At 33.2% G+C, this 57,423-nt stretch carries 59 protein-coding genes, 1 tRNA gene and 4 pseudogenes (2 of these 64 only partly in view); 26 read left to right on the forward strand and 38 right to left on the reverse strand.

Features of this window, described 5'->3' with window-relative positions; all coding sequences use genetic code 11:
* The 3 genes from rpsB to K5I29_RS09775 all read left to right on the forward strand — a co-directional run.
* A protein-coding gene (gene rpsB / locus K5I29_RS09765; protein ID WP_264432894.1) for a 30S ribosomal protein S2 crosses the window boundary here: on the forward strand, window positions 1–328 show its 3' end. The gene continues 422 nt to the left of window position 1, outside the view; only the last 328 of its 750 coding nucleotides appear in the window; its start codon lies beyond the left edge, outside the window; the stop codon is at window positions 326–328.
* 98 nt (window positions 329–426) lie between these two features.
* Complete coding sequence (gene tsf / locus K5I29_RS09770; RefSeq protein WP_264432895.1) at window positions 427–1,392, forward strand: translation elongation factor Ts; 966 nt, start codon at window positions 427–429, stop codon at window positions 1,390–1,392.
* 615 nt (window positions 1,393–2,007) lie between these two features.
* On the forward strand, window positions 2,008–3,147 hold the full coding sequence (locus K5I29_RS09775) for a M20 metallopeptidase family protein (RefSeq protein WP_264435189.1): 1,140 nt from the start codon (window positions 2,008–2,010) through the stop codon (window positions 3,145–3,147).
* A 56-nt stretch (window positions 3,148–3,203) separates the two neighbouring features.
* Here K5I29_RS09775 and K5I29_RS09780 read toward each other — a convergent pair whose 3' ends face one another.
* The 5 genes from K5I29_RS09780 to K5I29_RS09800 are packed head-to-tail and all read right to left on the reverse strand — an operon-like array spanning window position 3,204 to window position 6,679.
* Window positions 3,204–3,695 (reverse strand): DinB family protein, encoded by a 492-nt coding sequence (locus tag K5I29_RS09780; RefSeq protein ID WP_264432896.1) that lies wholly within the window; start codon window positions 3,693–3,695, stop codon window positions 3,204–3,206.
* Between the two features lie 42 nt (window positions 3,696–3,737).
* A complete protein-coding gene (dgt, locus tag K5I29_RS09785; RefSeq protein WP_264435190.1) occupies window positions 3,738–5,075 on the reverse strand; it encodes a dGTP triphosphohydrolase in 1,338 nt (445 codons plus the stop codon).
* Window positions 5,076–5,089: 14 nt separating this feature from the next.
* A complete protein-coding gene (locus K5I29_RS09790) occupies window positions 5,090–5,368 on the reverse strand; it encodes a hypothetical protein (protein WP_264432898.1) in 279 nt (92 codons plus the stop codon).
* Between the two features lie 2 nt (window positions 5,369–5,370).
* Complete coding sequence (locus K5I29_RS09795; RefSeq protein ID WP_264432899.1) at window positions 5,371–6,066, reverse strand: AAA family ATPase; 696 nt, start codon at window positions 6,064–6,066, stop codon at window positions 5,371–5,373.
* A gap of 46 nt (window positions 6,067–6,112) precedes the next feature.
* Window positions 6,113–6,679 (reverse strand): DUF3109 family protein, encoded by a 567-nt coding sequence (locus tag K5I29_RS09800; protein ID WP_264432900.1) that lies wholly within the window; start codon window positions 6,677–6,679, stop codon window positions 6,113–6,115.
* 151 nt (window positions 6,680–6,830) lie between these two features.
* On the opposite strand from K5I29_RS09800, the pseudogene K5I29_RS09805 reads away from it, so the two are divergent.
* A pseudogene (locus K5I29_RS09805) lies at window positions 6,831–7,401 on the forward strand (MarC family protein).
* A gap of 1 nt (window position 7,402) precedes the next feature.
* Window positions 7,403–8,011 (forward strand): annotated as a pseudogene (locus K5I29_RS09810) (FAD-dependent oxidoreductase); the annotation flags it as partial.
* A 54-nt stretch (window positions 8,012–8,065) separates the two neighbouring features.
* Here the strand turns inward: K5I29_RS09810 and fabD are convergent.
* Both fabD and K5I29_RS09820 read right to left on the reverse strand, forming a co-directional pair.
* Complete coding sequence (gene fabD, locus K5I29_RS09815; RefSeq protein ID WP_264432901.1) at window positions 8,066–8,941, reverse strand: ACP S-malonyltransferase; 876 nt, start codon at window positions 8,939–8,941, stop codon at window positions 8,066–8,068.
* Window positions 8,942–9,253: 312 nt separating this feature from the next.
* Window positions 9,254–11,425 (reverse strand): TonB-dependent receptor, encoded by a 2,172-nt coding sequence (locus tag K5I29_RS09820; RefSeq protein WP_264432903.1) that lies wholly within the window; start codon window positions 11,423–11,425, stop codon window positions 9,254–9,256.
* Between the two features lie 329 nt (window positions 11,426–11,754).
* Here K5I29_RS09820 and thiL point away from each other — a divergent pair, with 329 nt between their 5' ends.
* Entirely contained in the window at window positions 11,755–12,825 is a 1,071-nt protein-coding gene (gene thiL, locus K5I29_RS09825) for a thiamine-phosphate kinase (RefSeq protein ID WP_264432904.1), read from the forward strand.
* Window positions 12,826–12,857: 32 nt separating this feature from the next.
* On the opposite strand, the gene K5I29_RS09830 is transcribed toward thiL, so the two are convergent.
* From K5I29_RS09830 to K5I29_RS09870, 9 genes and pseudogenes are all read right to left on the reverse strand, one after another.
* Entirely contained in the window at window positions 12,858–15,536 is a 2,679-nt protein-coding gene (locus tag K5I29_RS09830; protein ID WP_264432905.1) for a carboxypeptidase-like regulatory domain-containing protein, read from the reverse strand.
* 101 nt (window positions 15,537–15,637) lie between these two features.
* On the reverse strand, window positions 15,638–16,339 hold the full coding sequence (locus tag K5I29_RS09835) for a GLPGLI family protein (RefSeq protein WP_264432907.1): 702 nt from the start codon (window positions 16,337–16,339) through the stop codon (window positions 15,638–15,640).
* Window positions 16,340–16,474: 135 nt separating this feature from the next.
* Complete coding sequence (locus K5I29_RS09840) at window positions 16,475–16,972, reverse strand: GLPGLI family protein (RefSeq protein WP_264432910.1); 498 nt, start codon at window positions 16,970–16,972, stop codon at window positions 16,475–16,477.
* Between the two features lie 3 nt (window positions 16,973–16,975).
* Window positions 16,976–17,173: a hypothetical protein gene (locus K5I29_RS09845; protein ID WP_264432911.1), complete on the reverse strand. Its 198-nt coding sequence runs from the start codon at window positions 17,171–17,173 to the stop codon at window positions 16,976–16,978.
* A 110-nt stretch (window positions 17,174–17,283) separates the two neighbouring features.
* Window positions 17,284–17,919 (reverse strand): GLPGLI family protein, encoded by a 636-nt coding sequence (locus K5I29_RS09850; RefSeq protein WP_264432914.1) that lies wholly within the window; start codon window positions 17,917–17,919, stop codon window positions 17,284–17,286.
* Window positions 17,919–18,656, reverse strand: coding sequence for a GLPGLI family protein (locus K5I29_RS09855; protein ID WP_264432916.1), 738 nt, complete (start codon window positions 18,654–18,656; stop codon window positions 17,919–17,921). Before K5I29_RS09855 ends, K5I29_RS09850 begins: the two co-directional genes overlap by 1 nt.
* 48 nt (window positions 18,657–18,704) lie before the next feature.
* Complete coding sequence (locus tag K5I29_RS09860) at window positions 18,705–18,932, reverse strand: hypothetical protein (protein WP_264432918.1); 228 nt, start codon at window positions 18,930–18,932, stop codon at window positions 18,705–18,707.
* 100 nt (window positions 18,933–19,032) lie between these two features.
* On the reverse strand, window positions 19,033–19,728 hold the full coding sequence (locus K5I29_RS09865) for a GLPGLI family protein (RefSeq protein WP_264432920.1): 696 nt from the start codon (window positions 19,726–19,728) through the stop codon (window positions 19,033–19,035).
* Between the two features lie 308 nt (window positions 19,729–20,036).
* Window positions 20,037–21,586: pseudogene (locus K5I29_RS09870) on the reverse strand (glycine--tRNA ligase).
* 109 nt (window positions 21,587–21,695) lie between these two features.
* On the opposite strand from K5I29_RS09870, the gene K5I29_RS09875 reads away from it, so the two are divergent.
* The 5 genes from K5I29_RS09875 (at window position 21,696) to K5I29_RS09895 (ending at window position 25,799) form a co-directional block, all read left to right on the forward strand.
* A complete protein-coding gene (locus K5I29_RS09875) occupies window positions 21,696–22,382 on the forward strand; it encodes a ComF family protein (RefSeq protein ID WP_264432924.1) in 687 nt (228 codons plus the stop codon).
* Window positions 22,383–22,485: 103 nt separating this feature from the next.
* Complete coding sequence (locus tag K5I29_RS09880) at window positions 22,486–24,108, forward strand: Ig-like domain-containing protein (RefSeq protein ID WP_264432926.1); 1,623 nt, start codon at window positions 22,486–22,488, stop codon at window positions 24,106–24,108.
* 60 nt (window positions 24,109–24,168) lie between these two features.
* Window positions 24,169–24,738: a DNA-3-methyladenine glycosylase I gene (locus K5I29_RS09885; RefSeq protein ID WP_264432927.1), complete on the forward strand. Its 570-nt coding sequence runs from the start codon at window positions 24,169–24,171 to the stop codon at window positions 24,736–24,738.
* Window positions 24,739–24,829: 91 nt separating this feature from the next.
* Window positions 24,830–25,381, forward strand: a complete 552-nt coding sequence (locus tag K5I29_RS09890; RefSeq protein ID WP_264432929.1) for a YeeE/YedE family protein — start codon at window positions 24,830–24,832, stop codon at window positions 25,379–25,381.
* Window positions 25,382–25,385: 4 nt separating this feature from the next.
* Window positions 25,386–25,799: a YeeE/YedE family protein gene (locus tag K5I29_RS09895; protein WP_264432931.1), complete on the forward strand. Its 414-nt coding sequence runs from the start codon at window positions 25,386–25,388 to the stop codon at window positions 25,797–25,799.
* Between the two features lie 29 nt (window positions 25,800–25,828).
* Here the strand turns inward: K5I29_RS09895 and K5I29_RS09900 are convergent, their stop codons facing one another.
* Window positions 25,829–27,244, reverse strand: a complete 1,416-nt coding sequence (locus tag K5I29_RS09900; protein ID WP_264432932.1) for an MBL fold metallo-hydrolase — start codon at window positions 27,242–27,244, stop codon at window positions 25,829–25,831.
* A gap of 210 nt (window positions 27,245–27,454) precedes the next feature.
* Between K5I29_RS09900 and trxA the strand changes: the two genes are divergently transcribed.
* Window positions 27,455–27,748, forward strand: a complete 294-nt coding sequence (gene trxA / locus K5I29_RS09905) for a thioredoxin (protein WP_264432934.1) — start codon at window positions 27,455–27,457, stop codon at window positions 27,746–27,748.
* Between the two features lie 10 nt (window positions 27,749–27,758).
* Entirely contained in the window at window positions 27,759–28,094 is a 336-nt protein-coding gene (locus K5I29_RS09910) for a HopJ type III effector protein (protein ID WP_264432935.1), read from the forward strand.
* Between the two features lie 103 nt (window positions 28,095–28,197).
* Here K5I29_RS09910 and K5I29_RS09915 read toward each other — a convergent pair whose 3' ends face one another.
* Window positions 28,198–30,258: a M16 family metallopeptidase gene (locus tag K5I29_RS09915; RefSeq protein WP_264432937.1), complete on the reverse strand. Its 2,061-nt coding sequence runs from the start codon at window positions 30,256–30,258 to the stop codon at window positions 28,198–28,200.
* A 22-nt stretch (window positions 30,259–30,280) separates the two neighbouring features.
* Window positions 30,281–31,603 (reverse strand): M16 family metallopeptidase, encoded by a 1,323-nt coding sequence (locus K5I29_RS09920; RefSeq protein ID WP_264432938.1) that lies wholly within the window; start codon window positions 31,601–31,603, stop codon window positions 30,281–30,283.
* Window positions 31,604–31,764: 161 nt separating this feature from the next.
* Here K5I29_RS09920 and rplU point away from each other — a divergent pair, with 161 nt between their 5' ends.
* Together rplU and rpmA are read left to right on the forward strand one after the other, a co-directional pair.
* Complete coding sequence (gene rplU, locus K5I29_RS09925; RefSeq protein ID WP_264432940.1) at window positions 31,765–32,076, forward strand: 50S ribosomal protein L21; 312 nt, start codon at window positions 31,765–31,767, stop codon at window positions 32,074–32,076.
* An 11-nt stretch (window positions 32,077–32,087) separates the two neighbouring features.
* Complete coding sequence (rpmA, locus tag K5I29_RS09930) at window positions 32,088–32,348, forward strand: 50S ribosomal protein L27 (protein WP_264432941.1); 261 nt, start codon at window positions 32,088–32,090, stop codon at window positions 32,346–32,348.
* 57 nt (window positions 32,349–32,405) lie between these two features.
* On the opposite strand, the gene K5I29_RS09935 is transcribed toward rpmA, so the two are convergent.
* Both K5I29_RS09935 and ahcY read right to left on the reverse strand, forming a co-directional pair.
* Window positions 32,406–33,113, reverse strand: coding sequence for a hypothetical protein (locus K5I29_RS09935; protein WP_264432943.1), 708 nt, complete (start codon window positions 33,111–33,113; stop codon window positions 32,406–32,408).
* 109 nt (window positions 33,114–33,222) lie between these two features.
* Complete coding sequence (gene ahcY, locus K5I29_RS09940; RefSeq protein WP_264432945.1) at window positions 33,223–34,539, reverse strand: adenosylhomocysteinase; 1,317 nt, start codon at window positions 34,537–34,539, stop codon at window positions 33,223–33,225.
* A 109-nt stretch (window positions 34,540–34,648) separates the two neighbouring features.
* Between ahcY and K5I29_RS09945 the strand changes: the two genes are divergently transcribed.
* From K5I29_RS09945 to K5I29_RS09960, 4 genes are read left to right on the forward strand one after another with little or no spacing between them, the layout of a single operon-like run.
* Complete coding sequence (locus K5I29_RS09945; RefSeq protein ID WP_264432946.1) at window positions 34,649–35,293, forward strand: 4'-phosphopantetheinyl transferase family protein; 645 nt, start codon at window positions 34,649–34,651, stop codon at window positions 35,291–35,293.
* Window positions 35,271–36,002 (forward strand): geranylgeranylglyceryl/heptaprenylglyceryl phosphate synthase, encoded by a 732-nt coding sequence (locus tag K5I29_RS09950; protein ID WP_264432948.1) that lies wholly within the window; start codon window positions 35,271–35,273, stop codon window positions 36,000–36,002. The genes K5I29_RS09945 and K5I29_RS09950 overlap by 23 nt, the downstream gene beginning before the upstream one ends.
* Entirely contained in the window at window positions 35,996–36,622 is a 627-nt protein-coding gene (pnuC, locus tag K5I29_RS09955) for a nicotinamide riboside transporter PnuC (RefSeq protein WP_264432950.1), read from the forward strand. The genes K5I29_RS09950 and pnuC overlap by 7 nt, the downstream gene beginning before the upstream one ends.
* A 53-nt stretch (window positions 36,623–36,675) precedes the next feature.
* A complete protein-coding gene (locus K5I29_RS09960) occupies window positions 36,676–38,229 on the forward strand; it encodes a DUF4301 family protein (RefSeq protein WP_264432951.1) in 1,554 nt (517 codons plus the stop codon).
* An 8-nt stretch (window positions 38,230–38,237) separates the two neighbouring features.
* On the opposite strand, the gene K5I29_RS09965 is transcribed toward K5I29_RS09960, so the two are convergent.
* Window positions 38,238–38,642, reverse strand: coding sequence for a lipocalin-like domain-containing protein (locus K5I29_RS09965; RefSeq protein WP_264432953.1), 405 nt, complete (start codon window positions 38,640–38,642; stop codon window positions 38,238–38,240).
* Window positions 38,643–38,785: 143 nt separating this feature from the next.
* On the opposite strand from K5I29_RS09965, the gene K5I29_RS09970 reads away from it, so the two are divergent.
* On the forward strand, window positions 38,786–39,709 hold the full coding sequence (locus K5I29_RS09970) for a malate dehydrogenase (RefSeq protein WP_264432955.1): 924 nt from the start codon (window positions 38,786–38,788) through the stop codon (window positions 39,707–39,709).
* Window positions 39,710–39,748: 39 nt separating this feature from the next.
* Here the strand turns inward: K5I29_RS09970 and lepA are convergent, their stop codons facing one another.
* The 4 genes from lepA to K5I29_RS09990 all read right to left on the reverse strand — a co-directional run bounded on the left by lepA (window position 39,749) and on the right by K5I29_RS09990 (window position 44,165).
* The gene (gene lepA / locus K5I29_RS09975) at window positions 39,749–41,545 is read right to left on the reverse strand and encodes a translation elongation factor 4 (RefSeq protein WP_264432957.1); all 1,797 of its coding nucleotides are present in this window, start codon (window positions 41,543–41,545) and stop codon (window positions 39,749–39,751) included.
* Window positions 41,546–42,076: 531 nt separating this feature from the next.
* Window positions 42,077–42,463 carry an OsmC family protein gene (locus tag K5I29_RS09980; protein WP_264432959.1) on the reverse strand — a complete coding sequence of 129 codons (387 nt, stop codon included), beginning with the start codon at window positions 42,461–42,463 and terminating at the stop codon, window positions 42,077–42,079.
* Window positions 42,464–42,465: 2 nt separating this feature from the next.
* Window positions 42,466–43,365: a pirin family protein gene (locus K5I29_RS09985; protein ID WP_264432960.1), complete on the reverse strand. Its 900-nt coding sequence runs from the start codon at window positions 43,363–43,365 to the stop codon at window positions 42,466–42,468.
* Between the two features lie 29 nt (window positions 43,366–43,394).
* Window positions 43,395–44,165, reverse strand: coding sequence for an MBL fold metallo-hydrolase (locus K5I29_RS09990; protein ID WP_264432963.1), 771 nt, complete (start codon window positions 44,163–44,165; stop codon window positions 43,395–43,397).
* Window positions 44,166–44,284: 119 nt separating this feature from the next.
* Between K5I29_RS09990 and dusB the strand changes: the two are divergent.
* Window positions 44,285–45,282: pseudogene (gene dusB, locus K5I29_RS09995) on the forward strand (tRNA dihydrouridine synthase DusB).
* A gap of 11 nt (window positions 45,283–45,293) precedes the next feature.
* Here the strand turns inward: dusB and K5I29_RS10000 are convergent.
* Genes K5I29_RS10000 through rbfA form a run of 3 tightly spaced genes read right to left on the reverse strand, consistent with a single transcriptional unit; the run spans window position 45,294 to window position 47,814 of the window.
* Window positions 45,294–46,208: a mechanosensitive ion channel family protein gene (locus tag K5I29_RS10000; RefSeq protein ID WP_264432964.1), complete on the reverse strand. Its 915-nt coding sequence runs from the start codon at window positions 46,206–46,208 to the stop codon at window positions 45,294–45,296.
* 12 nt (window positions 46,209–46,220) lie between these two features.
* Window positions 46,221–47,420 (reverse strand): ABC transporter permease, encoded by a 1,200-nt coding sequence (locus K5I29_RS10005; protein ID WP_264432966.1) that lies wholly within the window; start codon window positions 47,418–47,420, stop codon window positions 46,221–46,223.
* 1 nt (window position 47,421) lies between these two features.
* Window positions 47,422–47,814 carry a 30S ribosome-binding factor RbfA gene (gene rbfA / locus K5I29_RS10010; RefSeq protein ID WP_264432968.1) on the reverse strand — a complete coding sequence of 131 codons (393 nt, stop codon included), beginning with the start codon at window positions 47,812–47,814 and terminating at the stop codon, window positions 47,422–47,424.
* 76 nt (window positions 47,815–47,890) lie between these two features.
* Between rbfA and mce the strand changes: the two genes are divergently transcribed.
* Together mce and K5I29_RS10020 are read left to right on the forward strand one after the other, a co-directional pair.
* Entirely contained in the window at window positions 47,891–48,295 is a 405-nt protein-coding gene (gene mce, locus K5I29_RS10015) for a methylmalonyl-CoA epimerase (RefSeq protein ID WP_264432970.1), read from the forward strand.
* Between the two features lie 76 nt (window positions 48,296–48,371).
* A tRNA-Ile gene (locus K5I29_RS10020) sits at window positions 48,372–48,445 on the forward strand.
* Between the two features lie 73 nt (window positions 48,446–48,518).
* Here the strand turns inward: K5I29_RS10020 and K5I29_RS10025 are convergent.
* The 3 genes from K5I29_RS10025 to K5I29_RS10035 all read right to left on the reverse strand — a co-directional run bounded on the left by K5I29_RS10025 (window position 48,519) and on the right by K5I29_RS10035 (window position 51,595).
* Window positions 48,519–49,730 carry an ammonium transporter gene (locus K5I29_RS10025; protein ID WP_264432972.1) on the reverse strand — a complete coding sequence of 404 codons (1,212 nt, stop codon included), beginning with the start codon at window positions 49,728–49,730 and terminating at the stop codon, window positions 48,519–48,521.
* A gap of 120 nt (window positions 49,731–49,850) precedes the next feature.
* On the reverse strand, window positions 49,851–51,128 hold the full coding sequence (locus tag K5I29_RS10030) for a porin (protein WP_264432973.1): 1,278 nt from the start codon (window positions 51,126–51,128) through the stop codon (window positions 49,851–49,853).
* A gap of 173 nt (window positions 51,129–51,301) precedes the next feature.
* Window positions 51,302–51,595: a hypothetical protein gene (locus K5I29_RS10035; RefSeq protein ID WP_264432976.1), complete on the reverse strand. Its 294-nt coding sequence runs from the start codon at window positions 51,593–51,595 to the stop codon at window positions 51,302–51,304.
* A 126-nt stretch (window positions 51,596–51,721) separates the two neighbouring features.
* Here K5I29_RS10035 and K5I29_RS10040 point away from each other — a divergent pair, with 126 nt between their 5' ends.
* Window positions 51,722–52,915: a dicarboxylate/amino acid:cation symporter gene (locus tag K5I29_RS10040; RefSeq protein WP_264432978.1), complete on the forward strand. Its 1,194-nt coding sequence runs from the start codon at window positions 51,722–51,724 to the stop codon at window positions 52,913–52,915.
* 10 nt (window positions 52,916–52,925) lie between these two features.
* On the opposite strand, the gene aat is transcribed toward K5I29_RS10040, so the two are convergent.
* The 4 genes from aat to greA form a co-directional block, all read right to left on the reverse strand.
* Window positions 52,926–53,564, reverse strand: a complete 639-nt coding sequence (gene aat, locus K5I29_RS10045; RefSeq protein ID WP_394358603.1) for a leucyl/phenylalanyl-tRNA--protein transferase — start codon at window positions 53,562–53,564, stop codon at window positions 52,926–52,928.
* Between the two features lie 12 nt (window positions 53,565–53,576).
* The gene (locus tag K5I29_RS10050) at window positions 53,577–53,999 is read right to left on the reverse strand and encodes a DUF3127 domain-containing protein (protein ID WP_264432980.1); all 423 of its coding nucleotides are present in this window, start codon (window positions 53,997–53,999) and stop codon (window positions 53,577–53,579) included.
* A 191-nt stretch (window positions 54,000–54,190) separates the two neighbouring features.
* Window positions 54,191–54,589, reverse strand: a complete 399-nt coding sequence (locus tag K5I29_RS10055) for an HIT family protein (RefSeq protein WP_264432983.1) — start codon at window positions 54,587–54,589, stop codon at window positions 54,191–54,193.
* A 15-nt stretch (window positions 54,590–54,604) separates the two neighbouring features.
* A complete protein-coding gene (gene greA, locus K5I29_RS10060; protein WP_264432986.1) occupies window positions 54,605–55,081 on the reverse strand; it encodes a transcription elongation factor GreA in 477 nt (158 codons plus the stop codon).
* A 140-nt stretch (window positions 55,082–55,221) separates the two neighbouring features.
* Here greA and K5I29_RS10065 point away from each other — a divergent pair, with 140 nt between their 5' ends.
* Both K5I29_RS10065 and K5I29_RS10070 read left to right on the forward strand, forming a co-directional pair.
* Complete coding sequence (locus K5I29_RS10065) at window positions 55,222–55,644, forward strand: Rieske (2Fe-2S) protein (protein WP_264432987.1); 423 nt, start codon at window positions 55,222–55,224, stop codon at window positions 55,642–55,644.
* Between the two features lie 30 nt (window positions 55,645–55,674).
* Window positions 55,675–56,043 carry a heavy-metal-associated domain-containing protein gene (locus tag K5I29_RS10070; RefSeq protein ID WP_264432989.1) on the forward strand — a complete coding sequence of 123 codons (369 nt, stop codon included), beginning with the start codon at window positions 55,675–55,677 and terminating at the stop codon, window positions 56,041–56,043.
* A 35-nt stretch (window positions 56,044–56,078) separates the two neighbouring features.
* On the opposite strand, the gene K5I29_RS10075 is transcribed toward K5I29_RS10070, so the two are convergent.
* Both K5I29_RS10075 and gldD read right to left on the reverse strand, forming a co-directional pair.
* Window positions 56,079–56,891: an SDR family NAD(P)-dependent oxidoreductase gene (locus K5I29_RS10075; RefSeq protein WP_264432991.1), complete on the reverse strand. Its 813-nt coding sequence runs from the start codon at window positions 56,889–56,891 to the stop codon at window positions 56,079–56,081.
* A gap of 16 nt (window positions 56,892–56,907) precedes the next feature.
* Window positions 56,908–57,423, reverse strand: partial view of a gliding motility lipoprotein GldD gene (gldD, locus tag K5I29_RS10080; RefSeq protein WP_264432994.1) — the 3' portion only. The gene runs 51 nt beyond the window's last position; the window shows 516 of its 567 coding nt (coding positions 52–567); the start codon falls outside the window, past its right edge; its stop codon occupies window positions 56,908–56,910.

Consider the following 57,423-nt stretch of genomic DNA (forward strand, 5'->3'; position numbering starts at 1 on the left):
AAGAGCTAAGTTAGAGAAAAACTTAGGTTCTATTGCGGACATGACAAGATTACCTGCTGCGTTATTTATCGTAGATATTAAAGCAGAACACATCGCAGTAAAAGAAGCTCAAAAATTAAACATTCCAATTTTTGCTATGGTTGACACAAACTCTGACCCACGTGAGGTTGATTTTGTTATTCCTGCAAACGACGATGCTTCTAAATCGATCGACAAAGTTTTATCTTTAGTTACAGGCGCAATTGCTGAAGGTTTAGCGGATAGAAAATCTGAAAAAGATGATTTACCAGCTGCTCCTGCAAAAGAAACTGCTGAAACTCAAGAATAATATTCAAAAAGATAAAGTCGTTAGCAGAGTACTGAATAAGTTCTCTCTAACGGCTTTTTTGATACAAAACATTAGATAACTATTAAATTTTATATACAATGGCAAATATTAGTGCTGCGGACGTAAATAAATTAAGACAATCTACAGGTGCCGGAATGATGGACTGTAAAAAAGCTTTAGTTGAAGCTGAAGGAGATTTCGAAAAAGCAATCAAAATCCTACGTGAAAAAGGACAAAAAATTGCAGCAAACCGTTCTGACCGCGATTCAAGCGAAGGAGCTGCTGTAGCTTTTGTTAATGCAGATAACACAAAAGGTGTTATTTTAACTTTAAACTGTGAAACTGACTTCGTAGGTAAAAACGATTCTTTCGTTGCTTTAGCAAAAGAATTAGTAGAAAAAGCAATCAACTTTAACACTAAAGAAGATTTCTTAGCTTCTGCTTACGATGATACAATGACTGTTGCTGAAAAATTAATTGAGCAAACTGGTGTTATTGGTGAAAAAATTGAAATCGGTGGATTTGAAGTTTTAGAAGGAGCTTATATCGGATCTTACGTTCACGTAAACAAAATTGCTGCATTAACTGCTTTATCAGCTGCTGTTAAAGGTGCAGAAGTTTTAACTAAAGATATTTCAATGCAAGTTGCATCAATGGGTGCAGAAACTTTATCATTTAAAGATTTCGATCCAGCATATGTTGCTTCAGAAACAGCTGCTCGTATTGCTGTAATTGAAAAAGACAACGAAGAATTAGTGCGTTTAGGTAAAACATTGAAAAATGTACCTCAATACATTTCTTTCTCTCAAATCACTGAAGAAGTTTTAGCTAAAGCTGAAGAAGATGCTAAAGAAGAATTAAGAAAAGAAGGTAAACCAGAACAAATTTGGGACAAAATTATTCCTGGTAAAATTGCTCGTTTCATTTCTGACAACACAACTTTAGACCAAGAAAAAGCTTTATTAGACCAAAACTTTATTAAAGATGAAAGCAAAAAAGTTGCTGATTACGTAAAAGGTTTTGAAGTTGAAATCACAGATTTCAAACGTGTAACTTTAGGTTAATATCTACTTTTTAGTACTATATAAAAATCCCGAACGCTAGCGTTCGGGATTTTTTTTATGCTTTAGTTCAAAAAAGCATTTTATTTCTTAAATAAAACAAAACCTAAATAGGACATAATTAAAATTACAGCACAAATAGCACATTGAAAAAAACACAACTCCAATTATTATATTCCCAACAAAAAGGCTCATAATTAATAATCTATAAAAAAAACAAAGAGAGCTAACAAAATATAATAATTATTAACCTTAATTATTAAAAATCTCAAATAAAAGAAAAAATAAGCCTTTTTTGTCAAAAAAGTAAGACGTTAAAATTATAAAAAACGTGTATTTGAATCAGGCATTCCATTCTCATTTTTCTATATTTGTTATACACACATCATATTTAGTAGTTATTAGCCACAAATAAGCCCAATAACTATAAAAACAAGCGACATGGTTGCAAAAATAAAAATAAGGGCTAAAAACTACTAAAACTAAATATTTATAACCTCAAATAATACCCTATTCTTATGAAAAAAATTTTTAAGTATTCCTTTTTATTATTTCTTGCGCATCCCATGATTGCACAAAATTTAGAAATCGAAAAAAGAGTACCCGAAAAAAAAAGTAATAGAATGGCGCCGTCACATTCATGAAAACCCAGAACTTCCTTTTCAAGAAGATAAAACGGGAGATTATGTGGCAAAAGTGCTTAAAAGCTTTAAAAATATAGAAGTTATTCGTCCGGCTAAAACCAGCATAGTAGGAGTTTTAAAAGGCGCAAATCCTGGTAAAACTGTTGCATTTAGAGCTGATATGGATGCTTTACCTGTGCAAGAAGAAACAGGATTACCTTATGCATCAAAAGTACCAAACGTAAGCCATGCTTGTGGGCATGATTCGCACACAGCCATGTTATTAGGTACTGCTAAAGTTTTATCTGAAATGCAAAAAGATATAAACGGAACGGTATATTTTGTTTTTCAACATGCTGAAGAACAAGATCCTGGAGGTGCTTTAGATATTATTAATTCTGGTGTTTTAGATAATGTAGAAGCATTTTTTGGGATGCACGTTTTACCGAATATGCCAGTTGGGCATATCGGAATTTTACCAAATGGAGCTGCATCTACAACATCAGATGGTTTTGAATTAACCATTAATGGAAAAGGTTCTCACGGTTCTATGCCGCATTTAGGTACCGATCCTATTGTTATTGGTTCGCAAATTGTAAATGCATTACAAAGCGTGGTTGCCAGAAACGTTGTTCCGGGTGATTTAGCAGTAATTTCAGTTGGTAAATTTCATTCAGGTAACGCAAACAATGTAATTGCAGATAAAGCAGAATTGGGTGCTACCGTTCGTACCGTATCACAACCTACGCGTGAATTAGTTAAAGAACGTGTAGAAACTTTAGTAGAAAATATTGCAGAAGCACATAACGCAACTTACGATTTAAATTATTTTTCTAGCTACCCAGCCATTCAAAATGATGTACAATTAAACGCAATGGCCAAAGCAAGTGCAGAAAAAGCAGTTGGGGCAACTCATGTTTTTGAAGCAGAAAGAATGACAGCTAGTGAAGATTTTTCTTACTATAAAAAAATTGCTCCAACAGCATTTTTAGTTTTAGGTGTTGGTGATGGTGTTGCAAATCACAATCCTAAATTTAATTTAGATGAAGCAGCTTTAAAATATGGCGTAACTACTCAAGTACAAATCATTTTAGATTATTTAAACAGCGATAATAATCCGCAATTAATTAACTAAACTATTAATTTTAAAGTAAGTACTAAAATAATAAAATCCCCAAATTGGGGATTTTTTTATTTTTCATCTGCAGATGGTCCGTAAATTCCTGGTACAGGTAAATCTAACAAACGCATATAAACAGTTAATTGTCCGCGATGGTGAATTAAATGATTGGTAATAATAAAACGTAAAGCACCTGCTTTAGGTAAAGTTGCAATTACATAATCACCTGCTTTCATGGTCCAATTAGTAAAATACGTTTCTTCATCAAGCTTTTCAATTATAGCTTTATTTTTTTCGTATCCAGCTTCTAAAGCTTTTTCTAATTCTTCAACCGTTGTAAACGTATAAGGTTTGTAATCGGTATGTAAATCAAAAACCTCAGTAGTTAAAGCCAATTCAATCCAATTGTGTAATTCAACAACATGATTAGCTAACTGTCCTAAAGCCATTGATTTTTCGTGTGGTTTAAAATCGAACTTGTCGTTTTTTAAATTTTTAAGAACACGTAATGTATTATTTTTTTCGTGTTCCAACTCCATTAACAAAGCTGTTTTAATGCTCATAAGTTGTTTATATTAGTGAATGTTATACGTAAATATAGTAAATTAAACATTTAATGTTTTATACATTTGTAAAGCTTTACCATCGGATAGCATCGAAACAAAATGAGCCATATTTAGCAAACGCAAATACAAACTGCTTTTTTGTTCTTGATAGCGCGGTGGTAATAATTTTAAAACCATGGTATCAAAAGCAGAAGCTTTATTTTCAAACTGATTGTTGTAAGCCGTACAAAATTTATCGAGCAAAAAGTTTATAATCTGAAAACCTTTTAATTCTTTTTCAAGCACATCGTTAGATTGGTAAACCTTTTTAACACAAATGCTTAAAATATTGTTTATCTGCTCTTTAAACTGACTTTTATCCATTAATGCACAAGTAAACGTACCGTTTAAAATTTCTTCTTCGTGCTTTAAAAAAATTTGAACCGCATCTTGAATTAAAGAATTAATAGCAACGGCACGCAGGTAAGAAATTTTATCTTCTACATGCATCAATTCATTATATTTTTCTTGATTAATGGCTTTGGTAAGCGGTTTTAAATAACTATCAATAAGCTCAGCATCAATCCATTGTAAATTAATACCGTCTTCAAAATCAATAATGGTGTAACAAATATCGTCGGCAGCTTCAACCAAAAAAGTTAACGGATGGCGCTTGTAACGAATTTGACTGGAATTTGCATCGCCATTATCTATCAATCCTAAATCGGTTGCAATGGCCTGAAAAGTTTGTTTATCAGCCTGAAAAAAACCGTATTTTTTATCTTGAATTTCGGTTGTTGGTTTTTTAGGCAAACTTTCTTTAGGATATTTCATAAACGCACCCAAGGTTGCGTAAGAAAGGCGCAACGCACCTTCTACCCCCGGACGATCGCTGGTTAAAACCGAAAACCCGTTAGCATTACCTTCAAAATCAATTAAATCTTGCCATTCTTTATCGCTTAGCAGATTTTTATATTGCAGCCCATTACCTATTTTAAAATAATCGCCAATAGCACGTTCACCAAAATGGCCAAAAGGCGGGTTACCAATATCATGTGCCAAAGATGCTGCCGCAACAATGGTTCCGAAATCGGTATAAACATGGCCATAATCGGTTGCCAAATACGGATATTTTTGTAAAATAGCTTGCCCAACCATGCGCCCTAAAGTGCGCCCAACAACAGAAACTTCTAAGCTGTGCGTTAATCGGGTGTGAACAAAATCGGTTTTAGAAAGCGGAATAACTTGTGTTTTGTCTTGCAAGCTTCTAAATGCCGACGAAAATATAATACGATCGTAATCCGAATCGTACCCTAAACGCAAATGATCTTGATCTTTACGCAAACGTTTTTTTGTATCGCCCTGTCTTGTTAAAGACAAAAGCTTTTCCCATTGCATCATTTTTGTAACTTTTAATTAAATACGCCGCGGAAATAAACATAAACAAACAACAATACAAAAGCAACTGCCATAAGTATTAAACCGCCACGCACACGGTTAGTACCTTGTGCTTTATCGTTTTGCTTTAAAAAATAGAATTTAAGAATTAGATTTAAAAACATAACAACCACCAAAACTATTAAAGTAATACGTTGTGATTCTAAATCTGGATTGGCGTATTTATTTAAAAAATAAGCAACTAAAATAAATACTAAAAGATATTTGTTTAAAAACTGTAATATTTTTGACATGATTATGCGTTTAATTTACTTTGAATAATATTGTTTTTTACGGCTTGAAAGACATGCTGTTGTGCTTGTGCAAACGATATGTTGTACACGCGTTGCATAGCTGTAAATTCGGCCGGATATTGCGCTAATAAAAAATTATAATACGCATCTAAAAGTTGTTGGTTGGGTAAGTTAAATTCAAATTCCAAATCAAAACGGCGACGCAGGGCCGAATCAATCATTTGAATTTGATTGGTAGCCGCAACTAAAATAGATTTTTGTGGAAAATAATCCATAAGTTGAATAATGGCATTTACTACGCGTTTCATTTCGCTATTGTCGTTATTGTCGTAATCACGAATTTGTCCTAACGAATCAAATTCATCTAACAACAAGACAGATGCTTCATACTGCACTTCTTTAAACAACGCTTCTAGGTTTTTAGCTGTTTCACCTAATTTAGATGAGATAATGGTGGCCAAATTTACCACAACCAATTTTAAATTAAAATGCGTTGCAATGGCTTTGGCTGTATGTGTTTTACCGCAACCTGTTGCGCCAAATAATAAAATTTTATTAGCAACTGGTAATTTGTATTGTAATAAATCGTTTTTAAATTGATATTCTAATAGAAACTGATTCATTTTATTTTGAATTTTTTCGTCAAAAAAAACCTCATCAATAGCAACTTTAGAACGTTCTAAAAAATAATTGTTCATACATGTATTAATAAAAAAACAGTACATAAAAGTACTGCTTAGTTTTTTATTTATTTAATTCTTGCGCAACTATTTCTAGTTCTGCATACCATTCTTCTCCGTATTTTCTAATTAAAGCTGGTTTTAAAAACTTATAAACCGGCACAGCCAATTCTTTACCTAAAACGCAAGCATCGCTACAAATATGCCAACGGTGGTAATTTACAGCAGAAAAATCTGAATATTCACGAATACGAATTGGATACAAATGGCACGAAATTGGTTTTTTCCAATCTATTTTACCTTCGTTATAAGCTTGTTCAATACCGCATAAAGCTGTATCGCCATCAAAAATAACATAAGCACAATCGGCTCCGTTAATTAATGGTGTTTCGAAATCGCCATCGGCACCAACAATCCAAGTTCCTTGTTCTTCAATTGCTTTAATTCCTTCGGGGCGTAAATACGGTTTAACAATCGGATAAATTTCTTCTAATATCAAATTTTCCTCTTTACTTAAAGGCGCACCCGCATCACCATCAACACAACAAGCTCCTTTACAAGCGGTTAAGTTGCATACAAATTCTTTTTCAAAAATTTCTTCAGAAACAATCGTTTTACCTAGCTGAAACATTTTTTTCTACTTTTTATAAATGGCTACAAAGATACAGCTTTTTATTGGTACCTAAAATGGGCTTATTCTTTAAATAATTTTAGAATTGTATAGAGAACTCAAAATTAACATTACTTTTGCATAAAACTTAAATTATATTCTTTTACAAAAAATGGAAATTAACTTAAAAGAAATAATGACGGCAACTATGATTTTATTTGCTGTTATTGATATTATTGGCAGTGTGCCAATAGTGGTAGATTTGAGACGTAAAGTTGGGCACATTCAGTCTGAAAAAGCATCTATTGTTGCAGCCGTAATTATGATTGCTTTTTTATTTTTAGGAGAACAAATTTTAAACCTAATTGGGATTGATGTAAAATCGTTTGCTGTGGGGTGCTTTTGTACTTTTCTTTTTAGCTTTAGAAATGATTTTAGGTATTCAGTTATACAAAGATGAAGAACCCAATACCGCATCAATTGTTCCGCTTGCTTTTCCGCTAATTGCTGGAGCAGGAACCATGACTACCATTTTATCTTTAAAGGCCGAATTTCAGACCATTAATATAATTTTTGCTATTTTATTAAACATAATAATTGTTTATATCGTTTTAAAGTTATCGCCAATTATTGAAAGAAAATTAGGTAAAGGCGGATTAGCAGTTATTAGAAAAGTTTTTGGTGTAATTTTATTAGCTATTTCTGTAAAGTTATTTGCTACTAACATAAAAGGATTATTATAATATGATTTACGATGCATTAATTATTGGAGGCAGCGTTGCCGGTATTTCTTGTGCTTTAGTTTTAGGTTCGGCGAGTAAAAAGCCTTTTATGGCCGATAAAAAAATTGGCGTTTTAGCACACCAGCGAGCATCAGCTTTGCAAGATGGTTTGTACAACAATGCTTTTGGAATTCCGGCCGGAACTTTAGGAGCCGATTTGTTGGTTAACAGCTTAGATCAGCTTAAAAATACATACCCACAAATTGATTGTATTGAAAATGAAAAAGTGATTAAAGTTGAAAAAACTACCAATCAAACTTTTTTAGTTCATACCAATAAAAATGAAGTTTACGAATCGCGTTTGTTAGTTATTGCCACAGGTAACTCGGCATTTACTATTGAAGGTTTAGAAGATTTTGTAATAGATCATCAAAAATCAATTCCCTCAAAAAACAGAATTCAACTTAAAAACAACGATCATTTGGTTACCCAAGGCATTTATGTTGCCGGAACCTTAGCCGGACATCGCAGCCAATTGGCAATTGCTGCCGGAAGCGGCGCCATGGTTGCTACTGATATTTTAGTTTTATGGAACGACGGGAACGAAACCCACGCTCATGATTCGATTCGATTAAAAAATAAAAAAACTCCCGAAAATTTCGGGAGTTTTTTGTTTTATATCAAATTAGTCAACTTTTGTAGTTGCAACGTTTTTATCAATTTTGTTTACTAAACCTACTAAAACTTTACCAGGTCCAAATTCAAAAAACTCCGTTGCTCCATCAGCAATCATTTGTTGTACCGATTGCGTCCATTTTACAGGTGCTGTTAATTGAATGATTAAATTCTTTTTAATTTCTGCCGGGTCTGAAACTGCAGTTGCTGTAACGTTTTGGTAAACCGGACAAATAGGAGTTGCAAATTCTGTAGCTTCAATAGCTGCAGCTAATTCTTCGCGTGCTGGTTCCATCATTGGTGAGTGAAAAGCGCCACCAACAGGCAAAATTAAAGCACGTTTTGCACCTGCTTCTTTCATTTTTTCGCAAGCTGCTTCAACCGCTTTATATTCTCCAGAAATTACCAATTGACCTGGGCAGTTGTAATTAGCAGCTACCACAACCCCATCAATTTCAGCACAAATTTCTTCAACTTTTTCATCTGGTAAGTTTAAAACTGCTGCCATTGTACTTGGCGTAATTTCGCAAGCTTTTTGCATCGCTAATGCGCGTTTAGAAACTAATTTTAATCCATCTTCAAAAGATAAAGCGCCGTTAGCTACTAAAGCAGAAAATTCTCCTAACGAATGCCCTGCAACCATTTCTGGCGCAAATTCAGGATAAACTTTAGCTGCAATAACAGAATGTAAAAAAACAGCTGGTTGTGTAACCTTTGTTTCTTTTAATTCTTCTGCAGTACCTTCAAACATAATGTCGGTAATTCTGAAACCTAATATTTCATTCGCTTGTTCAAACAATTGCTTTGCAACTGCCGAGTTTTCGTATAAATCTTTACCCATGCCAGTAAACTGAGCGCCTTGACCTGGAAAAACGTATGCTTTCATTATTAAGATATTTTGCGTTTGTTTAAGTGCAAATGTAGTAATAAAATTTATTAAGTTTTGATTGAAAGAAAAAGAGAAGAAAAACAGAAAGGTATAAAAACGAAAAAAACTGCCTAAGCCGTGGCAGTTTTTTCTAACCCTAAATTTAAAGTACGAAGTTCTTACTAAGTTAAACTTAATAAAAACAGATTATCACCTAAAATAATTTGTTTCGTATATAACTAAGATGCACAAAAACCGAAAAGGTTGCGTCAACTTATAAAATATTTTTTCTTTTTTTTAATTCAGGGTTATTTACGTGTTATGATTCGGTTAAAAATTAAGCGTAACACCAGCTAACATATTAAAGGTTGCTTGTGGGTAATACCCCGATCCTTCTATGGTTTGCGTTTGGTTTGGCGCTGTCCACGTATCATCGTACGTGTAATAATATCCGTTAGAAATATATTTTACATCAAAAATATTATTTAATAAAACAGAAAACTGAACCGATTTAAAAACCTTTTTAGGAATCCAATTGTAGTTTAAGCTAATATCATTTACAAAATACGCATCTAATTTAGAAGCTTTGCTATCGGTATTCGCCATAAATTGCTCGCCCACAAATTTAGTTAACCACGAAACCTGAAAACCTTGTAAAGGCACAAATGTTATGGCGTTTGATGCAATAAAATCAGGTGAAAAAGCAATGTTGGTTTTACCTAAAGTTTCTATTTCTCCGTTCCAATGTGTTTTAAAATCTAAATTTTTGTTTTGCGAAATGGTAATGGCTGGGCTAATAAATACTTTTGGAAGTACTTGTACCGTTCCATCAACTTCTAAACCTAAACGGTAGCTATCTCCCACGTTTTCACGAATCGGAAAACCAACATCGTTTAACGCTCCGGTTACCACCAATTGGTTTTTATAACGCATGTAATACGCGTTTACGTTTAGTTTTACTTTATCGGTTTTAAAACGCCAGCCCAATTCAAAATCATTTAATTCTTCTGGTTTTGGATTTCCGTTTTCGTAATCGCCGCGGTTGGGTTCGCGATGTGCTTTGGCGTACGAAAAATATGCGCTGCTTTTTTCATCAAACACATAATTAATTCCTCCTTTAGGATTAAAGAAAGAAAATTTATCGTTTACTAATCCGGTTTCTAGCCCATTGGCTTTATAGGTTACAAAACGGGCTTGCATATCGGCAAACAAGCTTAAATTATCGGTTACATCGTACGTTGCTTTAGCATAAAAACTTGCATCTGTTTTTGTTGATTGATCAAAATAAAATTGTTGATCGGGTTGGCTCATAACACCTTTGCTTGTCCATAAAACACGGCCAATATGATCGCCTTGGTATTTATTAGCCGCTCCTCCAACAATTACATTCCATTTATCTTTGTTGTAGGTTCCAGAAAAAACAAATCCGTAAAAGTTATTATCTAATATTTTGCGACGAATTAAATCGGTTTCTTCAACTGCGTTACCAAAGCTATCTTTATTAAACAAGCCATATTCGACAACCGATTGGTTGGATTTATAGTTTTCAAAATAGCCATAACCTTTGGTATAATGCAGCGCAAAATGCGATGAAAAAACGTCTGACCATTGTTCTGACCAATGCAATTGGTAATGATCTTGCTTGTAATGATCAATTTCATTTTTATAAAATTGCATATTACCTTGGGCATCGTAATAAATTCCTGAGGTATTAAAACGGCGATTGGTTTTCAGCAATTCTTTATCTTCTATCCCATTCCAAGCTTGGTATGTAATTTCTTTACCACCAAAAACCAAAGCTTTAAATAATGATTTTTTAAGCTTGTACGAACCTTGTAAAAAATACGATTGTAAATCTGAAGTTGCTCGATCTATATAACCGTCTGAACTAATTTTTGATAAACGACCTGATAACTCAAAATTATCATTTAACAATCCAGTCGAGAACTTAACGGTATATTTTTGCGTGTTGTAGCTTCCGAAAGAAGTTGCCACAGAAGCTGATGCATCTTTATTTTGCACATCGGTTAGCAAATTTAAGCTTGCTCCGAATGCAGCCGAACCGTTGGTAGAAGTTCCAACCCCACGTTGCAATTGCATGTTCTGTGTGCTTGATGCAAAATCGGGTAAATTTACCCAAAAGGTACCTTGAGATTCGGAATCGTTGTACGGAATCCCGTTAATGGTTACGTTAACTCGGGTTGCATCACTACCACGCACCCTAATGCCGCTATAACCAATACCGTTACCTGCATCAGTTGTTGTAACAACCGAAGGCATGTAATTTAGCAACGTCGGAATATCTTGCCCTAGGTTGCGTTTTGCAATTTCTGTTTTGGTTAAGGTAGAATGTGCCATGGGTGTTTTATCGGTGGCGCGAATAGCCGATATAACAATTTCGTCTAAATTAGCTACCTTGGCGGTATCTTTAGGCTGATTTTGTGCTGCTACTGTTGAAGAAAACATAACAGCACACAATGGAAATAAAATTGAATTTTTCATTCGTAAAAAAATTACAAATAAAAAGGGGTCAATTACTTACTTGTGTTAAAATTAAATGATTTGTTTGTTTTTCGAGAAGAGCTCTAAAATTAGAACTAGCAAAGCGTGCACTCAATGCGCATCTCGGTGTTTCCCTTGACAGCATTATCTGCCCAGGTTCAACGGGTATGATCTCAGCCGTAACGGCACCCCTTTTGAGACGGGACAAACTTACAATTATTTTTTAATTCTTCCTAAAAACCTAAAAAAATCTTACAAATCGCTTTTTTAAACTAGAATCTGCAAAGCATTGTTATTATTTGTAAATTTGCAACATATACATAAATGCTATGATTGAAGATAAAAATCAACAACGAACTCAGCTATCTCAAGTAGGAGAAATTAGTTTAATAGAACATTTAACCCAAGGATTTGCAATAGAAAACGAATCTACCATTAAAGGAACGGGCGATGATGGAGCCGTTTTACAATTTGAAAACGAAAAAGTTGTAGTTTCGACCGATATGATGGTAGAAGGCGTTCATTTTGATTTGTCTTTTATGCCCTTAAAACATTTGGGCTACAAAGCTATTGTAAACGCCATTTCTGACTTGGCAGCTATGAATGCAACACCAACCCAAGTTTTGCTTTCGGTGGCTGTTTCTAATCGTTTTCCGGTTGAAGCTTTAGATGAACTTTTTGACGGATTTAAAACAGCAGCTAAAGTTTATAAATTAGATGTTGTAGGCGGAGATACAACCTCATCTAACAAAGGTTTAATTATTTCGGTTACTGCAATCGGAAAAGCAAACGAAGAAGATATTACTTACCGCGTTGGTGCTGGTATTAACGATTTAATTGTGGTTACTGGCGATATTGGTGCTGCCTATATGGGCTTGCAAGTTTTAGATCGTGAAAAACAAGTATTTTTGGTAAACCCTAATAACCAACCCGATTTAGAACCGTATTCGTATTTGGTAGAGCGCCAACTAAAGCCCGAAGCACGTACGGACATTAAAGAATTGCTTGAAAAAATGGAGGTAAAACCTACCAGTATGATTGATATTACAGATGGCTTAGCTAGTGAAGTGATGCATTTATGTAAGCAAGCAAACTTAGGCTGCAATATTTACGAAGATAAATTACCTTTAGATCCGCAGTTAATTAACGTTTGTGAAGAATTTAATATTAATTCTACCACGGTTGCTTTAAACGGCGGAGAAGATTTTGAGTTGTTGTTTACTGTTAAAATGGAAGATTTTGATAAAGTAAAACACAACCCGCACTTATCTATTATTGGCCACATGACCGATGTAAATTCTGGAACCAATTTGGTAACACGCGGTAACAATATTATTGGTTTAAAAGCCCGTGGCTGGGAACCAGAAAACAATGATGAAGATGCACAAGTTGTTTTATAAAAAAAAATCTCCGAATTAATTCGGGGATTTTTTTATAGCTTATAACGCGCTATTAACATAACCATTCTGGGTAAAACGTAAAAAGTTGTTTCGGAAATGTAATAATCGGTAATCGTATTCTGTACCTTTTTACTATTGCCTAATAAGTTTTGTCCTTGTATTTCAAAAATCCATGGGTTGTCTTTTTTCTGATAACGCAAACTAGCATTTAAAATATTGTAATCAGAATTACTTGCAAAGGCCGAATAATTAACAAATTTTACATACGATGCATCTACAACTAAATGCTTTAAAAAACGATAATCAGCAGATACTGAATAATTATCTGTTTTATAACTTGTTTTTTGCTGTCCATTTATTTGGTTAAAACTACGTGTATAACTTGCTTTAATGCGTGGCAAATGTTTATCAAACAACGTTCTTACTTGACCTGTGAATGCTTGCGAATTGCGATTGTATTGGTTATAAATTCCATCGATATTTTGATAATATTCGCTCCACGACAAACTGGTATTCACTTCAAATCGAACATCATGAATTACTTTAGAAACTGAACCAAAAAAACCAGCACGTTGTTCGGGTAAATTAGTCAAAACCGTGGTTGTAAATCTATTAATACCGTCGTAAGCAATTTCATTTCTACGGGCATTTTCTTTTTTTACATAATTGGCATTTAGAAAATAAGATAAGCCATGCAGCATAGAAAATTTGTTAAGGCTAGCATGCATATTATGATATTTCTCGTTGCTTTGTAAAGCATTACCTTGGTAAACGGCATTGTATGAAGTTATCATTTTACCTTCGGCTAGCTGAGCTGCTGTTGCAAACGCAGTTTGCATGTTGTAATTAAAACGAAATTTTTTTCCGCGTCCAAATTCATATTCACTCAGCCATTGCGGCAACCAAGCACCTTTACTAATTTGGTTAGTTGTTGCTTGGTTTATATCTGCTTTATATTGATGCCAATATAAACCGGGCGTGTTAATTAATTTGCCGATATAGAATTTATATTCTAAACCTACATAAAAATCGTTTAGCTTATAATGCAATACATTAAAATAACCTGTTGGTTTAAAATCATACCATTGATCTGAATTGATTTGTTGTTGTACATTGCTGTTGTAATTACTGGTTGTAAAGCTGTTTCCGATATTTACATACAAGTGATTGAGTTGATTAATAATCCAGTAATTTTTTAAAAGTAGATCGATTACTTGTTCTTTATTCGAAATTACTTGTTCAACAATTGTTTCGTCAGCAGATTGAATTGGTAAATAACTTTCTAAAAAAGGATTACTTGATAACCACGTATTTTTAGGTTTATTAAAATTATAGGTATGGTTCAGTACAAAAGTGGATAAAAAGTTTTTACTAACATCTTGATGCCATTCAAAAAACTGTTTAAAATTCGTTTCGTTTACCGATTGGCGAATAGAAAAGTCATTTGGCGAAAAACTATTAAATGTTTCTAAATGATTATTTAGATTTTCTGATCCTAATTTTAAATTGAAATTATAAAATACGCGATTTTTTTTATTGGGCTTCCAATCTAATTTTGTATTCCATAATCCTATGGTGTTTTTATCATTAGATTCTGAACTTCTAGTTTCGAACAACGCATTAGCATCGGGTTGAATGTACTCGGTATTGGTTTCTGTTAATCGATTTAAAAAAACTTTAGAAAACACCAAAAATGTGGTAACATCTACTTTTTTAGAAATAGCTTGTTGCAAGCTTGCTGCTACAAATTGGGCCTTGTTTTGTTTTACATCTTTATTTTCACTCGAAAATTTACTTAAATCACTTAACGATTTTCTTCCGCCTGGTAAAAAGCTACTTATTCCTCCTTCAAAACGTACCAAGTCAGAATAAGAAAAAATACGTTTACCCACAGTATTCGCGTCCGCAATAAGGTTTACCGTAGTTTTAGGGCTGTAATAAAACAAGGCTGCATTACCTATGTAAAATTCATTATCATTGGCTATCTCGGCTCCTGCTTCTATATCACCAAACACAAACTTTTTTTTGTTTTCTTTTAGTTTAATGTTCATTGCTAAATCTTCAGAGCTTGAAACTTTTTTTAAAAAATCAACCTCAACAAAGTTGTCAATTACTTCAACTTTATCAACGGCATCAGCCGGAATATTTTCAACTGCTAACTTGGTTCCACCACCAAAAAAGCTTTTTCCTTCTACCTGTAGTTGCGTAACTTTTTTGCCTTGCACCGTTACATCACCATTATCTTTTACCTCAACCCCTGGCAATTTTTCTAACGCATCTTTTAATTTACGTTCGTTACCGTTAACGAAACTGTTTAAATTATAAATTATGGTGTCTTTTTTTATAACAATAGGTTGGTAGTCGTAATCAATAACAATTTCGTCTAACATATTAGCTTCTGCCACTAATTTAAAATTGGCTTGCGTAATGTTATCGTTGGGGTTAATAGTAATGGTTTGCGGTTGGTAGCCAAAATTATTTACCGTAATAGCATACGCTACACGTGCATCAAGTTCTAAAATGTACTTCCCTTTTTCATCGGTTGGTGTAAACTGCATTTTTCCGTTTTCGGTTTGAGGTACAGCCATCACATTGGCATAATCTAGCGGATTATGCAACGTATCGGTAACAGTACCTTGTAGCTTGCGGTTTTGGGCTACCGCGTTTAAAAAACATAAAAAAATAAGTAAAAGCAAGTGGTTTTTTGGCATATTGACATTATTTATTAAAAAATAGCTGTATGAAAAAGCTTATTTAAGATTTTAAGAAGCATACAAAACTATTAAAAGCGACCAGTCAGTAATTATTAACCTCATTTATCTTGCATAATAGCATCCATTTCTTGTTTAATTCTTAAAAGTGCTGTTCTAAAATCTTCAGAATTATCAGGATCTATTAATTGCGTTTTAGTAGTTTTATTAAGCTCAATTGATTTTAACTTCCAATGCAAATCAGTACCATCTAAGCGATACGCTTCAAAAATTAATCCTGGTAAACCAGCATAATCGTTAGGCCCGTATGGGAAAGGAATTTCAGGACAAAACCAGGCTACAACCGGTATTTCTTTTAAAGAATAATCATCATATAAAAAACCTTGCGCCTTATAACATTTATAATTATCAATCATTTTAAACACAGTAGATATTTCCCACTTGTAGTCATTAAATGCTTTATAATAGTAATCATATTTTGTAGCACTGTATGGGCTATTTTTAAATAAAATTTTTTGCTGGGGTTTAAAAGAATAAACTTTTTTAAAAAAATCTCTTTCTGGAAACATTCTATTTCTCAAATTTCCTTCTTGTTCAAAAATGGCACCATTTGAAGTAATGTACAAAACTCCAAATGTGTTTTTGCTCGCTTCAAGAAAGTGATTTTCATAATATCTTTTTTTATGAATATTTTTAATGGTATCAGTTTCAATAGCCGAACTAAACTCATATGTGATTTTATAATTTTGCGCAAAAACAGAAAGAAAAAATACTTGAAAAAAAATTATAATAGCTTTATTCATTACTTAATATTTTGATATTCAAAATACAAAACGCATAAATACATATCCAAAAAAACAAGATTAAAGGGGAGAAACTCAGTTAAAATGCAATTACTAGTTAAAACTGAAAACATTAATTAGGGCTCTATAACTAACTTATTGTCGCATTATTTTCTGAATAGCATCGTCATAAAGTTTGTCGTACACTTCATAATGAATAGTTTTTTTAGCGTCTGGTACTGCAAAGCTTTTGGTTTTGTTTTTTTCTATAGCTTTTAGTTTCCAATGTAATTCTTTACCGTCTAATCTATAAACCTCAAAAATTAAACCTGGCAACCCCGCATAAATATATGGCCCGTACGGGAGTGCAATTGCTGGGCAAAACCAAGCTTCTATATGCTGGTTATACTGCTCATTAAAATTTTTTATAACGCCACGCGCTTTGTAACACGTAAAGCCATCTATTATTTTACTTTCTGTAGTTATTTGCCAATCGTAATCTGCAAAATTACGGTGGTGGTATAAAGCAGGTAAATTTAAAGCCGGTGAATTTATTTTGTAATGTTGTTGCTCTGACTTAGATTGATAACTGGTTGCAATATAAGGATCGGTTGTACTGAATGCATTATGTAAATCGCCTTCTTGCTCAAACAAAGCTCATTGATTAGTTACATACAAAACTCCGTAGGTATTTTTATAATTATCTTTAAAATAGGAGCTGTAATATTCTTTAACCATACCATTTTTAATATCTTCTAAATCAGTTAAATACTCAAAAGAATAAATGATTTTATAATTTTGGCTGTTTGCTGAACAAACAAGAAACAGCAAAAAAAAGTTAAAAAGTAATTTCATAAAAAGTTCTTTTTTAAGATTAGAAAACAAACAGATAAAGTATGATACAAATATGGTAAGCAACAATTAACCATCAAACCACATTACTAATCAATTTAACAACATAAAATTTATTCGTTTTTACTTTTAAAATGCCCAATTTTAGCATCAATTATTTTATCAATTTCTTGTAAGCTAACCACTGGGTAAGATGGCCATGGTATAGATTCCGTTGTATTATTTAGTAGCACTTCAGTAGCTAAAAAATTTAATTCTTTACTTGTGTATTCTAAAATAATCCCGGGTAACCCCATCGCACCATTGGGTCCAACAGAATAAGGTAAATCTTTTGCAAACCAAGCTTCAATAATGTCGGTAACTCCGGTTGCTAAGTTTGTATATTGCCCAGTTGCTTTATAACAAACATAGCCTGCAATGTTTTTCTGGTTAGTGGTAATTTTCCAATCAGGTATTTTTACTGGTACCAAATAAGGTTGGTCTATCCCTAAAATATCTGATTTAGGAAACACCATATAACCGGTTACATTTTGTAAATTATAGAAATATGAATTTACAAAATGTATTTTTTGGGGTGATTCCTCACAATAAAACCATGCCGTTTGGTTAGCAAGTACTAATGTACTTTGCTCCATATTTAAACCTACATTTTTTATGTTAGCAAACGTATTTTGATACTTTATTTGTACATTTTGTGCGTACGCAGATAAAGTAAATAGCGATAAAAATATATACAGTACTTTTTGCATTATCTAAAATTTCCGTTTTGAACATCCCTCATTTTCTTTCTCATTTCTTCCCTATAAGCCTCGTAATCGGTTCGTTCGGTAAATCTTTTCGGTGCATCAAAGTAAGTTGCAGGTACTTGCTTGTTAAACACAATTGATGTAACAATAAAACTACCGTTATTAGCTTCATCTAATTGCATAATTAATCCCGGCAAACCATTCATCTGATTCAATCCTACAGGTACAGCAATACTGGGTGCATACCAAGCAGTAATATGTTTGGTATATTCTTTTATTGTTCCGTCGGAAGCTTGATAATTGTACGTATCGACTAATGTAGCTTTGTAACAAACAATGTTGTTTATTGTTTTGGTTTCGTTTACCAATTTCCAATCTTTATTTTTTATTGGCATTTTAAAATAAAAATTACTGTATGAATCTCCAAGAAACAAAAATTGCGTACGATTTTTTATATTATAAATAATATTAGAACCTAACTTAAGTTTAGCTAAAAAATAATCTAAGTCAGAATATAAAGCAGGATTGCTTTGATTTTGGTATTTAGCAAGTTGATTAGTAAACCCAAACGTTGCTGTTATGGTTTTTAATAATTCTTGTTCTTTTTCTTGCCTTGGGCTTAGCTCTTTACCAGAAGTTGCTAACAAATACTGGTAAGTAACTTCGGTTATTTTTATTTCCTTATTATGTTGCTGCCCAAAACAAATAGTAGTAAATAATAATAATAATAAGTATCTCATAATTGAATAGTTAGAAACGACCGCTTAGAGCGGTCGTTTGATTTAGATTTAAATCTCAGCATTCGTTCCACTTGCAACACAAGTATTATAAACTTGATTATAAATTGCATCACGATCAACATCGTTTAATGGGGCACTTTGCTCTTGACTTCTATAATCATCAGTAGCATTAACAGCAGCTGCTGCCAACTCCACACAACGATAATTAGGTGAGAAGAATGCAAACACATTGGAAATAGCCATTACAAAAACAGCTGATAAAATAAATTTTTTCATAATAAATATTTTAAAAATGATTAATAACCAATAATAATAATAATAATAAAGAAAGTATATATATTACGTGTTTTATGTTAAAACTGTTACGGTTTTATACTTACAACCTTTTTAGCTTTTCCATCTCATCAAAAAAAATTTTATCAAAACTCTCATAATGTATCACATCATCCGGATCTGGTAAATTAAATACTTTCGTCTTATTTTTTTCAATGCTTTTTAATTTCCAATGCACCCCCAATCCATTTAAACGGTAAGCTTCAAAAATTAATCCTGGTAAACCAGCATAATCTTCCGGACCGTAAGGAATTGGTATTTCTGGACTAAACCAAGCTTCCATATAGTAAGGATTACCATTAACACTCTTTAAACTTCCAACTGCTTTGTAACATGTAAAACCATCGATACTTTTTTGCTCGGTAGTTATTAGCCAATTATAGTCTATAAAGTTTCGATAATAATAAGATCCTTGTTTTACTAAATTTTTATTTTTCTTAAGATAAATTCGTTGGTCTTTTTTTGATGTAAATCGCGAAGTAATAAAAGGTGCTGTACCGTAAACATTTTTTAAAGTGCCTTCTTGTTCAAACATAGTCCCTTCTGGAGTAATCCACAAAACACCTAAATTATTTTGATGCTCTGGAATAAATATAGTTTTATAATAGTTTTTTTGTTGCTGATTTTTTATGGAATCGGGATCTGAAACTAAAGAAAAAGCATAGCTTATTTTATAGCTTTGTGAAAAAACATAAAAGCAGTTTAACAGTAATATTATTAAAAGAAATTTTTTATTCATTTATTTAAAAAGTGAAAATATTTATGTAAGCAGCTTATTAATATAATTTATGTATTAACACAACCTCGAACTAATGATCTTATAATAAGCAAATACAAATGTTTAGTTATAATAAAAAAGGCAAACGGTTAATTTATTCGCTAAAAGAACATAAAACTCAAAAAGGATTGCTATTTTATTTTTTAATAAACATAATAAATACCAAATACATCCTATTACGGTTTTTTGCAGAAATACTTACGGTTTACAATAATGCATAAAAAAAACCTCTGTTTTAAAACAGAGGTTTTTAATTGTATGTACTAAAATTATAAGCTATTCATTTTTTGTAACCAATTACGCATCGAAACTTCGTTATTAATTAAGTTTCTCAATTCTGCAATAGCTACTCGATCTTGTTTCATGCTATCGCGATGGCGAATGGTAACCGTTTTGTCTTCTAATGATTGGTGATCAACCGTTATACAAAAAGGCGTTCCTAATGCATCCTGACGGCGGTAACGGCGCCCAACCGTATCTTTCTCGTCGTAAGCAACATTAAAATCCCATTTTAAGTCATTCATAATTTCTTGTGCTAGTTCTGGTAAACCATCTTTTTTAACTAAAGGTAAAACAGCAGCTTTAGTTGGTGCTAATACAGCAGGTAATTTTAAAACGGTACGTGTAGATCCGTCTTCCAACGTTTCCTCTTGTAAAGATTTAGAAAAAACAGATAAAAACATACGATCTAAACCAACCGAAGTTTCTACCACAAACGGTGTGTATGATGAATTGGTATCGTTATCAAAAAACTGTAGTTTTCTGCCTGAATGTTCTTCGTGTGCTTTTAAGTCAAAATCCGTACGCGAGTGAATTCCTTCTAATTCTTTAAATCCGAATGGGAAATTAAACTCAATATCTGTAGCAGCATTAGCATAATGCGCTAATTTTTCGTGATCGTGGTAACGGTAATTTTCTTTTCCTAAACCTAAAGACAAATGCCATTTTAAACGCGTTTCTTTCCAGTACTCGTAATATTTCATTTCTTCACCTGGTTTAACAAAAAACTGCATTTCCATTTGTTCAAATTCACGCATACGGAAAATAAATTGGCGCGCTACAATTTCATTACGAAACGCTTTACCTGTTTGTGCTATACCAAAAGGAATTTTTAAACGCCCAGTTTTTTGCACGTTTAAAAAGTTAACAAAAATACCTTGTGCCGTTTCCGGACGTAAGTACAAATCCATCGCCGTATCGGCAGATGCACCTAACTTAGTACCAAACATTAGGTTAAACTGACGAACGTCGGTCCAGTTTTTAGATCCGGTTTCAGGATCTGCAATACCTAATTCTTCAATCAACGCTTTTACGTCGGCTAAATCACCGGTATCTAAACCTTTAGCCATACGTTCTAAAATTTCTTTTTTCTTCGCTAAATATTCAACTACACGTGGGTTAGTTGCCACAAATTGCTCTTCATCAAAAGCTTCTCCAAAACGCGTGCGCGCTTTTTCAATTTCTTTTTGTGCTTTCTGAAATAACTTTTCGCAGTAATCTTCAATTAAAACGTCAGCTCTATATCTTTTTTTAGAATCTTTATTATCAATTAACGGGTCATTAAAGGCATCTACGTGGCCAGAAGCTTTCCATGTGGTTGGGTGCATAAAAATGGATGCATCAATGCCCACAATGTTTTCGTGCATTTGCACCATAGATTTCCACCAGTATTCACGGATGTTTCTCTTTAATTCAACACCATTTTGAGCATAATCATAAACAGCGCTCAAACCATCATAAATTTCGCTCGATGGAAAAATATATCCATACTCCTTTGCGTGCGAAACTACATTTTTAAAAAATCTTCTTGTTTTGCCATAATGCAAAAATATAAAATTGCCTTGTTATTAACGATTTACTATAACGAATTTTATATGTTTTTATGCATAAAATTCGTTGTAGTAAAATTAGTGTTTAATTTACGATTTATGAAATCTATATTACGTAGTATTTTACATGTAGTTTTTCCGGAGGTTTGTGCAGGCTGCAAAGCTATTTTAAACGGAAACGAGCGATTGCTTTGCAGTTACTGCCGGTATGAAATGCCTAAAACCAACTTTTTAACGCAGCCCAACAACGAAGCGTACAAAAAATTTTATGGCATTGTGCCCGTAAATAAGGTTGCCGCTTTGTTGTATTTTGAAAAAGATGGTATTACCCAGCACATTTTGCATCAATTAAAATATAAAAACCAACCCGAATTAGGTGCATTATTAGCTAATATGTTCGCAGATGCCTTGCAAGCTTCAAACTTTTTCCCAACCAATTGTTGTTTAATTCCGGTTCCGTTACATCCTAAACGATTAAAACAACGGGGCTACAATCAAATACATGCCTTTGCCAAAACTTTGGCAAAAAATCATAATCTAGAAATAAACAAAGACATTTTAGTCAGAAACTTGTATAATAAAACTCAGACCAAAAAAAACTTAACCGAACGCAATTTAGGCGAAAAACCTATTTTTGGATTAAGCGATTGGGTTACACAGGCGCAGCATTTTGTTTTAATAGATGATGTGCTTACAACCGGATCTACCTTAATACAATGCGCAAAAGTTTTACAACAAATTCCTGATGCAGAAGTTAGTATTTTAACCCTAGCTTATGCCCATTAGTTTTATTTTAAAAAATACACACCCAGCCTTGTAAAAACTTTAATTTAAAAAGTTTCGTTACAAAAAAATAAAATGGTTATTTTGTAGATTAAAACACGTACTTATGTTTAAATCAAAATATTGGTTCATTCTACTCATTTTAGTTCCAATTATTTTAACTAACTGCGCAAAACGCGGATCTATTACTGGCGGACCAAAAGATACGTTGGCTCCGGTACTAACATCAAGTTTTCCTAAAAATTACAGCAAAAAGTTTGAAGGTAAAACCATTACTTTAACTTTTGATGAATATGTAAAAGTTAAAGATGCCAACAAACAAGTTATTGTTTCGCCGCCGTTAAAAAAGCAATTAAGCATTACGCCACAAGGCGGAGCAAGCAAAACGCTAACTTTACGTTTTACTGATACGTTACAAGACAATACCACGTACAGCATTAACTTTGGAGAAAGTATTATAGATAATAACGAAGGCAATCCGTATTCTGCCTTTAAATATGTTTTTTCTACCGGCGATGTAATTGATTCGTTAAAGCTTAGCGGAACAACCTCGGACGCGCTTTCACAAACCAATGATGATTATGTAAGCGTAATGTTATACCCAGCAGAAACCTTTTCTGATTCTACCATTTACAAAGAAACACCGCTATATATTACCAATACGTTAGAGAAAAATAGCGATTTTACTTTAGATTTTGTAAAAGAAGGAACCTATTATTTAATTGCCTTAAAAGATAAAGGACGTGTTAATTTGTTTGATCCGGCGGTAGATAAAATTGGATTTCTAGACGAACCGATTACTTTTCCGGTAGATTCTACCACAACTTTTAACTTAAAAATGTTTCAGGAAATTGAACCGTTTGCTTTAAAACGTCCGGCGCAACAAAGCAACAACAAAGTTTCGTTTGGTATTGGTAAAACTAAGTTTGAAGATTTTACTATTGATGCCGAACTAAACAACAATAAAATTGAAACTCGTTTTACCCGAGTTACAGAAAAAGATTCTATTTTACTTTGGTTACCCGAATTAGAAATTCAAAAAGAAGATTCTTTAAAAATTAAGCTAAGTAATTTAGGCGAAACGTACGAGCAAGCGTTGAAGTTAAAAACCATGAAACAAACCGATACGTTGGTTGTTAACATACCAAAAAGTAGTGCCTTAAATTTTAGAGATAATTTTACCATTACTGCATCAACGCCAATAGAAACTTTTGATGCAACTAAGGTAACGCTTCTTAAAAAAGATTCAACCGCAGTTCCGTTTGAAGTTGTTCTAAATAAATTAAATAACAAAGTTGAATTACTTTTTGAAAAGCACGAAAACGAAGTACTTACCGCAACCTTTTTGCCAGAAACTTTGGTAGATTTTTACGGAAAAGCAAACGATACCATTGTAGCCAAAATAAACATTCCGGTGTACACCGATTTTGCTAACTTAAATATTACGGTAGAAAATATAAAAGAATTTCCAATCATTTTACAGCTTTTAGATAGCAAAGAAAAAGTAATTTACGAGGCATATAGCGAAAAAGAAACCGAATTTATATTTAATGCTATTGAACCTAATAAATATACGGTGCGAATTATTTACGATACCGATAAAAATGGCGAATGGACCACGGGTAATTATTTATTAAAACAACAACCCGAAGAAGTTTATTACTACCCGCAAGTAATAGATGCCAGAGCAAACTGGGAAATAAATCAAACCATTACCATACCTCAATAAAAAAAAGCAACCTAAATGGTTGCTTTTTTTATACCTTTATTTTAAAATATAAATCTTTTTATGGAAAGCAAAACACGTTGTTTTTGGTGCAGCAATCATCCGTTATATATTCAATATCATGATGAAGAATGGGGAAAACCGGTTTACGATGATGCCAAACTTTTTGAAATGTTATTGTTAGAAAGTTTTCAGGCAGGCTTAAGTTGGTTTACCATTTTAGTAAAACGCGAAAACTTTAAGCAAGCATTTTCTAATTTTGATGTACAAGCCATCGCAAAATATGGTGATGATAAAATAGCCGAATTATTACAAAACGATGGCATTATAAAAAATAAACTTAAAATAAAGGCAAGCATTACCAACGCGTTGGCTTTTATTGCAATTCAAAAAGAATTCGGATCGTTTAGTAAATACCTTTGGAGCTTTACCAACAATCAAATTGTAAACAATTCCCATATTACCAAGCAACATTTTTACGTTACCACGCCCATTTCAGATGCTATTAGTAAAGATTTAAAAAAACGCGGATTTAAGTTTTTAGGTTCAACAACCGTTTATGCGTATATGCAAGCTATCGGAATGGTAAATGATCACACCGAAGATTGTTTTGTTAGAACCGCATCCAAATAAAATTTAATTATTTCTAAAACAGTAAAATTTGCATACAGCAAATTTTATGTAGATATTGCGCAAAGCAAACAAATTATTCCTTTTTTAAACTATGGATTTTATTATGCAACCTTGGCCTTGGTATGTAGGCGGCCCATTAATTGGGATTATTATGATTTTACTAGTTTTACTAGGAAAAAGTTTTGGCTTTTCGTCAAACTTCAGAAATATCTGTTCCTTGCTTGGTGCAGGAAAATCAGTAAGCTTTTTTGATTTTGATTGGCGTGCGCAAAAATGGAACTTATTATTTGCTGTAGGCGCTATTCTTGGCGGATTTGTTGCCGTGCAGTTTTTATCTAACAACCAAGTTCCGGCAATTTCACAAAATACAATTTCGGACTTACAAGCTTTAGGTTTTGCAAGTGCAGGACAAAGTTACGAACCAACCGAAATTTTTGACGTACTAACCGTTAAAAACATTATTATTTTACTTGTTGGTGGTTTATTAGTTGGTTTTGGAACGCGTTATGCTGGTGGTTGTACTTCCGGACACGCAATTTCGGGCTTAAGCAACTTTCAGTTACCATCTTTAATTGCCGTAATTGGTTTTTTTGTTGGTGGTTTAGTTATGATTCATTTACTATTTCCTTTAATTTTTGGATAAGCACATGAAAAACTTTATATACATTTTATTAGGAATGGCTTTCGGAATTGTAATGTACAAAGCCGAAACAGCTTCATGGTTTCGTATTTACGAAATGTTTCAATTTCAATCGTTTCATATGTACGGCTTTATGGGCGGTGCGCTGTTCGTTGGCGTACTAGGTACATATTGGATTAAAAAATCAGATAAAAAAGATTTTAATGGTAATCCAATTATTATTCAACCAAAAGAAAAATCTATAGCGCGCTATTTAATTGGTGGTATTAGCTTTGGCTTAGGTTGGGCTTTAATTGGCGCTTGCCCAGGTCCAATGTTTGTATTGGTTGGTGCTGGCGTTTGGAGCATGTTAATTGTAATATTTGGTGCTTTAGTAGGTACTTATTTATACGGTCTTATAAAACATAAATTACCACATTAAAAAAAAGCAGGCTTAAAAGCCTGCTTTTTTTATATCGCGTTTGTACATGTAAACGAACTTAACTTGTATAAATCTGATGCCTTTATGGCTTTAAAACCACCCTGAACATCTATTAAATTTTGATAACCGCGCGCTCTTAAAATAGAAGTAAATATGATAGAACGATATCCGCTAGCACAATGAATAAAATATGTTTTATTTTTATCTAACTGATTGAAATTTGAGTTGATATAATCTAACGGAACATTGTTTATATCAACAACATGTTCTGCCTCGTATTCTGACGGTTTACGAATATCAACCAAAGCAACGTCATTTTCGTTTTCTAAACGTGCAGCAACCTCAGCTACTGAAAGGCTTGTAATAGTATCTGTTTCTTTACCGGCAGCCTCCCAAGCAGCAATTCCGCCTTGTAAGTAACCTAACGTATTGTCATAACCAACACGAGCCAATCGCGTAATAACTTCCTCCACACGGTCTTGATCAGCAACTAATAAAATAGGTTGTTTAATATCTGTAATTAAAGTACCAACCCAAGGGGCAAAACCACCGTCAATACCAATAAAAATTGAATTCGGAATAAATTTCTCCATGAACTTCTGTCCATTTCGGGTATCTAAAATTAAAGCATTTGTTTCGTTTGCAACTTGTTCAAATTCTTCAGGTTTTAATGCTTTAGAACCGCGTTGTAAAACTGCATCAATATTTTCGTAACCTTTACTATTTAAAAGTACATTTTCAGGAAAATACCCCGGAGGCGGTGTTAAACCGTCAAGCACTTTTTCTACAAAAGTTGCTTCATCCATGGGCTGTAAAGCATAATTTACTTTTTTCTGATTACCTAAGGTGTCAAAAGTTTCTTTACTCATATTTTTACCACAAGCAGAACCTGCTCCGTGTGCCGGATAAATAATAATATCGTCGGCCAACGGCATAATTTTAGTATGTAAAGAATGATATAATTTTTGAGCTAAAATTTCTTGCGTTAAATCAGCTGAAATTTTTTGAGCCAAATCCGGTCTACCTACATCACCAATAAACAACGTATCTCCGGTAAACAAAGCAATGTTTTTACCTGTAGCATCGGCTAATAAAAAACAGGTACTTTCTAACGTATGTCCTGGCGTATGTAAAATAGTTATGGTAAGGTCACCAACTTGTAAAACTTCACCATCAGTAGCAATATGCGCATCAAATTCAGGATTTGCTGTTGGACCGTAAACAATGGTTGCACCTGTTTCACGAGCTAAATCAATATGACCGCTTACAAAATCTGCATGAAAATGCGTTTCTAACACATATTTAATTTTTGCGTTATTTTGTTTTGCTTTTTCTATATATGGTTTAATTTCTCGTAACGGATCAATAATAACAGCTTCCTTGTTGCTTTCTATATAATAAGCACCTTGTGCTAAACAACCGGTATAAATTTGTTCTATTATCATGGTTTTATTTTTTGTGCAAATGCAAATTTAGTTATTTCGTTTGTAAAAAGTAAAAATAAACATTTTACTTGGTTTGTTAGAGCAGCTTGATTTTAAAAAATCAATAAGTTTTATTGTTTTTAGTAATAAAGTTAAATGTAATTTAAATATGTAACTTTTATATAATAGTACAAAAAGTTTACTTATTATAGTAAAAAATATTTTTGATTTATGACTTTACAAGAATTAATACAAACAACCCCGGTAGTTTTAGTTGATTTTTTTGCAGAATGGTGCGGACCTTGCCATACCTTAAAACCCATTTTACAAACGGTAAAACAGCACGTTGGTGATGCGGTAAAAATTGTAAAAGTTGATGTGGATAAATATAGGGAAGTAGCTGCTGAATATCAAATAAGAAGCATGCCTACATTGCTTTTATTTAAAAACGGAGAATTAGTTTGGCGTCACAGCGGTGTTGTAGGCGCACAAGATTTGGTTCGCATTATAGAACAACACAAATAAAACAATAGTTATGACTACTCAGAATATATTAGATGCTTTACAAAAGCAAGAATTAATTTTTAACGATGTATTAGCGCATATCGAAAATTTGTATGAAGCCCAGCCTACAGCGTTTACAAATGGAAGTTTAAAAAACGAAGGAACGCAAAACCAAGGTAGTGCAAGAGTTTTATTTTTTGCAAAAAAAGAAGGTTTATCGGCAAATGATACCTTATGTTTATTTGCAGAACATTATCAAGCTGTTTTAAATGATCCTGATGGCGAAGCACATCAAAACATTCGTCAGTTTATGCAACACGGATGGGACGGTGTAACTTTTGAAAAAGATGTTTTAATTGAAAAATAAAAAAAGCTGGTTTAAAAAAACCAGCTTTTTTTAACTCAATAAAATCTATAATGGGAAAACTTCAAAATAACATATTTTGTATAAAACAAAAACCGTGCCCATTTTAGAATTTAAAATCGTTTTGATTAACTCCTTCATTAATTTGAACCGAATTTGTTAACAATTTAATGCTAAATCCAGGCCCAAGTTCACGATCGGTTTCAAACGGAAATTTAATTCCTTTTACATCTGTATATTTTGTAAAGTAAGACATAGTAGCTATTTTTTGGCCATTTTGTTCTACTTCAGTTTTTTCTGCAACTTTTAATTTTGTTTGTGCATCGTAGTAATACGTTTTATTATCTAACGTAACTACATAAACATCTTTATTATCTAAAGTTTCTAAAGCTGTTAATTTAGCTCCGGCTTGCAAAAGTTGTTCTTCAACAAAAATTGGTCGTCCTTTTAATTCTTTAATCGTTGCTTCTGGCATCGGAATAGTTTGTCCGCCCTGAATAATTGCTCCAGTTGTGCCATTAAATACCTGACGAGATAAAACTTGACCCAAAGATTTGGTTATCATATTTAATTTTCCGTCAGCACTGTACATGGTTGTTATTTCAATAGGTTGACCTTGAATGGTTCCTGAATCAGCAACTAATAAAGTTTTTACTGTTTTTAATTTTGCTGTACCACCAATAGCTTTTAAATAATCGTTTAAAACGCTTGTTGCCGTAACGCCAGCAGGAATTTCACGGTTAACTTCTGGCTTATCAACTTTAGCTCCGAATGCATCAAAATAAAAAATCGCAATTTTTTCTTTCGCAGCTGTTTTTTCTAAATTAGGTAAAACTTCTTGCGCTTTACCTGCAATAACAATACGTGCATTATCTGCTAAAAAATATTTTTTTGCTACGCGTTGTACATCATCAATCGTAACTGCATTAATATTTTTTATGAAGTTTTCATAATAATCATCAGGTAAATTATTTAACGCTGTGTTTAAAGCATATCCTGCAACCGTTTCTGGTTTTTGAACCTGAATAACGAAGTTACCAATGTATTTTGCCTTAGCTAAATCTAATTCGGTTTTAGTAACTTTTTCGTTTCTAATTTTATTTAGCTCGTTTAAAATTTCAACAACTGCGCTATCTGTAACTGCATTACGCACCGATGTTGTAGCACGGAATTTGGTTGTATATCTTCCTGCTCCAACAGATGAATAGGCACCATAGGTCCAGGCTTTATCTTCACGTAAGTTTAAAAATAAACGACCTTCGCCACCGCCACCTAAAATTTGATTGGCTAATAATACCGCAAAATAATCCTTATCGTTGTATTTTAAATCTACTGTATTTACTACACGAATTTCAGATTGAACTGCATTTGGCACGTTTACAAAATTAATTTGTGTGTATTGTAAATTTTTAGGTTCAGCAAAGCTAACATTTGGTGCAATGGCTCTTTTCCATTTTCCAAAATATTTGTCCACTTGCTTTTTCATTTTTTTGGCATCTACATCACCTACAATAACTAAATAGGCGTTACCCGGTACAAAATACGTGTGGTAATTAACCGAAATATCATTTAGCGTAATGTTATTTAAAGTTTCTGCCGTTATAAATTCACCTTTTGGGTGATTTACTCCGTAGGTTAAAGCATTTTCAACACGAGAAGCAATAGCACTTGTATTTTTTTCTTGAGCTTTTAAACCTTCAATCGCACGATTTCTGTTATCATCTAATTCTTCTTGTCTAAAAACCGGATTAGTAACCGCATCAGCCATTAATTCTAAAACACGGTCAGAATATTTTGACAAGCTGGTTGCATACGCACCATTTGAGTTAAAGTAAACTTTAGCACCTAAAAAGTCAACTTCTTCATTAAACTCATCTTTTGCCATTTTACGCGTACCTGTACCTAACATTTGCCCTACCATATCAGAAACACCTTTTGTTTTTCCTTCGGTATATGGAGTTACATCAATCGTTAAGTTATACGAAACGCGAGGTAATTTGTTATTTTCTACAATTAAAACTTTTAGTCCGTTGTTTAAGGTAAAAGTTACTGGTTTACCAACGTTAACCGTTGGCGCTGGCCCTGGTGATGGCATGCTACGGTCTTGAGCTTGAATAACCGATAAGTTAAACAGTAAACCGACTGCCAGGAATATATATTTTTTCATATTTCGAGTATTTGTGATTGGTTTATTGCGCTTTTTGTTGAGCTGGAACGTAATCTATTAAAACACGTTGATTAGGTTTTAAATATTTTTTAGCTACGTCTCTAATTTCTTCTCTTGTAATAGATCGGTAAATATCTATTTCGGTATTGATTAATGAAATATCACCGTAAAGCGCTGAATATGTTGCTAAATTATCTGCAACAGATTCAATATCGTCGTTTTGACTTACATAACGGTTTTCGAAAACGTTTTGTAGTTTTTGAAAATCGCGCTCAGAAATTAAATCTTTTTGAAGTTTTGCAATTTCAAAATCAATTTCGCTAACTACTTGTTCGCTAGTTTTACCTGTAAACGGAATTGCGTAAATGATATAAATACCATAATCTTCTAACGAATTACTGAACGAACCAACTTGTAAAGCTGTTTTATCTTTATCAACTAATTTTTTATATAGCACAGAACTTTGTCCGCCTGATAAATAACTAGAAATCATATCTAAAACTCGAGCATCACGCGTTTTCATTGATGGCACGCGGTAAGCTTCTAATACCATTGGAAGTTGGATATTAGGATCTTCGTAAGTTGCCGTAATTTGCGTAGTTATTTCGTCTTCAACAAATGTTTGACGTTTAACTGGTTCTCCGCGTTTGATGCCGCCAAAATAATCTTGAATCCATTTTTTTGCTTGATGCACTTCAAAATCACCAGCTACAACCAATGTTGCATTATTTGGTACGTAGAATTTTTTATTAAAAGCTAAAAATTCATCTAAAGTTGCCGCATCTAAATGATCCATAGAACCAATAGTTGTCCAACGGTACGGATGTTTTTTAAACAATTCTTTTTTAACCGCGGTAAAAACATTTCCGTAAGGTTGGTTATCTACACGTAAACGTTTTTCTTCTTTAACTACTTCATTTTGCGTATCAACTCCAATCTGATTGATTACCGGATGTAACATTCGTTCAGATTCTAACCACAAACCTAATTGTAAGTTGTTAGACGGAAAAACTTCGTAATAATACGTTTTATCGTCAGTGGTATATGCATTGTTTTGCCCTCCGTTGCTGGCAACTATTTTAAACCAATCACCACGCGGAATGTTTTGAGTTCCTTCAAACAACAAATGTTCAAAAAAGTGAGCAAATCCCGTTCTTTCAGGGTTTTCGTCTTTCGCACCAACATGATATAATACTGAAGTAACAACTACAGGCGTGGTTTTATCTTGATGTAAAATTACATGCAAACCATTGTCTAAATTGTACTCTTCATAGGCAACTTGTTGCGCAAACGCAGCTAATTGAAAGGTAAGAATACCACTTAGCGTTAATAAAGATTTTTTCATAAAATATTAATATTTAGTAGATAACGTCTAAATTACTGACTTATTTAATATATCGGTCTTTTTTTTTACTTTTTTTACTAACAATTCGATGTAAGTATTTGATTTAATGATAATATGTTATATATTTGCGCTCTTAAAATAGTTTAATTAAAAACATTGTTATGTACGCAATCGTAGAGATAGCAGGGCAACAATTTAAAGTAAGCAAAGACCAAAAAGTTTTAGTTCATCGCTTAGCTGTTGAAGAAGGAGCAAACGTTAGTTTTGACAAAGTTCTTTTAGTAGACAACAACGGAACAATCACTTTAGGCGCCCCAGCTGTAGAAGGAGCTTCTGTAGGAGCTAAAGTATTAAAGCATTTAAAAGGAAACAAAGTTATTGTTTTCAAAAAGAAAAGAAGAAAAGGTTACCAAAAGAAAAATGGTCACCGTCAAGCTTTAACACAAATTGTAATCGAAGGTATTAACATTTAATTTTACACATCATGGCTCACAAAAAAGGTGTCGGTAGTTCGAAGAATGGTAGAGAATCAGAATCGAAACGTTTAGGTGTTAAGATTTATGGTGGACAAGCTGCCATTGCTGGGAACATCATTGTAAGACAAAGAGGTTCAAAGCACAACCCAGGTGAAAATGTTTACATGGGTAAAGATCATACTTTACATGCTAAAGTTGATGGAGTTGTTAAATTCCAAAAGAAAAAAGATAACAAATCTTACGTTTCTGTTTTACCATTTGAAGCATAATTTTTACATATCTTGAAAAAATTAAAAACCCACTGCATAGTGGGTTTTTTTATTGCTTTATTTTGTGCGGGCTTTAGATTCGTTTATTAAACGGGTTGTTGTTGCGTTTACCTCTTCTAATTCTTTTATAGCTTTATCATAAGCTGCTTGCGCAACTTTTTCTGCTTCGGCATTTTGCTTCTTTTTTGCTTCGGCTAAATCTTTTTCAACCTTAAATAATTTATATTCAGCATGGCGGGTGGTTAAATGTAAATCTTTTTCTACACGTTGGTTATGTGCTTTACGTACAGCAACTGCTTTTTCAAAGGCTTCGTGTGCCGCATCATAAGCAATTTGTGCATCTGCCTCAACTTTTTTATCGTGGTTGGCTTTAGCACGTTCTAAATTATGGGTGGTGCGTTGTAAATCAGCTTTAGCTTTATGCATGTTATTGCGCCATTCACTTTCTAATAAAAATTGCTCACGTTTACGAGCTAATAGTGCATTTTCAAAATCTAATTGTGCTTGCACGTACGCTTGATTTGCAATTTTTTCTGCAGCTTGATCGTGCTTTGCTTTGGCTTGTTCAAGGTTTTGGGTTGCAACACGTAAGTCGGCTTTCGCTTTGCGCAATCCTTTTTGCCAATCTGCTTCTGCACGATCGGCGCCTTTTGTATTTGAAGATGATGCCGTTTGATTGTTAGCTTCTGCTTGAGCCGTTTTTTGTGAGTTGCATGAAACTAAAACAAACGCAGAAGTTGCTAACGATAAGATAATTTTTTTCATGGTTAGTTATTTTATATGCAAACGATGCGTAACAAAGTTTTATTACATACTAAAAATAAAAAAGCGCATTTGAATGCCAAATGCGCTTTTAAAATATATAGTTATTTTATTAATATCTGTAATATTCTGGTTTGAATGGTCCTTTAACCTCAACTCCAATATATGCAGCTTGTTCAGTAGATAAAGTTTCTAACTCAACACCTAATTTAGCTAAATGTAAAGCTGCAACTTTTTCATCTAAATGTTTTGGTAACATATATACGTCATTTTCGTATTTATCAGCATGTTTCCATAACTCAATTTGTGCTAACGTTTGGTTAGTAAATGAGTTTGACATAACGAAAGATGGGTGACCTGTTGCACAACCTAAGTTAACTAAACGTCCTTCTGCTAAAATAATAATATCATTACCAGCAATTGTATATTTATCAACCTGAGGTTTAATTTCTACTTTAGATGCACCGTGGTTTTTGTTTAACCAAGCCATATCAATTTCGTTATCAAAATGTCCGATATTACAAACAACTGTTTTATCTTTCATTTGTTCGAAATGACGACCAACTACGATATCTTTATTACCTGTTGTTGTGATAATGATATCTGCATTACCTACCACTGTATCTAGTTTTTTAACTTCGTAACCGTCCATTGCAGCTTGTAAAGCACAAATTGGATCGATTTCTGTAACAGTTACAATAGATCCAGCTCCGCGGAAAGATGCAGCTGTACCTTTACCTACGTCACCGTATCCACAAACAACCACACGTTTACCTGCTAACATTAAATCTGTAGCACGGCGAATGGCATCAACTGCAGATTCTTTACATCCGTATTTGTTATCAAATTTAGATTTAGTAACCGAATCGTTAACGTTAATAGCTGGCATTGGTAATGTACCTGCTTTTACACGCTCGTATAAACGGTGAACACCAGTTGTTGTTTCTTCAGACAACCCTTTAATTCCAGCAACCAATTCTGGGTAACGATCAATAACCATATTAGTTAAATCACCACCATCATCTAAAATCATATTTAATGGTTGACGATCTTCTCCAAAAAATAAAGTTTGCTCAATACACCAATCAAATTCTTCTTCATTTAATCCTTTCCAAGCATAAACTTGAATTCCAGCAGCAGCAATTGCAGCAGCAGCTTGATCTTGTGTTGAGAAAATATTACATGATGACCAAGTAACTTCAGCTCCTAAAGCAACTAAAGTTTCGATTAAAACAGCTGTCTGAATCGTCATGTGTAAACATCCTGCAATACGAGCACCTTTTAACGGTTGCTCATCTTTATATTCAGCACGTAAAGCCATTAAACCAGGCATTTCGGCTTCTGCTAATTCAATTTCTTTTCTTCCCCAAGCCGCAAGTGAAATATCTTTCACTTTAAAAGGCACGAATGGTATTGTTTTAGTACTCATCTATTTAATAGTATATTTGTATAAACATAAATTTAGACAAAGTTACATTATTTAATTCTAATTTTTATTATTTTACTTTGAATTAAGGCTTTGCTTAACAAAAAACCGTATGGCATTTTTAAAAAAATTAACTTTTACAGAGAATACAGACATTTATATTTGGAAAATAACAGAAGATTTTGATTTTTTAATCAAAAATGTAATTTTAAAGCCTGAAAGCCTGAACAGGGTGAATAGCATGAAATCAGAATCGCATCGTAAAGGTTTTTTAGCCGTTAGAATGCTTTTACAACATTGCGGTTATACCGATCATGATTTATGGTATGATGAAACCGGAAAACCAAATCTTATTGATGGTAAAAAAATATCAATCACACATTCTTTTGATTATTCAGTAATTGCAATTAGCAATCAAGATATTGGGGTTGATATTGAGCTTTGCCGAGAAAAAGTAATTCGCATTAGTAATAAATTTGCAAAAGAATTGTTTGTTACTACTTTGTTACCCAACGAAAAAACACGAACTTTAACATTTATTTGGGGAGCTAAGGAATCTATTTTTAAAATAATGAACGAACCCGGAATTAGCTTTTTAGACCATATTATGGTACAAGAAATTAATTTAAACAAAAACAAAACCAACGCCGTACTCGAATTTAACAACCAAACGGTTTTATTTGATATTTTTTATACCGAATTAGATAATTATTGCTTGGTTTATGCCGAAAAAAATGAAAAGCAACTTACTTTATAAACAAATTTGCGAAGCGCAAAAAAACAACAAAAAACTATTAGCCATATTAATAGATCCGGATAAAGTACAAGTTTCTGAAATTACTTTTTTAATCCAAAAAATTAAACAATCGCCAGCAACGCACATTTTTGTTGGCGGCAGTATTGTAACTAATTTTATAATTGATGAATTGGTATTGGCTTTAAAAGCTGAACTAAACTTACCTATTATTTTATTTCCTGGCGATCCGTCACAAATTAGCGAGCATGCCGATGCAATTTTGTTTTTAAATTTAATTTCTGGCAGAAATCCTGATTATTTAATTGATATACAAGTTAAATCGGTACCTTTGTTAAAAAATAGTAAATTAGAAATTATTCCTACGGGATATTTATTAATTGATGGCGGTAAAGAAACTGCTGTGCAACGCGTAAGTAAAACCACACCAATATCCAACACTGCAGTTGATCAAATTGTAAATACGGCTATTGCCGGAATGTGGATGGGCAATCAGTTAATATATTTAGAAGCTGGTAGCGGTGCACTTCAGGCCATTTCGCCACAGATAATAAAACAAGTAAAACAAGAACTCCATATTCCTTTACTTGTTGGTGGTGGTATTAAAACTTACAAGCAAATAGAAACTGCTTACCAAAACGGTGCAGATTTGGTTGTAATTGGAACTGCTTTTGAAAACAATCCCCATTTTTTTGACAATTCATTATGTTAGATTTTTTAACAGCGCCATACATAAACACGCCTTGGTTTTATATTGTATTAGAACTAATTGCTTTTTTTTTAGGCGTTTTAAGCGTTTGGTACGCTCGTAAAGAAAATATTTTAGTTTTTCCTACTGGCTTAATTTCTACTATAATTGTCGTGTATTTGCTTTATCAAACCCATGATATTGGAAACATGTTGGTTAACCTTTACTTTTCTGCCATGAGTATTTTTGGCTGGTACAACTGGAAGTTTGGAAAAACAAACGAAGAAAATAGTTTAAAAATTTCAAAAACTAATTTAAAACAACGTATATTAGGGCTCGCAATGGGCTTGTTTACCTTTGTATTGGTTTATGTAATTTATACCATTTTTGGCATAGAAATAACAACCATAACTTATTTAGATTTGTTTACAACAGCTGTGTTTTTTACTGCTATGTGGTACATGGCTTTAAAGAAACTAGAAAGCTGGCTATTGTGGACCATTGGTAACATTATTGTAATTCCGTTATTTATTTATCGCGATTTAATATTACTGGCTTTACAATATGTAATATTGACTTATTTGGCCGTAATGGCTTATTTAGAATGGAAAAAAACATTCAAAAATCAACATTTAAAATCATAATTAAATACTAAATTCCGTTATTTTAAGTTATGATTTAATCAATAAAGAGATTCATGCAAATATTCAACATTCTTGACTCCCTCTCTAAATCTGATTTAAAGCTTTTAAATCAGTTATATATTGATACAGATAAAATTTCTAATCAATATAAAAATTGTTTTAAAAGCAATTCCCCAATACAACTAACAAAAGTTGCCACGTTAAACGATGGTATAATTAATTTATCTGATTCCGAACAAAAAGAATTAGTAAAGTTATATCATGCTAAAGTAAATAATTATACGATAGAAAAGTTTGTTCCTGCCTCTGGAGCAGCTACGCGTATGTTTAAATTTTTAACTGATTTTATCACGCAATTTAATCCTAGTAAAGAAACTATAAATGGCTATATAAATAAATATAAAGCCCATGATTTAACTACGTTTTTTACTGGACTAGAAAAATTTAGTTTTTTCGAACCGATTTATAAACATTGTTTAGAAGTTTTTCCAAACTTCGAAACTTTTTCACAAGACAACAAGCATTATTACTTTGTTAAAGTTATGCTTGAAAAAGAATATTTTGGGTATAGTAAAAAACCCAAAGCATTAATTCCTTTTCATAAAATAGATAACTTGTTTGTCACTCCAATTGCGAGCCATTTAGAAGAAGCCAAAGGCTTAATGGGGAAAAAAGGGAAAATACATTTTACTGTATCTAAAGGTTTTGAAGAAGATTTTTTAAATGAAATAAAAGCATTACAATCTGATTGCAGTATTTCTTTTTCTAACCAAATGGCTAAAACAGATAGCGTTGCGTTTGATTTAGATGGTAGCTTTTTTAGACAAGCCAACGAAAAATTATTGTTCAGACCGGGCGGCCACGGGGCATTAATAGAAAATTTAAACGCTCTAAAATCAGACATTGTTTTTATAAAAAACATTGACAACGTTTCATTAAAACATTTAGACAACATTATTTTTTACAAAAAAGTTTTGGGCGGTGTTTTATTTAAAAATCAAGAAACAATTTTTAATATTTTAAGAAATTTCGATAAGGTTTCTACCCAAGAAAATATTATTGAGATATTAAATTTCATGGAAAAAAAATTAAACATTTTTGTTCCAAACCATATAAAAGTAAATAGCACGTTTGATGTTGTTAAAAGCTTTATAAAAGACAAGCTAAACCGACCGATTCGCGTTTGTGGCATGGTTAAAAATGAGGGTGAACCTGGTGGTGGACCGTTTTGGACAAAAAATGCACAAAACGAAATTTCATTACAAATTGTTGAAAGCGCTCAGGTAAATAAAAATGACATAAAGCAACAATTAATTTTATCACAAGCAACGCATTTTAATCCGGTAGATTTAGTTTGTGGTATCAGAAATTATTTAGGTAAAAAATTTGATCTTAAAAATTATGTAGATCACAACTCAGGATTTGTGGTAGAAAAATCTCACGAAGGAAGGGATTTAAAAGCATACGAATTACCTGGATTATGGAACGGTGCCATGGCAGATTGGATTACTATTTTTGTTGAAGTTCCTATCGAAACATTCAATCCTGTTAAAACCGTAAACGATTTATTAAAACCAGCACATGTACATAAAAAACCTTGCGAATAGCAAGGTTTTTATTTTTTGTATTTAATGTAATTATCCGTCCAAAAATCTGTATCCTTCAACACCAATTCATTTGCCGTTAACTTTACAATTTGGCGTTTATAAACAGAATCTGTTCCTTCATTCATAATAAACAAATGCATTAATTCCATTTTATAAGAAAAAGATTCCGAAACTTGTTTTTGGCAAGCATTAAAATGCAAATTGTATTGCCCAACAGAATCATTCGCAAATAGTAAAAAATCATCTCCACAACTTGTATCCCAAGGCACAACCTGCATTGCATTTATGCGCATCTCAATCGGTTTCCATTCCCCAAGCAACAATTCATAATTAATATCCCGATTATCATCTTCGTCAGTGCAACCCGAAAAAAGCATTAACAAGGTAAAGCTCAATAAGCTTATTTTTTTCATATTAAAAACGTTTATACTTGTAACGTATTAAAAATAATCAAATTACATCTTACAAAAATATTTTTTCTATCTTTAAGCAACAAGTTCATGGTACTCATGCTAAAAACCATCATAACAACGTTATAAATGTAAAACTATATATTATGAAAGTTTCTGTTATTGGAGTAGGCAACGTAGGTGCTACCGCTGCCCAAATTTTAGCGTACAAACAAATCGCTAACGAAGTGGTTTTATTAGATATTATTGAAGGCGTAGCCGAAGGAAAAGCTACCGATATTACCCAATGTGCCCCAAGCTATGGTTTTGATACCTTAGTAACCGGCGTAACAAATAATTTTGAGGCAACTAAGAATAGTGATGTTGTAGTTATTACGTCTGGATCGCCAAGAAAGCCAGGTATGACGCGAGAAGAACTTTTAACTATAAATGTAGATATTGTTTTAAATGTAACCAATAACGTACTCAAACATTCTCCGAATGCCATTTTAATTGTGGTAACCAATCCGTTAGATTCTATTACTTATGCTGTTTTAAAACATACTAAACTACCTAAAAACAGAGTAATTGGTATGGGAAGCAGTTTAGATTCCGCTCGATTTAAATTTTATTTAAGTCAAAAAACAAAACTTCCCATTAATGATATTGACGCCATGGTTATTGGTGGACATGGAGATACAACAATGATTCCGTTAGCAAGCTATGCTAATTACAAAGGGATTCCGATTACAAATTATTTAAACGAAAAAGAAACTGAAGAAGTTGTAAGCCAAACTATGGTTGGCGGCGCAACCTTAACTAAAATGTTAGGAACCTCAGCTTGGTACGCACCTGGTTCTTCTATCGCATATATTGTTGAAGCTATTTTAAACAACCGTAAAAAACTTATTCCGTGTGCAACTTTGTTAGAAGGCGAATATGGCATTCAGGATGTAGTTATGGGCGTGCCATGTGTAATTGGTAAAAATGGTATAGAAAAAGTGGTTGAATTAAAATTAACAGCTGCAGATAAAGAAAAATTTGAAAAAAGCGCACAAGCTATTAAAAAAGTAAATGCAGAAATAAAATAACAAAAAAGGCTCAAAATAAATTTTGAGCCTTTTTTGTTATTAATCGTTAAGCTTAAGTACAGCCATAAACGCCGATTGCGGAATTTCAACGTTTCCAACCTGACGCATACGTTTTTTACCAGCTTTTTGTTTTTCTAATAATTTACGTTTACGCGAAATATCTCCACCGTAACATTTTGCGGTTACGTCTTTACGTAAAGCTTTAATGGTTTCACGAGCAATTACCTTAGCACCAATAGCAGCTTGAATTGGAATATCGAATTGCTGACGCGGAATTAACTCACGTAATTTTTCACACATTTTTTTACCAATATGATACGCATTATCCTCGTGAATTAATGCTGAAAGTGCATCTACGTTTTGTGCATTTAATAAAACATCTAAACGAACTAACTTAGATTGACGCATGCCAATTGGGTGATAATCAAACGAAGCGTAACCTTTAGAAACTGTTTTTAATCTATCGTAAAAATCAAATACAATTTCAGCCAAAGGCATATCAAAATTCAATTCAACACGTTCTGGCGTTAAATACGTTTGGTTTGTTATTTGACCACGTTTTTCAATACATAAGCTCATTACGTTACCTACATAATCAGCTTTTGTAATAATGGTAGCTTTAATAAAAGGTTCTTCAACTCGGTCTAGTTTAGACGGCTCTGGTAAATCAGATGGGTTATTTACAATAAACGGAGTTTCAGGATCTTTTTTGGTATACGCCATGTACGAAACGTTGGGAACCGTAGTAATAACCGTCATGTTAAATTCACGTTCTAAACGTTCCTGAATAATTTCCATGTGTAACATACCTAAAAATCCACAACGGAAACCAAATCCTAAAGCTGCCGAACTTTCTGCCGCAAAAACTAACGACGCATCATTTAGCTGCAATTTTTCCATCGATGCACGTAAATCTTCGTAATCTTCCGTATCAACCGGATAAATACCAGCAAATACCATTGGTTTTACATCCTCGAAACCAGAAATCATATTTTTGGTTTGATTAACTGCATCGGTAATGGTATCTCCAACTTTTACTTCGCGCGCTTCTTTAATACCTGAAATTAAATAACCAACATCACCGGCCGATATAACTTGTTTCGGAACTTGGTTTAACTTTAAGGTTCCAATTTCATCCGCATAATATTCATTGCCCGTAGCCATGAATTTAATTTTTTGGTTCTTTTTAATTTGCCCGTTAATTACACGGAAAATTACTTCGATACCACGGAATGGGTTGTAAACCGAATCAAAAATTAAAGCTTGTAACGGTTCGTCCGGATTTCCGCTTGGCGCAGGAATACGGTCAATAACTGCTTCTAAAATTTTATCAACACCAAATCCGGTTTTTCCAGAAGCATGAATAATATCTTCTAACTTACAACCAAGTAATTCTACAATATCATCACTTACTTCTTCTGGATTAGCAGAAGGTAAATCAACTTTATTTAAAATAGGAATAATTTCTAAATCATTTTCTAACGCCAAATACAAGTTAGAAATGGTTTGTGCCTGAATGCTTTGTGCAGCATCAACAATAAGTAAAGCACCTTCACAAGCAGCAATTGAACGTGAAACTTCGTACGAAAAGTCAACGTGCCCTGGGGTATCAATTAAGTTTAAAATAAATTTTTCTCCTTTGTGAACATATTCCATTTGAATGGCATGCGATTTAATTGTGATTCCACGCTCACGTTCTAAATCCATACTATCCAATAATTGCGCTTGAGCTTCACGAGCAGTAACAGTTTGGGTAGCGTCTAACAAACGGTCTGCCAAAGTACTTTTACCGTGGTCAATATGGGCGATAATACAAAAGTTTCTGATATTTTTCATCGTCGTATATTGTCAAAAAAATTAGGGCGTGCCCCTACGGGTCGGGCTATCCGCTCATAGTCCTTGTGCTTCGCACTTGCGGGCTATACGCTCCTATCCCTCACGCATATATTAATTTACAAATATACTTTAAAGTTTATATATTTTAATTTTTTGGTTTAAGTATTTTATCTTAAAAAAAAAGAAGTGTTAAAGTTATAATTTTAACATTATATATAACAATATAAATATGTGCTTATCGTTTTTATTGATGTAAACAAATTTGGAGAATTTATTCTTTTACAAAAAAGAAAAAAAACAGATTTGTTGGTGTTAAATAATTAGCCACATTTATAAAAATGTAGTATTTTTCAACACAACAATAGCATGTTTTATTTCAGAAACAACGGATATGTTAATGACAAGATTAAAACACTTAAAGCTTGTACTATTTATAAGTAAAAAAGTACAAATTAAAAATCGTTCCTTATTTCCCTTTTAAATAGCGTAATTTTCGCAAAAAAAAACGAGAGCATTTCCCCTCTCGTTTTTTTATTTTACAACCGCAATAGGTTGGTTCAAAATTTTATTTACCGGACATTTATCGGCAATTGTATATAAGCGCGTTTTCATTTCTTCAGTTAACTCCGGGCCAACAAACTCTATTTTTTTTATAAACTTGGCTGTGCCTGGCGTAGTTTCTTCATCTAAAGTAATATCAACTAAAACATCTTGCAAAGGCCATTCTTTACGATTGGCATACATTCTAACAGTAATTGCGGTGCACGATGCCAAGGCACCAACTAATAATTCTTTCGGATTTGGTCCTAAATTAGTTCCGCCTTTTTCTGCAGGTTCATCTGCAATAAAGCTTATATTTTCGGTAATTAAATCTGTTTTATATGTATTATTTTTAATACTTGCTTTAACTTGTGCCATACTTATTTGGTTTTAAATTTAGGTTCAGGAATAGGAATCCATTCGGTTTCATTAGGAACCTTCGGAAAATTTTCGTTTTGTGCCATCCAATCTTGTTTGGCTTTTTCAATTCGCTCTTTAGATGTTGAAACAAAGTTCCAGAATATAAAACGTTCTTCCGGAAACGCATCTCCTCCAAAAACATAAACCGTGGTTTGAGGAGCTAAATTAAACTGACACAAATGCGCATCTAAAGTGATTAAAATTTGTTTCGGACCAAAAGTTTGATTTTCTATTTGTACCTCACCTTCTAAAATATACAATCCGCTTTCTCCGAATAGCTGATTTTTAAAATCAATTGTTTTAGTTTCGTTGGTTGTATTTTTTACTTCAATCATATACAGCGGCGAATAAGTTGGCACGGGTGATGCATAACCTAAAACTTCACCAGCTATAAGTTTATAATGCACGGCATCTTCTGTCCAAATTGGTAAAGCTTGCGCATCAATATGTTTAAACTTCGGTTCGGTTTCTTCTAAATCTTTAGGTAAAGCAATCCAAATTTGTAATCCGTGTAAAAACTTATCAGTTGTACGTAAATATTCGGGCGTACGTTCAGAATGTACCACGCCTTTACCTGCAGTCATTAAATTTACTGCACCGGGCTGAATTTCTATTTCATTGCCAATGCTATCGCGATGCATAATAGCACCGTCAAACAAATAGGTTAAGGTACTTAATCCGATGTGCGGATGCGGTGCTACATCTAGGTTTTGGTAATCTTTTAAAAACGCTGGCCCCATATGGTCAATAAACACAAACGGACCAATGTTGCGTTTTTGTCTAAAAGGCAACAAACGGCCAACTAAAAAATTACCGATATCGGCAGCAGTTTCTTCTTTAATAAAATCAATATTTGACATAAATTAATTGGCTTTACATTTATACTAATTTACGGATTAATTACTTTAAAACCGTCATTTTCTATTCTAATTCTGCCAACTTTTGTTCGATAGCCATGATAAAATAAACAAATCCAATTTTGAGCTATGGCTTGTTCTACAACAATTTTACGGAAAGCATTCGCTTCTTTCGGAAACTTATCGCTTTTAACCAGTAAACTACTTCCAATTTGTTGCGGCATGGTTAAAATATCGCCACCAAAATAAATATATTCGTTATTTTCATTAAATAAAAATGCGGTATGATAAGGCGTATGTCCGCCGGTTAATTGATACGAAATTACATCGTTAATCACGCCATCACCTTCAATAAAAACAACATTACCCGATTGCAATAAAAAAGCAAAGGCAGGATAATTGTAGTTTTCACTTGCTAGCTCGTGCACCCAATCCCATTCGGGTTTAGAAATATAATGTGTGGCATTCGGAAAAGTTAATTGCCATTGGTTATTTACTTGTTGAACCAGTCCGCCAACATGATCTTTATGCAAATGCGACATTAAAACTTTTGTAATTTGTTCGGGCTGTACCCCAACTTCGCGCAAGTTTTGCACTAAAATCAATTCGTTATTTGTTGTTTTAGCGCCAACGCCAGCATCTAATAAAACCAAATCTTGAGAAGTACGAACCAAAAAAGGTTGAATATCTAAAAAAACAGAACCCGTAAAGTCAGTTTTCTTTTTAGTTTTAGCATCAAAAAGAGTAAAGTTTTTGTTTTTATCAATCGCAAAGGTTCCTTCTTTTAAAACAAAAAATTCCATAAAATATCTTACTATAATTTAATCTTAAAGGTACTACATAAAATTTATTGCCCGTTGTAATAAGGTTTTTTTTAACCTGATATTTCAAAAAATGATGTAATTTTGTAAAAAATTTTGGCATGCTTAAAATAGGAAACATAGAATTACCTGACCATCCGTTATTACTTGCTCCCATGGAAGATGTGAGTGATCCGCCTTTTAGAAGGTTATGTAAACAACATGGTGCAGATTTAATGTATTCTGAATTTATTTCGTCTGAAGGGCTTATTCGCGATGCGATTAAGAGCCGAATGAAGTTGGATATTTTTGATTACGAACGTCCGGTTGGTATTCAGATATTTGGAGGTGATGAAGAAGCCATGGCTTTATCTGCTAAAATTGTTGAAACCGTAAAACCAGATATTGTTGATATTAATTACGGATGCCCCGTAAAAAAAGTTGTTTGTAAAGGTGCCGGAGGCGGGCGTTTTAAAAGATATTGACTTAATGGTACGTTTAACCGAGGCAGTTGTAAAATCTACAAGCTTACCTGTAACGGTTAAAACCCGTTTAGGTTGGGATGATGATAGCATTAATATTGATGAAGTTGCCGAGCGTTTGCAAGATGTAGGTATTCAAGCTTTAACCATTCATGCTCGTACACGTGCCCAAATGTACAAAGGCCATTCTGATTGGTCTCACATTGCTCGTGTAAAAAACAACGCGCATTAAAATTCCGATTTTTGGAAACGGAGATATTGATTCGCCACAAAAAGCATTAGAATACAAAAATAAATATGGTTTAGACGGCATGATGATTGGCCGTGCTGCTATTGGTTATCCTTGGATTTTTAATGAAATTAAACATTACTTTGAAACGGGTGAAATTTTAGCTCCGCCTACCATGACTGACAGATTAGAAGCTGCCAAAAACCATTTAATTTGGTCGACCGAATGGAAAGGTGAACGTGTTGGAATTGTTGAAATGCGCCGCCATTATACCAATTATTTTAAAGGTATTCATGGATTTAAACCACATCGTCAAAAACTAGTTACTACTGATAATTTAGAAGAACTTTTAGCAACTTTTGATGAAATTGCAAAAATATACAACGGTTACGAAATAGAACAATTATAAAAAAAGAGAGCTTATTGCTCTCTTTTTTGTTTGTCGTTATTTATATTAGAAACGTCTGAAACAATATGCATTTCGCGTTGCGGATACGGATTTGTAAATCCAGCTTTATCTAAAGCAACTTTAATATCTTCTTGCAGTTGGTAACGTGCAGCCCAATAATCAGCTTTCATTGCCCAACCACGAACTGTTAAATTAACAGCGCTATCTCCTAAATTATTTACAAAAATTTCTATTTCTGGTGTTTTTAAAACCCTTGAGTCGCCTTTTAAAACTTGAGCAATAATATCTTTAGCAGTTTTAATATTATCCTCGTAAGCAATTCGAACTGAATATTCAAAACGGCGGTTAGTAATTTTAGAATAATTGTGAATTACTGAATTAGCTAACGGTCCGTTAGGACTAAACACAGTAATTCCGGAAGAGTTTACTAAGGTTGTATAAAGTAAATCAATCTTTAAAACAGTTCCTTCGGTGCTTGAATTATTTTCAATATAATCTCCCACTTCATACGGTCTAAAAATTAATATTAATACACCGCCAGCAAAATTAGATAAGGAACCTTGTAAAGATGCTCCAACTCCTAAACCAATTGCTGTAAAAATGGCAATAAATGAGGTTGTTTGAATACCAATATTAGAAACTACGGTTAGAATTAAAAGCGTGTATAAAATAAATTTTACTACCGAGCGTAAAAATCCGCGAAGCGATAAATCTAAATTTTTCTTTGCAAAGTATTTATCAAGTAAATTTAATAACGTGCGTATTAAAAATAAACCGATAGATAAAATAACTACGCCTAAAATTAGGTTTGGAATAGCACCTAAAATTTTAGAAAAAATGGTATTTAAAACAACGTTTAGCCTATCTACCGTATCTGAAACGGTGTGTGTAACCGCATCAGAGGTATTTGAAAGAATTGGATTCATTAAAATGTATTTTTATTCTGAGATTAAATGTTTATTTACGCGGCTGCTTGCAATTAGTGATGAAACAAAACCTAAACATAAAACGGTAAAAACAACTAATAGTACATTTACAGCCTCAAATTTTGTTGGGTAAGGAATGGTAGCATTTATCATTACCATGTGCGTTTGTTGCTGAACAAAAACCAAAGTAAACCCTAAAACTAATCCGATAATACAACCTGCAACAGTAATTAACATACCCTGAAATAAAAATATTTTGCGCAAGCTTTTTATTTCTACCCCTAAGTTGTACAACGTTTTTAAATTCAGTTTCTTTTCAAAAATCATCATAATAAGCGCTCCAACTAAGTTAAAAAGAGCAACAATAATAACCAAAGTAAATATTAAATAAACGGCTAAATTTTCGGTATTTAACATTTTATAAAGCCCTTCGTTAAGTTGCGCTCTGTTTTTAACCAAAATTGAGTTGTTAAAAACCTGATTTAAAAATTGAGTTGCTTTTGACTCAGATGTACCAGCTGCTAACTTAAATTCGATAGCACTTACTTGATTGGCCTCAAAGTTTAAAATACTACGTGCAACAGCAATATCTGTAAAAATATACTTCTGATCTAGATCTTCGCTTAAGGCATAAATACCAACCGGGAATAAAGTTTCTTGAAAAAACGCATCACGGCTTTCAATATTTCCTTTTCCGGGTTTGGGTGCAAAAACTTCTAAATCATTTTGATAATCGTACAAGCCCATAGCCATTTTATCGGCAATACCATAACCAGCAACCGCTTGGTAGGTATTTGGTTCTATCCACTGCCCAGAGTAAAGCTTATTCTGAATATCGGTTACTTGTACAAAATTGCTATCAACGCCCTTTATATAAGCAACTTGTTGTTTGTTGTTAAAGGAAAACAAAACACGTTCTTCTACAACTTCGCTAAAAACTGTAAAAAATCCTGAATTTTGTAATACAGATTTCTGCTCGGGGGTTAACGCAATATTTTTCCCGGTTTTAGGAAAAATTTTCATTTCAGGATCAATCTGGTTGGTAAACGACAAAGACAATTCACGTAAACCACTAAAACCAGATAATACCACAAACAAAGCCATTGTACTAATAATAATACTTAAAGATGCAATGGCCGTAATAATATTTATTGCGGTAGATTTGCTTAAGCTTATGCCGTAACGTTTGGCGATGTAAAAAGGAAAATTCAACTTATGATTTTTTGCGGCGTGTTAACAAACTTCTATCTTCAATCGGGTTTTCTTCCGCTTTTAAAGCATTATCAATTTTCTCAATATATTCTAAGCTATCATCAATATAAAAAATCAAGTTTGGTACACGGCGTAATTGTAATTTTACGCGTTGCGCCAACTCATGCTTAATTAAAGGTGCATTTGTTTTTATAGCAGCTAAAAGTTCTGCACCTTTATCTGCCGGAAAAATGCTTAAGTAAACCTTAGCTATTGATAAATCTGTGGTTACGCTAACCTTAGATACTGATATAATTAAATTAGCAATATTATTTTTACGTACCTCGCCTTGCAAAATATCAACCAAATCTTTTTGCAAAACCGTTCCTATTTTTTTCTGTCTATTTGTTTCCATGCTACAAAAATACAATTTTTTAAGTTGCATTATTTGTTTAATTTTAGAATCGTTAATTTTAGTAAAGAATTAGTATATGAAAAAAATTGAACATATTGGTATTGCAGTAAAAAGCTTAGAAACTTCAAATTTACTTTTCGAAAAATTGTTTGGAGCACCTGCATATAAAGAAGAAGAAGTTGCCAGCGAAGGCGTTAAAACTTCTTTTTTTATGAATGGACCTAACAAGATTGAACTATTAGAAGCAACAAATCCAGATTCTGCAATTGCTAAATTTATAGAAAAAAAGGGCGAAGGCATTCATCACATTGCTTTTGATGTTGAAAATATTGTGGATGAAATTGCTCGTTTAAAAAACGAAGGTTTTGTTATTTTAAACGAAACACCTAAGCAAGGCGCTGATAACAAATTAGTTGCTTTTTTACACCCTAAAAGCACAAATGGCGTATTGATAGAATTGTGCCAAGAGATAAAAAAATAATTACAAAAATTAAAAAGAACGCTTGCACTGTTGTGTTTTTTGTAGTAATATTGCAACGCTAACAACTTATAGCAGCGGTCTAATAGCTCAGTTGGTTAGAGCACCTGACTCATAATCAGGTGGTCCCTGGTTCGAGCCCAGGTTAGACCACAAAAAAGCCTTAAATCAAAATTGATTTAAGGCTTTTTTTATATAAGTAACTCCCAGAAAACTGTGATCACTTTTAATCGTTTAATTGTTCTTCTAACAGATATTCTTTATCTAAACCTTTCTCTTGAACCTCAGCAGGTACTCGAATAGATCCTGACAAATCACATACTTTAAATATAATCCAACAAACTACAACAGAATAAACAATTACAATTGCTACTCCTAAAAGTTGAATTAAAAACTGATCCATTCCTCCGCTTACGCCATTAACATGGCTTGCAGCAAATACACCAACTAAAATACTTCCGGTTACACCACCCATACCATGAACCCCCCAAACGCCAAGCGCATCATCCCATTTCATTTTTTTAGAGAATTCTAAACATAAATAACAAATAACTGCGGCAATAATTCCGATAAAAACAGCAGTTTGCGGCGTTACGTATCCAGAAGCCGGCGTAATTGTAGCTAAACCTGCAACTGCACCAGTAGCCAACTCAACCATTGAGAATTTTTTAGTTTTACTGTAGCTAATTAAAACCCAAACTACTGTTGCAAAACCTGCAGCAATACCGGTATTTGTAAAGGCAATAGCAGCGGTTTCTCCACTTGCTAAAGCACCTCCGGAATTAAAACCAAACCAGCCGAACATTAATAATGCAGTACCGATTAGTACTAAATTAATATTTCCGTAATCGCGTTTTGGCATAACATAACGTTTACCAAAGAAAAGTACTCCAACTAAAGCACTGAAACCAGCAGTAGCATGAATTACGGTTCCTCCAGCATAATCAACAAATCCTAATTTACTTAAAAATCCGCCACCCCAAATCCAGTGAGCAACCGGGAAGTAAATTAAAATCATCCATAAAACCAAAACCTTTACCCAACCAAAAATTGTAATTCGGCCTGCAATGGCTCCGGTCATTAATGGCGCTGTAATAATAGCAAACATTAATTGATACATAAAAAACATTAAAAACGGAATTGAAGATCCGTATTTAGGATTTACGGTAAAATCTACACCATTAAGCATAAAATATTCAGTTGGCGAACCAACAAATCCGCCGATATCATTTCCAAAAACCATTGAAAAACCGCCCAAAGTCCATAAAACGGTAACCACGCCAATCGAAATAAACGTGTACATCATCATGGTTAATGTGTTTTTTTTAGGCACTAATCCTCCATAAAAAAAAGCAAGTCCGGGAATCATTAAAAAAACCAGCACGGTTGTTATTACCATAAAGGCAACGTTACCGTTGTTAATTACATCTGCATTCATAAAAGTTGATTAATTAAGTTAATTTTTGTAGTTAAGATTTTATCTTTTTTCTTGATAAAAAGTATTAAAATACTTACAACTAGTAAATACATTTTTTAGTATTTAAAAGGCTTTATTTAACTAAAAATTGAATTGAATTAAGGTTTGCACACGGTTTGCTGAAGCACTTGCTCCATCTATATTAACACGATCACCCCATAAATACTCAACTCCAACTTTAAAATCGGTTGTTAGATTATAAAAAACATTTCCTACAATATATTGCCCATATCTGTAATTAGAATCTGGAACCGTTAGTTGATCAGGAAAAACTTCAGCTTGGCTATATCCGGCTGTTGCATAAACATCTTTAGATAAGTTAAACTGTATTTGTGCAAACCAACCTAAAGCTTCTTGCGCTTGCATTTTTCCGGGTTTAGAAGGATTTTGAATTAAAGACAAACCCCTGCCTGATAAATCATTAATATATTGTGCAATACCTTTACCATAGGTAATTTGACCATAAAATTCCATAAATGAGGTTAACTCGACATTGGTACTAAGCTGCATCCCAAAGCTCGTTTCGGTTTCTGTGGTATTATTTATAACATCACGGTAATTCATGTTGCGCATTACACCGGCTGCACGTACATGGCTAGCTTTTTTTTCGCCCCAATTGTATTGTACATAAACGGGAATATCAGGAATACGTTGCGTAGTTTCAACCGTTTGCGTCGGAGCATATGTTCCGGTAGTATTTGGCATTTCGGCAGCAACTGCATACGAAAATCCTTTACCAAAATCACCTGTATATCTAATTTGTGTGGTGCGCATTTCGGCTGCACCATTTGGCCCCTGAAAATCTATTGTTGGAGGAACAGCAGCTAAATCGTTAAATGTACTCCAAGTACGTCCAACCGTAAAGCCAAGCAAGGTAACGTAGGCATCGGTTAACACAAATGCACCGCCTGCACCAGAAAATCTACCAGCAACATAAGCCTGAAATTGCCCAACTTTATCGTTATTACCTAAAAGTTTAAAAAACAAAGTTGATTTAGATGCATCCATATTAAATCTGTTTTTTGTTAACAGATCTGTAGGAACTGGAATGGTTGCCGGAACGAATCCGAAATCGCTTGTAGGGCTTCCTCCAAAATCATATGCTGTTCTAACACGCACAAAACCACCGACTCCAAAAGCTATTTCACGTTTTTGATCGTATAACAAAAAACGAGGCGCTTTTGGATCGCGATAATGTTGCCCTGTAGTTTCGTTAAAATCTTCAACAATTTTAAGCCCTGGCTTACGGGTACTAATTATTTTTAAAGAAACTTCATCTGGATCTGTTTCTTCTTGTGCATAAGCATCAAATTGGAAAAGAAGCAACAACGATGCTCCTAATAAGTAGATTTTCTTCATAATAAATGAATCTTTTAGTTAGGTTATTTGGAGAAATAATAATTTACATATTACTTATTTCAGTTTTAAAAACAAGTAATTTATATAACGTTTTTTAAATGCAATATTGTATGATTATTATGGCTTAAAAGACATAAAAAAAACCTTGAATATTAAAATTCAAGGTTTTTTTATTATTTTTTTTCAGCTTCTTTTTTAGCTTTTTCAATATTTTCTTGAAGCTTTTGATTTTCTTTCTGAATATCTTCAATAGTTTCTTCTATTGATTCACCAGCTTTCTCAAAATCTTGTTTTAAAGAATCTTTTGCTTTTTCAACAAAATCATGCAATGCATCTGCCTCTTCTTCTAATCCTTCTGGAGTTTGAATTACTTCACCTTCAACTAAATCATCTTGTTTTGGTTCTGACTTACAAGAAACTAAAAAAGATACGCTTAACGCCATTAAGGCAATTCCAATTTTTTTCATACTCATTTTTTTTATAAAGTTATTAAACATTACTTTTTAATGTGCTAAAAATACTATTTAAAAAAATTATATTTACATTTTAATTCAATATACACAACTGCATTTTATTGCGCAAACAACACAACAATGAATTTTATTAAAAACAACCTATTGGTACAAATTATTCTTGCCATAATAGGTGGAATTGTTTTAGGGAAATATTTACCCGTTATTTTTAATCAAACAATTTCTGACAGCATTATTCGCGTTTTTGTAACTTTTAATACTTTTTTTAGCGAGTTCTTAAACTTTTTTATTCCTTTAATTATTATTGGATTAATTGTACCTGCTATTGGTAACATTGGGCAAGGTGCATCAAAATTAGTACTTTACACCGCAGCCATTGCTTATGCATCAACCTTATTTGCTGGGTTTACAACTTTTGGAGTTAGTATGGCGGTATTTCCGAACTTATTGGCCAACCAAACGGTTGTAAAAATTAGTGAAACTGCTACACAATTAACCCCTTATTTCAGTTTACAAATTCCGCCTTTATTAGATATTATGTCAGCTTTATTTGCAGCATTTATAATCGGAATTGGCGTTTCTAGAATACAAAATTCTTTACTACTTCGTGGATTCTTAGAGTTTGAACAAATTGTAAACAAAGTTATTCAGCGCATTATTATTCCGCTTTTACCTTTATTTATTTTTGGCATATTTATGAATATGGTACATTCTGGAGAAATCTTTATTATTCTAAACGTTTTCTCTAAAATAATTGTGGTAATCTTTATTATGCACGTTGCCTTATTATTGGTGCAGTATTTTATTGCAGGTGCAATAAGCAAACGCAATCCGCTAACAGCATTAAAAACCATGTTACCGGCTTATTTTACAGCATTAGGAACGCAATCATCAGCAGCAACAATTCCGGTAACTTTACGTCAGGCAAGTAAATTAGGTTTAAAAGAAGATATTATAAAACTTACCATTCCGCTATGTGCTACCATACATTTGGCCGGAAGTACTATGAAAATTGTAGCATGCTCAATTGCATTAATGCTAATTCAGGGTATAACGATTGATCCGCTTACTTTTTCAGGCTTCATCTTTATGTTAGGTATTGCAATGGTTGCTGCTCCTGGAGTTCCTGGAGGTGCTATAATGGCTGCTATTGGTATTATAGGATCTATGTTAGGATTTGATTCCAAAAGCCAAGCACTAATGATTTCGCTTTACATTGCTATGGACAGCTTTGGTACGGCTTGCAATGTAACCGGTGATGGTGCTATTGCCATGATTTTAGACAAAATATTTAAAAATAAAAGCATCCAATAAGGATGCTTTTTTATTTTAAGTAAGATAAAAATTCTTCTCGATCTATTTCTCGACAACCTAAAGATGCCAGATGGTCGTTATAAACTTGGCAATCTAATAACTTGTAATTTTGAGCTTCTAAATGTTTAGCTAAGCTAATAAACGCAAACTTACTGGCATTAGAAACGGTAGAAAACATGCTTTCTCCACAAAAAATCGTACCTAAATCTATACCGTATAAACCGCCAACCAACAAATCATTTTGCCAAACCTCAACAGATTTAGCCCAACCTGCTTTGTGTAATTCGCAGTAAGCTTCAACCATATCATCGGTTATCCAAGTGCCATTCTGATCAGTTCGTTTAACTTGTTGGCAATTTAAAATCACCTCTTTAAAACAGGTATTAAACGTAACAGTAAAAGCGTTTTTAGCAAACAAACTTCGCATGCTTTTAGAAACTTTAAGTTCCGGAAAAAACAAAACCATTCGTTCGTTGGGCGACCACCATGTAATAATTTCACCATCTTCAAACCACGGAAAAACACCATTTTTATAAGCAAGCTGTAATCTTGGCAAAGATAAATCACCGCCAAATGCAACAATTCCGGTAGGATGAACTTGGTTTAAGGAAGGAAATTGAATTTGATTCGTTAAAAACGGAATTTCCATCATTAAAAAATATTAGAACGGTAAATCATCTGAATCGTCTGCATCAAATGAATTGAAAGATGCTGGCTCAATATTAATTGCAGGTCCTTGATTGTTAAATGCAGGAGCTGCAAAGTTAGTATTGGGTTGGTTGTTGTATTGCGGCTCTTCAAAACCTGCTGGTTGATTTTTTTCAATTCTCCAACCTTGAATAGAATTGAAATATTTAGTTTCTCCTTGCGGATTCACCCATTCACGACCACGCAAGTTAATAGAAACGCGTACCGGTTCTCCAACCTGATAAGCATCTAATAACGGGCATTTATCTTGAGTAAATTCAACTAAAATATGTTGAGGATATTGTTCTTCTGTGGTTACAACCAATTCACGCTTAGAAAACGTAGCTGTAATTTGTTGTTGTTGGCCTATAAATTTAATTCTTCCTGAAATTTCCATTAGATATCAATTTTTAACGTTTTTACACGTTGCATTAATGTGTTTTATTTTGATTGGTAAAGATACAGCTTTTTTTGAAAACGATACAAACCACATAATTTCATTTCCTTACAAAATGACATAATTCAGCGCTGAAAAATTATGGAATTTAATATCGACTAATAAAAAACAAAGTCCTGAATTCAGGACTTTTATAATGCTGTAAAGGCAGCGTTTATTTTACTTGCAATCATTTCAAATTCTTCTGGCGTAACCTTAGTTTTGTTTAAAAACGTAATATCGTTTAACGTATTTAAAGGCACCAAATGCACGTGCACGTGTGGCACTTCTAAACCAACAACGGCCATACCTACGCGTTCGCACGGAATAACTTTTTCTATAGCTAGGGCTACGTTTCTAGAAAACTGCATCAATGCTAAATATTCTGTTTCCGATAAATCAAAAATTTTATCCACTTCGTTTTTAGGCACACATAAGGTATGCCCTTTAGCATTGGGATTAATATCTAAAAATGCAAAAAAAGAATCGGTTTCTGCAACCTTATAACAAGGAATTTCGCCCTGAATAATTTTAGTAAAAATGCTTGCCATATTATAACGTTATAATTAGTCGCGTGTAATTTCTAAGATTTCGAATTGCATCACTCCGTTTGGAACTTGAATATCTGCAATTTCGCCAACCGATTTACCTAATAAACCTTTACCAATGGGTGAGGTAACAGAAATTTTACCAGCTTTTAAATCAGCTTCAGATTCTGCAACCAAGGTATATTTTATCTCCATTTTATTCGCCACGTTTTTAATTTTAACCGTAGATAAAACTAAAGCTTTAGACGTGTCTAATTGCGATTCATCAATCAATCTTGCATTGGCAACAATCTCTTCAATTTTTGCAATTTTAAGTTCAAGCATGCCTTGCGCTTCTTTTGCTGCATCGTATTCAGCATTTTCAGAAAGATCGCCTTTATCGCGGGCGTCAGCAATTGCCTGAGAAGCTCTAGGACGCTCAATAGATTTAAGTTGATCTAATTCGTCTTTTAACTTTTTTAATCCTTCTGCCGTGTAATAAGATACTTTAGCCATAATGTAATAATTTATAAAAATAGAAAAAATCCCACCATTGGGATTTTTATATATTCAGTTAAAATGATAATTTATACTTTTTTTAATTAACTTGGTAAATATATTTAATTTAAATTTGTTCTACAATTAAAATATTTACAATGAAAAATTTACTTTTCTTAGTTGTTGCTTTAGTAACCCTAGCAAGTTGTTCTAAAGATGACAATATTAAGAATAAAAATCCATATTTACCAAATTATCCGATAAATATAAGCTTAAATTTAGATTTACCAGCAAATGTTGACCTGCAATATGTATCTAACTACAAGTACGTTAACACACCCGGAGCAGGAATAAAAGGCATTTTTGTTTTTAACAACGGTAACGGTTACATAGCTTTTGATGCAGCTTGCCCGAACATGTACCCAAACGAATGTGAACCCATGAAAGTTGAAGGCGTTAAAGCAGTTTGTGCTTGCGACGATAGCTCGTACAGCTTATTTACTGGCTTAGGTGATATGCAATACAGCATGAAACAATATCGTACCGAATTAGTTGGCTCGATGTTAAGAATTTACAATTAGTTTAATTACCTTTGATATAAATTTATTATCATGAAAAAATATATTTTTATAGTACTTGCAGCAATTGGCTTTACTGCTTGTAACAACAAAACTGAAAATACTGTAGCAGAAACAAATGCCGAGGTTGCAACTACTAACTTAGCAAAAGCAAAAGCAGAAATTGCTCCTGAAAATTTAGCTGAAACTGAATTTAAGATTGAAGGCATGACGTGCCAAATGGGTTGTGCAAACACCATTAAATCTAAATTAGAAGCAGTTACTGGCGTTGATAAAGCAGATGTTAGTTTTGATCAAGAAAACGCAATTGTTTATTACGACAAATCTGTAGTAACGGTTGACGATTTAAAAAACACCGTAAACAACATTGCAGACGGAAAACTTTACAAAGTTGCAGAATAAAAAAAATCAGGCATATGCCTGATTTTTTTTATTCTTTATTTTCTTCCTACAAAATCATCCATGGTATGATAAATACCAAAAACATTTCCCATAACAAAATCGTACCATGCAAGTGGCAAAAGTGCTTGCGCTAACCGAATAAGCCAATAAGGCAAAGGCAATACCGTTTTTTGATTTTGTTTTTCTAAATTTCTGATAATTTTTTCGGCAGTTTTTTCGGGATCTAAAATAGGAACCAATTTTGATTTTACGCCTTGAAACATGCCTGTGTTAATATAAAAAGGCATAACTGCATGAATTAACACCTTTTTGCGCATTTGTTTCATCTCAATTCGTAAACCTTCGCTCCAACCTAAAACGGCCCATTTGCTTGCCGAATAAACTGCTAATTTGGGCGTAGAAGTTAAACCTGCTAAAGAAGAAATGTTGCAAATTATACCGCTATTTTGCTCCAGCATTTGTGGTAAAAAACCTAAAGCCAATTGCATGGGCGCGTTGGCATTAATTTGCATGGTTTTTTCTATATCTGCAACCGAATGCTTTACAAATTCATGACCAATAACAATTCCGGCATTGTTAATTAAAACATCTACCATTTCGGTTTGTTCTAGCACTTGTTTTATGGCATTTTCTATTTGTTTGGCATCTGCTAAATTAACTACAACAGCATGAATAGGAATGCTAAAAAAGGCAAATTCCTTTTTTACTAACTGCATACCATCTTCATTAAAATCTAAAATAAAAATCTGTTTTGCTTTACGTTCTAAACATTTGCGCAACATAATTTTTCCGATTCCAGAAGCGGCACCCGTAATTACAACCGTTTTGTTAACAAAGCTAAATTGCATAATTTTTAGTTTAAAATTATTGCCATTGTAAAGATTCCATAATTACGCGCATATCATTTTTAATATAATTAACAGCAGGTAAAATAGAATCAAAATTTGGGGTTGCGTAAAAGTAAGCCGAACCGCGAATAAAATGTTTGGTGCTATCTGTAGCATAAAACTGCGTATTGGTTGCAGCATTACCGCCTACGTAATAAAACATGCCGTAAACATTATTTTCAGGATTAATAAATGGCTGTTCTACAATATCATCTGCTTTAATTACATGCTCGTAAGTTAGTTTTTGAGCTTCAGAAAGCAGTTTTTCAATATCGTTATTTACCGGCAAATAGGTCATATAAATTGTAGCTTTCATTTTAGGATATTCTATTTCAAAGCTGCAATTTTGTTTTTGTTGCACGGTTGCTATATGGTTAACATCAAACTCAAAACCACAATTTGCCTGATATAAGTTGTAGGTTGGATTTGGATAACTTAACCTTAACTGCGCTTTTGGCTTTGGTAAAGTTGCATCTTTACAGCCAATAAGGGT

Source organism: Flavobacterium agricola (assembly GCF_025919725.1).
GTDB lineage: Bacteria > Bacteroidota > Bacteroidia > Flavobacteriales > Flavobacteriaceae > Flavobacterium > Flavobacterium agricola.

Bases quoted from the DNA above. Each gene is read 5' to 3' on its own strand.
- tsf (WP_264432895.1), top strand. From the start codon at position 427: ATGGCAAATATTAGTGCTGCGGACGTAAATAAATTAAGACAATCTACA.
- K5I29_RS09780 (WP_264432896.1), bottom strand. From the start codon at position 3,695: ATGAGCATTAAAACAGCTTTGTTAATGGAGTTGGAACACGAAAAAAAT.
- dgt (WP_264435190.1), bottom strand. From the start codon at position 5,075: ATGCAATGGGAAAAGCTTTTGTCTTTAACAAGACAGGGCGATACAAAA.
- K5I29_RS09790 (WP_264432898.1), bottom strand. From the start codon at position 5,368: ATGTCAAAAATATTACAGTTTTTAAACAAATATCTTTTAGTATTTATT.
- K5I29_RS09795 (WP_264432899.1), bottom strand. From the start codon at position 6,066: ATGAACAATTATTTTTTAGAACGTTCTAAAGTTGCTATTGATGAGGTT.
- K5I29_RS09800 (WP_264432900.1), bottom strand. From the start codon at position 6,679: ATGTTTCAGCTAGGTAAAACGATTGTTTCTGAAGAAATTTTTGAAAAA.
- fabD (WP_264432901.1), bottom strand. From the start codon at position 8,941: ATGAAAGCATACGTTTTTCCAGGTCAAGGCGCTCAGTTTACTGGCATG.
- K5I29_RS09820 (WP_264432903.1), bottom strand. From the start codon at position 11,425: ATGAAAAATTCAATTTTATTTCCATTGTGTGCTGTTATGTTTTCTTCA.
- thiL (WP_264432904.1), top strand. From the start codon at position 11,755: ATGATTGAAGATAAAAATCAACAACGAACTCAGCTATCTCAAGTAGGA.
- K5I29_RS09830 (WP_264432905.1), bottom strand. From the start codon at position 15,536: ATGCCAAAAAACCACTTGCTTTTACTTATTTTTTTATGTTTTTTAAAC.
- K5I29_RS09835 (WP_264432907.1), bottom strand. From the start codon at position 16,339: ATGAATAAAGCTATTATAATTTTTTTTCAAGTATTTTTTCTTTCTGTT.
- K5I29_RS09845 (WP_264432911.1), bottom strand. From the start codon at position 17,173: ATGAAATTACTTTTTAACTTTTTTTTGCTGTTTCTTGTTTGTTCAGCA.
- K5I29_RS09850 (WP_264432914.1), bottom strand. From the start codon at position 17,919: ATGCAAAAAGTACTGTATATATTTTTATCGCTATTTACTTTATCTGCG.
- K5I29_RS09855 (WP_264432916.1), bottom strand. From the start codon at position 18,656: ATGAGATACTTATTATTATTATTATTTACTACTATTTGTTTTGGGCAG.
- K5I29_RS09860 (WP_264432918.1), bottom strand. From the start codon at position 18,932: ATGAAAAAATTTATTTTATCAGCTGTTTTTGTAATGGCTATTTCCAAT.
- K5I29_RS09865 (WP_264432920.1), bottom strand. From the start codon at position 19,728: ATGAATAAAAAATTTCTTTTAATAATATTACTGTTAAACTGCTTTTAT.
- K5I29_RS09875 (WP_264432924.1), top strand. From the start codon at position 21,696: ATGAAATCTATATTACGTAGTATTTTACATGTAGTTTTTCCGGAGGTT.
- K5I29_RS09880 (WP_264432926.1), top strand. From the start codon at position 22,486: ATGTTTAAATCAAAATATTGGTTCATTCTACTCATTTTAGTTCCAATT.
- K5I29_RS09885 (WP_264432927.1), top strand. From the start codon at position 24,169: ATGGAAAGCAAAACACGTTGTTTTTGGTGCAGCAATCATCCGTTATAT.
- K5I29_RS09890 (WP_264432929.1), top strand. From the start codon at position 24,830: ATGGATTTTATTATGCAACCTTGGCCTTGGTATGTAGGCGGCCCATTA.
- K5I29_RS09895 (WP_264432931.1), top strand. From the start codon at position 25,386: ATGAAAAACTTTATATACATTTTATTAGGAATGGCTTTCGGAATTGTA.
- K5I29_RS09900 (WP_264432932.1), bottom strand. From the start codon at position 27,244: ATGATAATAGAACAAATTTATACCGGTTGTTTAGCACAAGGTGCTTAT.
- trxA (WP_264432934.1), top strand. From the start codon at position 27,455: ATGACTTTACAAGAATTAATACAAACAACCCCGGTAGTTTTAGTTGAT.
- K5I29_RS09910 (WP_264432935.1), top strand. From the start codon at position 27,759: ATGACTACTCAGAATATATTAGATGCTTTACAAAAGCAAGAATTAATT.
- K5I29_RS09915 (WP_264432937.1), bottom strand. From the start codon at position 30,258: ATGAAAAAATATATATTCCTGGCAGTCGGTTTACTGTTTAACTTATCG.
- K5I29_RS09920 (WP_264432938.1), bottom strand. From the start codon at position 31,603: ATGAAAAAATCTTTATTAACGCTAAGTGGTATTCTTACCTTTCAATTA.
- rplU (WP_264432940.1), top strand. From the start codon at position 31,765: ATGTACGCAATCGTAGAGATAGCAGGGCAACAATTTAAAGTAAGCAAA.
- rpmA (WP_264432941.1), top strand. From the start codon at position 32,088: ATGGCTCACAAAAAAGGTGTCGGTAGTTCGAAGAATGGTAGAGAATCA.
- K5I29_RS09935 (WP_264432943.1), bottom strand. From the start codon at position 33,113: ATGAAAAAAATTATCTTATCGTTAGCAACTTCTGCGTTTGTTTTAGTT.
- ahcY (WP_264432945.1), bottom strand. From the start codon at position 34,539: ATGAGTACTAAAACAATACCATTCGTGCCTTTTAAAGTGAAAGATATT.
- K5I29_RS09945 (WP_264432946.1), top strand. From the start codon at position 34,649: ATGGCATTTTTAAAAAAATTAACTTTTACAGAGAATACAGACATTTAT.
- K5I29_RS09950 (WP_264432948.1), top strand. From the start codon at position 35,271: ATGAAAAGCAACTTACTTTATAAACAAATTTGCGAAGCGCAAAAAAAC.
- pnuC (WP_264432950.1), top strand. From the start codon at position 35,996: ATGTTAGATTTTTTAACAGCGCCATACATAAACACGCCTTGGTTTTAT.
- K5I29_RS09960 (WP_264432951.1), top strand. From the start codon at position 36,676: ATGCAAATATTCAACATTCTTGACTCCCTCTCTAAATCTGATTTAAAG.
- K5I29_RS09965 (WP_264432953.1), bottom strand. From the start codon at position 38,642: ATGAAAAAAATAAGCTTATTGAGCTTTACCTTGTTAATGCTTTTTTCG.
- K5I29_RS09970 (WP_264432955.1), top strand. From the start codon at position 38,786: ATGAAAGTTTCTGTTATTGGAGTAGGCAACGTAGGTGCTACCGCTGCC.
- lepA (WP_264432957.1), bottom strand. From the start codon at position 41,545: ATGAAAAATATCAGAAACTTTTGTATTATCGCCCATATTGACCACGGT.
- K5I29_RS09980 (WP_264432959.1), bottom strand. From the start codon at position 42,463: ATGGCACAAGTTAAAGCAAGTATTAAAAATAATACATATAAAACAGAT.
- K5I29_RS09985 (WP_264432960.1), bottom strand. From the start codon at position 43,365: ATGTCAAATATTGATTTTATTAAAGAAGAAACTGCTGCCGATATCGGT.
- K5I29_RS09990 (WP_264432963.1), bottom strand. From the start codon at position 44,165: ATGGAATTTTTTGTTTTAAAAGAAGGAACCTTTGCGATTGATAAAAAC.
- K5I29_RS10000 (WP_264432964.1), bottom strand. From the start codon at position 46,208: ATGAATCCAATTCTTTCAAATACCTCTGATGCGGTTACACACACCGTT.
- rbfA (WP_264432968.1), bottom strand. From the start codon at position 47,814: ATGGAAACAAATAGACAGAAAAAAATAGGAACGGTTTTGCAAAAAGAT.
- mce (WP_264432970.1), top strand. From the start codon at position 47,891: ATGAAAAAAATTGAACATATTGGTATTGCAGTAAAAAGCTTAGAAACT.
- K5I29_RS10025 (WP_264432972.1), bottom strand. From the start codon at position 49,730: ATGAATGCAGATGTAATTAACAACGGTAACGTTGCCTTTATGGTAATA.
- K5I29_RS10030 (WP_264432973.1), bottom strand. From the start codon at position 51,128: ATGAAGAAAATCTACTTATTAGGAGCATCGTTGTTGCTTCTTTTCCAA.
- K5I29_RS10035 (WP_264432976.1), bottom strand. From the start codon at position 51,595: ATGAAAAAAATTGGAATTGCCTTAATGGCGTTAAGCGTATCTTTTTTA.
- K5I29_RS10040 (WP_264432978.1), top strand. From the start codon at position 51,722: ATGAATTTTATTAAAAACAACCTATTGGTACAAATTATTCTTGCCATA.
- aat (WP_394358603.1), bottom strand. From the start codon at position 53,564: ATGGAAATTCCGTTTTTAACGAATCAAATTCAATTTCCTTCCTTAAAC.
- K5I29_RS10050 (WP_264432980.1), bottom strand. From the start codon at position 53,999: ATGGAAATTTCAGGAAGAATTAAATTTATAGGCCAACAACAACAAATT.
- K5I29_RS10055 (WP_264432983.1), bottom strand. From the start codon at position 54,589: ATGGCAAGCATTTTTACTAAAATTATTCAGGGCGAAATTCCTTGTTAT.
- greA (WP_264432986.1), bottom strand. From the start codon at position 55,081: ATGGCTAAAGTATCTTATTACACGGCAGAAGGATTAAAAAAGTTAAAA.
- K5I29_RS10065 (WP_264432987.1), top strand. From the start codon at position 55,222: ATGAAAAATTTACTTTTCTTAGTTGTTGCTTTAGTAACCCTAGCAAGT.
- K5I29_RS10070 (WP_264432989.1), top strand. From the start codon at position 55,675: ATGAAAAAATATATTTTTATAGTACTTGCAGCAATTGGCTTTACTGCT.
- K5I29_RS10075 (WP_264432991.1), bottom strand. From the start codon at position 56,891: ATGCAATTTAGCTTTGTTAACAAAACGGTTGTAATTACGGGTGCCGCT.